This is a genomic window from Pseudomonas sp. IT-P294, assembly GCF_949767865.1.
GTDB lineage: Bacteria > Pseudomonadota > Gammaproteobacteria > Pseudomonadales > Pseudomonadaceae > Aquipseudomonas.
Genome location: NZ_CATKQW010000033.1, coordinates 115038 through 172391, shown reverse-complemented (window position 1 = coordinate 172391; position 57354 = coordinate 115038). Strand labels below are relative to the sequence as shown.

Sequence of the window (57354 nt, the reverse complement as noted above, 5' to 3'; positions counted from 1 at the left end):
ACATGCCTTGCGACGCCTGCTGCACCATCGGGATATCCGCCAGTAACGATACAGCCCTTTCCGAGGCTCCCAGCACGGTGAGAATCCCAGCCAGGATAATCAGCGTACTGGAGGCGAAGAAGGAGGCGTTGCGTTCCAGATTGCCAATCACGCTGGCGTCGGCGATGCGGTTATCGCGCAGCAGCATGCGGCGCATCCAGTCTTCCCGATACAAGTGCAGCACACTGGCCAGACACGCGGTGTCGCGGCCCTTCCACGAGGCATAACGGGTGTAGCCGCCCCAGCAGATGACAAACCAGAGTGCAGCGATCAGGTGGATGATGTTGGCGTGGATGAACGACATGCAGGTCCTTGTGATGTGTTGAAGGCGTACTGAAATCCTGTGGGAGCGAGCTTGCTCGCGATTGCGGACTATCAGTCAAAATCGATCTGAATGTCAGGCCCTCATCGCGAACAAGCTTGCTCCCACAAAGGAATTTGCAGTGCTTCGACGTTAGCTCAGAAAAAAAGACACCGCATCGCGCACATAAAAAATGCCCCATATCGATTGATACGGGGCATTTCCGTTTCTGCTTCAAGCCCGCTTATGGCGGCCCCTGGAGCGGCTTAAGCCAGCGCTTCTTCGCGTTTGCCCAGCAGACGATCGCAAACCACGGCGACCACCAATGTCATCACCGACGGCACCAGCCATGCCAGGCCCTGCGCGCTCAGCGGCAGGTGGGACAGCTGCGACGGCATCCAGTCTGCCAAACCTGCGCCCTTGAGCGCGTCGATCATGCCGAAAATGAACGAAACCAACATCACCGGACCCACGATGCGTCCCTGCTCATGCCAGAAGTCCTTGCAGAAGCTCAGCGCTACCAGGGCGATGCACGGCGGGTAAATCGCGGTCAGTACCGGGATCGAGAACGCAATCAGCTTGGTGAGGCCCAGGTTGGACACCAGCAAGGAGAACGCGGCCAGGATGATCACCAGGGTCTTGTAGGACAGTGGCAGCACACGGCTGAAGTACTCGGCACAGGCGCAAGTCAGACCGACTGCCGTGACCAGGCAGGCCAGGGAGATCAGCACGGCAAGGAAACCGCTGCCCAACGAACCGAAGGTGTGTTGAACATAGGCGTGCAAGACCGCCGCGCCGTTGGTGGCGCCTGCCGCGACTTCATGGCTGCCCGAACCGAGGCGGAACAGACTGACGTAAACCAGCGCCAGGCCGACGCCGGCAATCAGCCCGGCGATGATTGCGTAACGGGTGATCAGCGCAGGCGATTCAACCCCACGCGAGCGGATCGCGTTGACGATGACGATGCCGAACACCAGCGCGCCCAGGGTATCCATGGTCAGGTAACCATTGATAAAGCCTTGGGAGAATGGCGCCGCAACATATTCCGGCGTTGCCACACCGATATCACCGGCAGGCAAGGCGAACGCGGCAATGCCGAGGGCCGCCAGGGCGATGATCTTCAGCGGGGCGAGGAAACGTCCGACGGTGTCCAGCAAACGGCCCGGGTAGAGCGAGATGAAGAACACCAGCAGGAAATACACCGAGCTGTAGAGGAACAACGCCAACGGGCTTTCACCGGTCAGTGGTGCCAGGCCGACTTCGAACGATACCGTCGCGGTGCGTGGCGTGGCGAACAGTGGCCCCACGGCCAGGTAGCACGCGGCCGCCAGCAAGCCACCGGCAACTTTGCCGATCGGGCTGCTCAGGGCATCCATCGCACCACCGACCTTGGCCAGCGCAACAACCGTGATCACCGGCAAACCGACGGCGGTGATCAAAAAGCCCAGCGCTGCCATCCAGACGTGAGGCCCGGACTGCAAACCGACGATAGGCGGGAAGATGATATTGCCAGCCCCGACAAACAGGGCAAACGTCATAAAACCAAGTGCCAGGATGTCCTGGCCTTTCAACACTTTCATTAAGGAAATACCACACTACTGAATCGGAATTTAGAGAGGGATTTCCCTATGGGTGAGGGAAATGCTGTCGGTCCGTATAGGGCTGACCCGTTTAGCGCGACGCTTCCTTGTGGGAGGCAAACGCAAAATGGCGGCTAGCCTAACGAATTTGCCCGGCAAACGCACTGTTAGGGTGCGATCATTCCGATACGCGACATTTCCGTGTCGCGTTTTTGCATGTAAATGGTTGTCGCCTGTAAGTACGCCATCGCGAGCAAGCTCGCTCCCACAGGATTTGTGAACGCTGGAAATCCAATGTGGGAGCGAGCTTGCTCGCGATGGGGCTGTCACTGACGACACAGATCTTCAGAAACAACAAAGGCCACCCGAAGGTGGCCTTTGTCTGGTGAAGCGTGAGTTAAGCGCGAGGCTTACTTCATCGCCCAGCCGGTCAGCTCGGACAAAGCCTTGCCGATGTCTGCCAGCGAACGCACGGTTTTCACGCCTGCGTCTTCCAGGGCAGCAAACTTCTCGTCTGCAGTGCCTTTGCCGCCAGAGATGATTGCGCCAGCATGGCCCATGCGCTTGCCTGCAGGGGCAGTCACACCAGCAATGTAGGAAACAACCGGCTTGGTCACGTGTGCCTTGATGTAGGCAGCCGCTTCTTCTTCAGCCGAACCGCCGATCTCACCGATCATCACGATCGCTTCGGTCTTCGGGTCTTCCTGGAACAGCTTCAGGATGTCGATGAAGTTCGAACCAGGAATCGGGTCACCGCCGATGCCGACGCAAGTCGACTGACCGAAACCGGCGTCAGTGGTTTGCTTCACAGCTTCGTAGGTCAGGGTGCCGGAACGGGAAACGATACCGACCTTGCCTGGCAAGTGAATGTGACCTGGCATGATGCCGATCTTGCATTCGCCTGGAGTGATCACGCCTGGGCAGTTAGGACCGATCAGGACTACGCCCAGCTCGTCGCACTTGACCTTGGCATCCAGCATGTCCAGGGTAGGAATGCCTTCAGTGATGCAAACGATCAGCTTGATGCCGCCGAACGCTGCTTCCAGGATGGAGTCCTTGCAGAAAGGAGCTGGAACGTAGATCACGCTGGCGGTGGCGCCAGTGGCAGCTACAGCGTCTTTCACGGTGTTGAACACTGGCAGACCCAGGTGCTCGGTGCCGCCTTTGCCCGGAGTTACGCCGCCAACCATCTTGGTGCCGTATTCGAGCGCTTGCTGGGTGTGGAAACTACCTTGCGAACCGGTAATACCCTGGCAGATAACTTTGGTGTCTTTATTGATCAGGACGCTCATTATTTGCCCTCCGCAGCTTTAACGACTTGTTGAGCAGCGTCGGTCAGGCTGGTAGCAGCGATGATGTTCAAACCGCTTTCTGCCAGTACTTTAGCGCCCAGCTCAGCGTTGTTGCCTTCAAGGCGAACAACAACCGGGATTTTCACGCCGACTTCTTTCACTGCACCGATGATGCCTTCGGCAATCATGTCGCAACGAACGATGCCGCCGAAGATGTTGACCAATACTGCTGCGACGTTAGTGTCGGACAGGATGATCTTGAACGCTTCGGTAACGCGTTCTTTGGTAGCACCGCCGCCCACGTCGAGGAAGTTGGCTGGTTTGCCGCCATGCAGGTTGACGATGTCCATGGTACCCATGGCCAGGCCAGCACCGTTGACCATGCAACCGATGTTGCCTTCCAGTGCTACGTAGTTCAGTTCGAACTTGGCAGCGTGCGCTTCGCGCGGATCGTCTTGCGACGGATCGTGGAAAGTCTTCAGCTTAGGCTGACGGTACATGGCGTTGGCGTCGATGTTGATCTTGGCGTCGAGGCAATGCAGATCGCCGTCAGCCTTGATCACCAGCGGGTTCACTTCCAGCAGGGCCAGGTCGTGATCCTTGAACAGTTTGGCCAGACCTACGAAGATCTTGGCGAACTGAGCAACTTGCTTGCCTTCCAGACCCAGCTGGAATGCCAGCTCGCGACCCTGGAATGGCTGAGCGCCAACCAGTGGATCGATAGTGGCTTTCAGAATTTTTTCTGGAGTGTCGTGAGCGATTTTCTCGATGTCCACGCCACCTTCGGTGGAAGCCATGAACACGATGCGACGGCTCGAACGGTCAACGACAGCGCCCAGGTACAGCTCTTTAGCGATATCAGTGCACGATTCAACCAGGATCTTGGTGACTGGCTGACCATTGGCATCAGTCTGGTAAGTCACCAGACGCTTGCCCAACCACTGTTGAGCGAATGCCTTGGCGTCTTCTTTGCTGCGAACCAGCTTTACGCCGCCCGCTTTACCGCGACCACCAGCGTGGACCTGGGCTTTGACAACCCACTCGGTGCCGCCGATTTTGTCGCAAGCTTCTGCTGCTGCTTCCGGGGTGTCTACTGCGTAGCCGGTGGAAACTGGCAGGCCGTATTCAGCGAACAGCTGCTTACCCTGATACTCGTGAAGATTCATGCTTATTACCGTCTTCGTTAGGTACTGCGCATTCGGTGCTGCACTTGTTCAAGTGCCGCACCACCTGTGACTGCTGCTTGCGTAGCTGAGCTACGCAAGACTGCGTCCAGCGGACATTCCGCGGTGAGTCTTGCATGCAAGGCTCACGACGGGCCATACCGCCGTGGTTTCTTATTGTCTTAACGCTTCTTGCGGTTGGCGATGTGGATGGCGCCGCCATTCACAGCCAGGGCTGCTTCGTGCAGTGCTTCGGACAGGGTCGGATGGGAGAAAACCATCATGCCCAGGTCTTCAGCGCTGGTGCCGAATTCCATACCGATCGCGCCCTGCTGAACCAGTTCTGCAGCGCTCGGGCCAATCACGTGGACGCCCAATACGCGGTCAGTCTTGGCATCGGCAATGACTTTCACGAAACCGCCGGTATCGTTGGCTGCCATGGCACGGCCACTGGCTGCGAACGGGAAGGTGCCGACGTTAACTTCAACGCCTTCAGCTTTCAAGACCTGCTCGGTTTTGCCAACCCACGCGATTTCCGGGTGAGTATAAATAACAGACGGGATCAGGTCATAGTTGATTTGGGCTTTGTGGCCCTTGATGCGCTCAACCACCATGATGCCTTCCTCGGACGCCTTGTGCGCCAGCATCATGCCGCGAACCACGTCGCCGATCGCGTAAACGCCCGGCACGCTGGTCGCGCACTGGTCGTCAACGAATACGAAACCACGCTCGTCGATGTTCACACCGCTGTCAGCTGCCAGCAGTTCGGTGGTCACTGGACGGCGACCAACGGCAACGATCAGCTTGTCGAAAGTGATGGTCTGCTCGCCATTGGCATCGGTGTAGTTCACGACGACTTCATTGCCGTTGACTTTGGAACCGGTGACGCGAGCGCCCAGCTTGATGTCCAGACCTTGTTTGGTCAGGGTTTTGAAAGCTTCTTTGGAAACGGCTTCGTCAGCGGCTGGCAGGAACTTCTCCAGTGCTTCCAGAACAACCACTTCAGCACCCAGACGCGACCATACCGAACCCAGTTCCAGACCGATCACGCCAGCGCCGATAACGCCCAGACGCTTGGGTACGGATTGGAATTCCAGCGCGCCAGTCGAATCGACGATCACGTTCTGGTCAACCGGAGCCGGTGGAATGTCGATCGGACGCGAGCCCGAAGCCAGAATCACGTTCTCGGCTTCGATGATTTCGACGGTGCCGTCCGGCTTGGTCAGTTCAACTTTCTTGCCGGCCAGCAGTTTGCCGTGGCCTTGCAGGGAAGTGACGCCGTTAGCCTTGAACAGGGTCGCAACGCCGGAGGTCAGGCCTTTGACGATGTTGGCTTTACGGCCAACCATCGCTGCCACGTCCATGGTCACGCCAGCGTGATTGATACCGTGGATCGCGAAGCCTTCTTTGGCTTCCTTGTATTTCCAGGAGCTGTCCAGCAGCGCCTTGGATGGAATGCAGCCGACGTTCAGGCAAGTACCGCCGAGGGCAAGTTTGCCTTCCTTGTCGGTGTATTTCTCGATGCAGGCAGTGGAGAGGCCCAGTTGCGCTGCTTTGATGGCAGCCACGTAGCCGCCAGGGCCCGCGCCAATCACTACCACGTCGAATTTCTGAGTCATGTGTCATTCCTTCTCGAATCAAACCGGACAGTCCCTTATGGGGACTGTCGTGGGACGAAGCTGGTCATTACAGACGGGCCATCCATCACTGGACGGCCCGTGCAACGAAATCAGATATCCAGCAGCAAACGAGCCGGGTCTTCCAGCAGGTTCTTGATGGTAACCAGGAAGGTCACAGCTTCTTTGCCATCGATCAGACGGTGATCGTAGGACAACGCCAGGTACATCATCGGACGGATAACGACCTGACCGTTGATCGCCATAGGACGCTGCAGAATGTTGTGCATGCCCAGGATAGCCGCTTGCGGCGGGTTGACGATCGGAGTCGACATCATCGAACCGAAGGTACCACCGTTGGTGATGGTGAACGTGCCGCCGGTCATTTCGTCCATCGACAGTTTGCCGTCACGCGCCTTCTTGCCGAAGGTGGCGATGCCGCCTTCGATTTCAGCCAGGCTCATCAGTTCGGCGTTACGCAGAACCGGTACAACCAGGCCACGGTCGCTGGAAACGGCAACACCGACGTCGGCGTAGCCGTGGTAAACGATGTCCGCACCGTCGATCGACGCGTTGACTGCCGGGAAGCGTTTCAGCGCTTCGGTGGCGGCCTTGACGAAGAACGACATGAAGCCCAGGCGTACGCCGTTGTGGGACTTCTCGAACAGGTCCTTGTACTTCGAACGCAGGGCCATGACTTCGGTCATGTCGACTTCGTTGAACGTGGTCAGCATGGCCATGTTCGACTGAGCTTCAACCAGACGCTCGGCAACCTTGGCGCGCAGACGGGTCATTGGAACGCGTTTTTCAACACGCTCGCCGGCCGCGAACACTGGAGCCGAAGCAGCCGGTGCAGGAGCCTTGGCAGGCGCTGCAGCCGGAGCGGCTTTCTTGGCAGCAACAGCCGCTACCACGTCTTCCTTGGTCACACGACCGCCTTTGCCAGTGCCGGCAACGGAAGCGATGTTGATGCCGTTTTCTTCAGCCAGCTTGCGAGCAGCCGGTGCAGCAACAGGATCGTCTTCGCCTTCAGCAGCAGGAGCAGCAGCTTGTGCAGCGGCCGGAGCCGCGGCAGGTGCTGGAGCGGCAGCAGCGCCGCCGGCTTCGATGGAGCCCAGGACTTCGTCGGACAGAACGGTGTCGCCTTCGTTCTTGACGATAGCGCCCAGTACGCCGTCGGCGGTGGCCAGCACTTCCAGGACAACCTTGTCGGTTTCGATGTCGACGATCAGGTCATCACGCTTGACGGCGTCGCCCGGCTTTTTGTGCCAGGTGGCAACGGTGCCATCGGCAACCGATTCCGGGAAGGTGGGGGCTTTGATTTCGATAGCCATTATCTGTGGGTCCTTAAATTCGGTTTCAGGTGCGCGAAGGCGTTAAACAGTAAAGGCGTCTTGCAGCAGTTTTTCCTGCTGCTCAGCGTGCATCGATGCATAACCACAAGCAGGTGCAGCAGAAGCATCACGGCCCGCGTACTCGAGTACGAGAGATTTGTTGTGATTGCCAACGATGCGGCGCATGTGGTGCTGGCTGCAGTACCAGGCACCCTGGTTCATCGGCTCTTCCTGACACCAAACGATATGTTTGAGGTTGGTGTACGGAGCCAGGACTTCGTTCAAGTCGTCCTCAGGGAACGGGTACAGCTGCTCGATACGCACGATGGCGATGTCATCACGACCTTCGGCACGGCGTTTTTCCAGCAGGTCGTAGTAGACCTTGCCGCTACACAGAACAACGCGCTCGACCTTTTTCGGGTCCAGTGCATCGATTTCCGGGATAACGGTCTGGAACGAACCTTCTGCCAGATCTTCCAGGGTCGATACGGCCAGCTTGTGACGCAGCAGCGACTTCGGAGTCAGAACGATCAACGGCTTGCGCAGCGGACGAATGACCTGACGACGCAGCAGGTGGTAGATCTGGGCCGGTGTAGTCGGTACGGCAACCTGAATGTTGTGCTCGGCGCACAGTTGCAGGTAACGCTCCAGACGAGCCGACGAGTGCTCCGGACCCTGACCTTCATAACCGTGCGGCAGCAGCATGGTCAGACCGCAGAGACGGCCCCACTTGTGCTCGCCACTGGTGATGAACTGGTCGATAACCACCTGGGCACCGTTGGCGAAGTCGCCGAACTGGGCTTCCCAGATCACCAGCGCCTCAGGCGTGGTGGTCGAGTAACCGTATTCGAACGCCAGAACCGCTTCTTCGGACAGGAACGAATCGTACAGGTCGAAACGTGGCTGGCCTTTGTACAGGTTCTGCAACGGAATGTAGGTACCCGCGTCTTTCTGGTTGTGCAAGACAGCGTGACGGTGCGAGAACGTACCGCGACCGATGTCCTGACCCGTCATGCGAATCGGGTGACCTTCGAACGCCAGGGTTGCGTACGCCATGGTTTCGGCGTAACCCCAGTTGATCGGCAGGCCGCCGACTTGCATCTTCTGACGGTCTTCGTAGATTTTCGAGACCTGGCGCTGAACCACGAAGCCTTCTGGAATTTCCAGCAGCTTGGCGGACAGTTCCTGCAAGGTTTTCAGATCGAAACGCGTGTCGTGACGCGCGGTCCAGGCGTGGCCCAGATACGGACGCCAGTCCACGAACAACTCTTTGTTCGGCTCTTTGACCAGGCTTTTTACAACATGCAGACCATTGTCCAGCGCATTGCGGTATTCATCGACTTTCGCCTGAACACGCTCTACGTCCAGCACACCGGACTGGGTCAGACGATCGGCATACAGTTCACGGGTGGTGCGCTGTTTGGTGATCTGCTGATACATCAGAGGCTGGGTGCCGCTTGGCTCGTCGGCCTCGTTGTGGCCGCGACGGCGGTAGCAGACCAGGTCGATTACCACGTCACGCTTGAATTGCATGCGGTAGTCAATGGCCAGCTGAGTGACGAACAATACAGCTTCCGGATCATCACCATTCACATGGAGGATCGGCGCCTGGATCATTTTCGCCACGTCGGTCGCGTACTCGGTGGAGCGCGAGTCCAGCGGGTTGCTGATGGTGAAACCGACCTGGTTGTTGATCACGATGTGCACGGTGCCGCCGGTCTTGAAACCGCGGGTCTGCGACATCTGGAAGGTTTCCATTACCACGCCTTGACCAGCGAAAGCCGCGTCACCGTGGATGGAGATCGGCAGAACCTTCTCACCGGTTGGGTCGTTACGACGATCCTGACGGGCGCGAACCGAACCCTCGACCACTGGAGATACGATTTCCAGGTGGGACGGGTTGAACGCCATGGCCAGGTGAACTTCACCGCCGGTGGTCATCACGTTGGAAGAGAAGCCCTGGTGATATTTAACGTCACCGGAACCCAGCTCGACCTTCTTCTTGCCTTCGAACTCGTCGAACAGCTCGCGCGGGTTCTTGCCGAAGGTATTGACCAGCACGTTCAGACGGCCACGGTGGGCCATGCCGATGACGATTTCCTTGGTACCGTAGGAACCGGAACGCTGGATCAGCTCGTCGAGCATCGGAATCAGGCTTTCGCCGCCTTCCAGACCGAAACGCTTGGTGCCCGGGTATTTGGTACCCAGGTATTTTTCCAGGCCTTCACCGGCAGTAACACGCTCGAGCAGATGGCTCTTGATGTCTGCGGAGTACGTCGGACGGCCACGCACGCTTTCCAGACGCTGCTGGAACCACTGGCGCTGCTCCGAATCGGTGATGTGCGTAAATTCAGCGCCGATGGTGCGGCAATATGTCTGCTGCAACGCTTCGTGAATTTCGCGTAGGCTCGCCTCCTCTTTGCCGATGAACAGGTCGCCGGCACGGAAGGTCGTATCAAGATCGGCATTGGTCAAGCCGTAATGATTGATCGACAGGTCTGCAGGTGCAGGACGCTGCCACAGCCCCAGCGGATCAAGCTGGGCTGCCTGGTGGCCACGCATACGGTAGGCCTGGATCAGTCGCAGCACTTCAACTTGCTTCTTCTCGTGCTCACTGCTCACGCTGCCGGCGGAAACCGGTTGGGCGCGGCGCTGGTTCTTTGCCAGCAAGACGAAATGATCGCGAATTGTGGAGTGCGATACATCGGTGGCAGGGTTGCCGTCAGCAGGCAACTTCTGGAAGTAGGTGCGCCACTCTTCTGGCACAGCGTTAGGGTCGTGCAGGTAGAGCTCGTAGAGCTCTTCCACATAGGCAGCGTTACTACCGGATAGGTAGGCGCTGTTCCACATGCGCTGCATCACGCTTTCTTGCATGCTTGGTCACCCTCGGTTAGGGGAACACCACCGGCGTCGACACCGAGCAAACTTGCAGAAGTCCAAATGCAGCGACCAAAACAAGCCACTTAGGATCACGCTGATAGTCCGGGTACCAGCCCGGATGCCCCTGCTTGTCTCATTTCTTCAAAATAAGAGCCGCAGCTTTATGGGCTGCTGCTCAGGTTAAAACTACGGCGCCGGTTGAAGCCTGCGCCGTAGCATCTACGGGTACAGCGGTCCTGCATTTACAGCTGAATCACACACCGCTTTGCAGCAGCATGTTACGTACGTGTCCGATGGCCTTAGTCGGGTTCAGGCCTTTCGGGCAGACGTTGACGCAGTTCATGATCCCGCGGCAGCGGAATACGCTGAACGGGTCATCCAGCGAAGCCAGACGCTCGGCAGTCTTGGTATCACGGCTGTCTGCCAGGAAGCGGTACGCTTGCAGCAGTGCAGCTGGACCCAGGAACTTGTCGGGGTTCCACCAGAAGGACGGGCAAGAGGTCGAGCAGCAAGCGCACAGGATGCACTCGTACAGACCGTCGAGCTTTTCACGCTCTTCCGGAGTCTGCAGACGCTCGATGGCCGGAGCCGGCGTGTCGTTCTGCAAGTAAGGCTTCACCTTTTCGTATTGCTTGTAGAAGATGCTCATATCGACGACCAGGTCACGGATTACCGGCAAACCTGGCAGCGGACGAACGATCAGCTTGTTACCTTTTACAACAGAAGACAGCGGCGTGACGCACGCCAGACCGTTTTTGCCGTTGATGTTCATGCCGTCGGAACCGCAAACGCCTTCACGGCAAGAGCGACGATAGGAGAAACCCTCGTCCTGCTCTTTGATCAGGGCCAGCACGTCCAGCACCATCAGGTCTTTACCACCGGTGTCGACCTGGAATTCCTGCATGAACGGCGCAGCGTCCTGATCAGGGTTGTAGCGATAAACACTGACTTGCAACATGGCGGCCACCCTTAATAAGTCCGAATCTTAGGTTCAAAAGTCGGAACAGTCTTCGGCGAGAAGTTCACGGCCCGCTTGGTTACGCGCTTGTCACCCGGGAAGTACAGGGTGTGGCACAGCCAGTTTTCATCGTCGCGATCTTCGTAGTCTTCACGGGCGTGAGCGCCGCGGGACTCTTTGCGGATTTCAGCAGCGATGGCGGTGGCTTCGGCCACTTCCAGCAGGTTCTGCAGTTCCAGGGCTTCGATTCGAGCCGTGTTGAACGCTTGGCTCTTGTCGTTGATCTTGACGTTGGCGATACGGCCACGCAGATCAGCGAGCTGGGCAATACCCTTCTGCATGTATTCGCCGGTACGGAATACACCGAAGTAGTTCTGCATGCAGCTTTGCAGCTCTTTACGCAGGGTAGCGACGTCTTCACCTTCGGTACGCGAGTTCAGGCCATCGAGACGTGCCAGGGCAGCGTCGATGTCGGACTGGCGAGGGCGAGCGTAGTCGACGCCTTCTTTCAGGGTCTGTTCCAGGAACAGGCCGGCGGCACGACCGAAGACCACCAGGTCGAGCAGCGAGTTGCCGCCCAGGCGGTTGGCACCGTGAACCGATACGCATGCCACTTCACCTACAGCGAACAGGCCAGGAATGATCTGGTCTTTGCCGTCGGCGTCTTGGGTGATTGCCTGGCCATGAATGTTGGTGGCAACGCCGCCCATCATATAGTGGCAGGTTGGAACGACCGGAATCGGCGCCACGGCTGGATCGACGTGAGCGAAGGTCTTGGACAGTTCCATGATGCCTGGCAGACGGCTGTGCAGAACTTCTTCACCGAGGTGATCGAGCTTCAGCATTACGTGGTCGCCATCCGGACCGCAACCGTTGCCGGCGATGATTTCTTTAACCATCGAGCGAGCAACCACGTCACGACCAGCCAGGTCTTTGGCGTTCGGAGCATAACGCTCCATGAAACGCTCGCCGTGCTTGTTGATCAGGTAGCCGCCTTCACCGCGGCAACCTTCAGTCACCAGTACACCGGCGCCGGCGATGCCGGTCGGGTGGAACTGCCACATTTCGATGTCTTGTACCGGCACGCCAGCACGCAGAGCCATGCCGACGCCGTCACCGGTGTTGATCAGGGCGTTGGTGGTGGACGAGTAGATACGACCTGCACCGCCGGTCGCCAATACGGTGGCGTTAGCGCGAACGTAGGAAGTTTCGCCGGTTTCGATGCAGATGACGATCATGCCGACAAAGGCACCGTCTTCGTTCTTCACCAGGTCGACGCCATAGTATTCGTTGAGGAATACGGTGCCGGCCTTGAGGTTGGCCTGGTACAGGGTGTGCAGCAAAGCGTGACCGGTACGGTCGGCAGCAGCGCACGTACGGGCAGCCTGGCCACCTTTACCGAAGTCTTTCGACTGACCGCCGAACGGACGCTGATAGATGCGGCCCTGTTCGGTACGGGAGAACGGCAAGCCCATGTGCTCGAGTTCGAAAACTGCTTCCGGACCTACGGAACACATGTATTCGATAGCGTCCTGGTCACCGATATAGTCGGAACCCTTGACGGTATCGTACATGTGCCAGCGCCAGTCATCGTTCGGATCAGCGGACGCGATGGCGCAGGTGATGCCACCCTGGGCGGATACAGTGTGCGAACGAGTCGGGAAAACCTTGGTAACTACGGCAGTCTTGTGACCACCTTGTGCCAATTGCAGCGCAGCGCGCATGCCAGCACCGCCGCCGCCAATGATGATGGCGTCGAACGAAAGCGTATTAACTGTAGTAGACATGAATCAGATACCCCAAAGAATCTGCACACCCCAGACGAAGTAGGCGAACATCGCGACGCCGCATACTGCCTGGAAGAGGAAACGTATCGCAGTCGCGGACTTGCCGAACGCCATTGGCGTCAGGTAGTCGGTCGCGATGGTCCACATGCCGACCCAGGCGTGAGCGCCGAGGGCAACGAGGGCCAGGAGACTGAAAATACGCATCCAGTTGCTTGCGAACAGTTCATGCCATTGGGCGTAGCCGATGCCGGGATGGGCAACGACGTATCCGATCAGGAAAATGAAGTAAGCCGCGAGAACGACCGCAGACACACGTTGTGCCATCCAGTCATAGAGGCCCGAACGGGACAGGTTCGTGACGTTAGTTACCATATCCAAACTCCTGCCAGAACGATTACCACCACGGAAACGGCGATAACGATTTTCGAGCCCAGTTTGCCGCCTTCAAGCGACTCGCCGATGCCCATGTCCATGATCAAGTGGCGCACACCGGCAACCAGGTGATACAGCAAGGCGGACAGGATGCCCCAAATCACTAGCTTGGCTAGCGGACTGGTCAGACACGCTTTCACCTGACCGAAGCCTTCTTCTGAGCTCAGCGATTTGTCCAATGCATAAAGCATGATGGCCAGGCTGACAAAGAGGATGACACCGGAGATTCGGTGAAGAATGGACGTGTAAGCAGTGACTGGGAGTTTGATGGTCCTTAGGTCTAGGTTTACAGGTCGTTGGCTATTCACGGCTTTTTTTCACACTGAAGAGCCCCTAACAATCAGGGCAAAGTTGTTGGGGAGTGCACTGGTCAGGTACCCACCACCCAGGGAGTGCGACCCCCAATAAAGCAGGCCCAAAAGCCCCTGGCGGTCGGAGGCCGAGTATAGACAGTTAGGCTACTAATGACAACGCGTTCACCTTCCCCTAATAGCGCATTGCACAAGTTGGATAAAAGGCGTAAATGGCAGTCAATTTCGAGGAAAAAGTCCGGTTAAAGCCTTCTGGAGCAAGACTTTAGGCAAATTGACATTCGAATTTATCTCACTATAGTGGTGCGGGCCCTGCGTGGGGGGTCTGTCTGATGATTTCAAGCATAAATAGGAGGCCACATGGCTGACAAAAAAGCGCAGTTGATCATCGAGGGCGCAGCCCCCGTCGAGCTGCCCATTTTAACCGGCACCGTTGGTCCCGATGTTATCGATGTTCGGGGCCTGACGGCCACGGGCCGTTTCACCTTTGACCCTGGTTTCATGTCGACAGCTTCCTGCGAGTCGAAGATCACCTATATCGACGGCGACAACGGCATTCTGCTGCACCGCGGCTATCCGATCGAACAGCTGGCTGAAAAGTCGGACTACCTGGAAACCTGCTATCTGCTGCTCAACGGCGAATTGCCGACTGCAGAACAGAAGGCCCAGTTCGTCAGCACCGTGAAGAACCACACCATGGTTCACGAGCAGTTGAAGACTTTCTTCAACGGTTTCCGTCGCGACGCCCACCCAATGGCCGTCATGTGCGGTGTAGTCGGCGCTCTCTCGGCCTTCTACCACGACTCCCTCGACATCAATAACCCGCAGCATCGCGAAATCTCCGCGATCCGCCTGGTCGCCAAGATGCCGACCCTGGCAGCGATGGTTTACAAGTACTCCATGGGTCAACCCATGATGTACCCGCGCAACGACCTGACGTACGCGGAAAACTTCCTGCACATGATGTTCAACACTCCGTGCGAGATCAAACCGATCAGCCCTGTGCTCGCCAAGGCCATGGACCGGATTTTCATCCTCCATGCCGACCACGAGCAGAACGCATCGACCTCTACCGTACGTCTGGCCGGCTCGTCGGGTGCCAACCCGTTCGCCTGTATCGCCGCCGGTATCGCTGCACTGTGGGGCCCTGCCCACGGCGGCGCGAACGAAGCTGTTCTGACCATGCTTGACGAAATTGGCGATGTGTCGAACATCGACAAGTACATCGCCAAGGCCAAGGACAAGAACGATCCGTTCAAACTGATGGGCTTCGGTCACCGGGTTTACAAAAACCGCGACCCACGCGCCACAGTTATGAAGCAGACTTGCGACGAAGTGCTGAAGGAATTGGGGATCAACAACGATCCGCAACTCGAACTGGCCATGCGCCTGGAAGAGATCGCCCTGACCGACCCGTACTTCATCGAGCGCTCGCTGTACCCGAACGTCGACTTCTACTCGGGGATTATCCTCAAGGCGATCGGCATTCCAACCAGCATGTTCACCGTGATCTTCGCTCTGGCGCGGACCGTTGGCTGGATCTCCCACTGGAAAGAAATGCTCTCCAGCCCGTACAAGATTGGCCGTCCGCGCCAGCTGTACACCGGTTACGAGTCGCGTGACATTACCAAGCTGGAAGACCGCAAATAAGACCTGTCTTGCGATAACGTCTTGAGTTGTACGCTGTACCGGGAACGGCCTCTATTTATATAGAGGCCGTTTTTGTTTGGGCGGTGGTGGTGTGGTGTGGGATTGGGGGCATATCCGTTGCTGCGGTAACGGCTGCTTATGGTTTCGCTTTTACAGCGACTCACTTTTCCAGACGCCGAAAAGTAAGCAAAAGGCTTCGCCCCGGCGTACGGCGCCTCGCTAGGGCTCCGCGTACCCTTGCTACGGTGTCCATCAGGGGGCATCGCCTCCGGTCTGCTTCGCGACGACCTCCTCTCGATGTGTGCGGCTGCGCCGCACGGCGCTACGCGCCTAACCCCCTGATGGACACCTACGCTCGGCCTGCCGAAGGGGCGAAAGGTCAAGATCAAGATCAACGTCAAAAGCCAAAGCCAAAGCCAAAGCCAAAGCCAAAGCCAAAGCCAAAGCCAAAGCCAAAGCCAAAGCCAAAGCCAAAGCCAAAGCCAAAGCCAAAGCCAAAGCCAAAGCCAAAGCCAAAAGGATCGCAGTCGTCGAGAAGCTTGCGTACATCCGAAAAGAACACGTCGACTACAAAGTCTCCTTCGCAGGCAAGCCAGCTCCCACAGGGTCGGTGTACATCTGGAGACTGGTCGGCTGTCAGGCCGCCATCGCTGGCAGGCCAGCTCCCACAGGGTTTGGTGTACATCTGCAAGAGACTGGTCGGCTGTCGGGCCGTCATCGCTAGCAGGCCAGCTCCCACAGGGTTTGGTGTACATCTGCAAGAGATTGGTCGGCTGGCCGGCCGCCATCGCCAGCAGGCCAGCTCCCACAGTAAATCATGGTGTACCACCCGCTCTTCACCACTCAATAGGCCGAGCGGTAGCTCGCCTGCTTTTGATTTTGATCTACCCGCCCCTTCGGGAGGCTGAGTGGAGGCGTTCATCTGGGGGGTAGGCGCGTAGCGCCGTGCGGCGAAGCCGCACACATCGAGAGGAGGTCGTCGCGAAGCAGACCGGAGGCGATGCCCCCAGTTGAATGCCGGAACGAAGGAACACCGAGCCTAAGCGAGGGGCCGGACGCCGGGGCGAGCCTTTTTTTTGCTTACTTTTTTTGAGGCGTTTGTCAAAAAAAGTGAGTCGCCGTCAGGGCGAAACCCTAAGCCGCCGTTACCGCAGCAACGGATATACACACAACCAACCCAAAACATGGTCGGCCCAAAGGCCGCCACGCCCCCCCACCCACAAACAATCCGATAACCGCCCACAAAAAAAATGCCCCGATCTCACGACCAGGGCATTTTCATTTAACGCAATGACACAGATAAACCCGAAGCCTTAGTGCGAAACCGCCCCACTCGCCCCCAACCCAGTCTGCGAACGAACAAACTGCGGGAAGAACAGCGCGCGTTCATTAACACCCGCCGTAGACTTATCAGTAATCGAGAAGAACCAGATCCCCGCAAACGCAATAGCCATAGAGAACAGCGCAGGGTACTCATACGGGAAGATAGCCTTCTCGTGATGCAGAATCTGCACCCAAATGGTTGGCCCAAGCACCATCAAACCAACAGCACTCACCAGACCCAACCAGCCACCGATCATCGCACCGCGAGTCGTCAGCTTCTTCCAGTACATGGAAAGCAACAGCACCGGGAAGTTACAGCTCGCCGCGATGGAGAACGCCAGGCCCACCATGAACGCAATGTTCTGACTTTCGAACAGAATGCCCAGGCCAATCGCCAACACGCCCAGACAAATGGTGGTGATTTTCGAAACGCGAATCTCATCCTTGTCGTTAGCCTTGCCCTTCTTGATCACGCTGGCATAAAGGTCGTGAGACACCGCCGTAGCACCGGCCAGGGTCAAACCGGCCACAACAGCCAAGATGGTCGCGAACGCCACCGCCGAGATGAAGCCCAGGAAAATACTGCCACCCACCGCGTTGGCCAAGTGCACCGCCGCCATGTTGTTGCCGCCCAACAGCGCGCCGGCCGCATCTTTAAAGGCAGGGTTAGTGCTGACCAGCAAGATCGCGCCGAAGCCGATGATGAACGTCAGGATGTAGAAGTAGCCGATGAAGCCAGTGGCATACAGCACGCTCTTGCGAGCTTCCTTCGCGTCACTCACGGTGAAGAAGCGCATCAGGATGTGCGGCAGGCCCGCGGTACCGAACATCAGGGCCAGGCCAAGGGAGAACGCCGAGACCGGATCTTTCACCAGACCGCCCGGGCTCATGATCGCCTCACCTTTAGGGTGAACCTTGATCGCCTCGGAAAACAGCATGCTGAAGTCGAAGTTGACATGCTTCATGACCATCAGCGCCATAAACGAAGCACCGGACAGCAGCAACACCGCCTTGATGATCTGCACCCAAGTGGTCGCCAGCATGCCGCCGAACAACACGTACATGCACATCAGAATACCGACCAGGATCACGGCAACGTAGTAGTCCAGACCGAACAGCAGCTGGATCAGCTTGCCGGCACCGACCATTTGCGCGATCAGGTAGAACGCCACCACCACCAGCGAACCGCAAGCAGACAGCGTGCGGATCTGGGTTTGCCCCAGGCGATAGGACGCCACGTCGGCAAAGGTGTATTTACCCAGGTTACGCAGGCGCTCGGCGATCAGGAACAGAATAATCGGCCAGCCCACCAGGAACCCGATCGAGTAGATCAGGCCGTCGTAGCCAGAGGTGAACACCAGGGCGGAAATACCCAGGAAAGACGCCGCCGACATATAGTCACCGGCGATGGCCAGACCGTTCTGCAAGCCGGTGATCTTGCCGCCTGCCGCATAGTAGTCGGCCGCCGAGTTATTACGCTTGGAAGCCCAGTAAGTGATGCAGAGAGTCAAGCCGACAAACGCCACGAACATCAGAATCGCGGAAACGTTGAGCGGTTGTTTATGCACTTCGCCAGTCAGGGCTTCAGACGCCCAGGCCCCAGGTGCAAAGGCTGCGATGCTCAATAGAGCCATTAAACGCCGGATCATTGCTGAGCCTCCTTGAGAATCGCATTGTTCAGGTCGTCGAATTCGCCATTGGCGCGTCGTACGTAAATTGCAGTCAGGATAAAGGCCGAGAGAATCAGCCCGACACCAATCGGTATCCCCCAGGTAATCGAAGATTCAGGGCTGATCTTCGCGCCCAGGATATGCGGCCCGTAAGCAATCAGAAGAATGAATCCGGAGTAAAGCCCAAGCATGATCGCTGAAAGTATCCAGGCGAACCTTTCTCGTTTGCTAACCAGCTCCTTGAAGCGCGGGCTATTTTGAATCGAGAGGTAAATGCTGTCGTTCATTGTTTTTATCCTCGCAGCACAGATTAAAGTTGGAACGTTATCCACTCTATGCGGCTGCGGAAGAGGTTCCAGACGACCTTAGTATTAGAACGACATGACGGTCTGGCCATTTTCCAGCAAATATTAATTAGCCTGCTTTGCACCCCTGCTGCGAAAAAATGAAAAAGGCCCCTTGGCGTTACCGCCGAGGGGCCCTGGAAGCTGCTGACCAGAAGCGTCAGCTCAAATCATTTGGTCCAGTCTGCAACGCGCTCAGGGTGTTTGGCCACCCAATCCTTTGCCGCGGCTTCAGGCTTGGCACCATCTTGAATCGCCAGCATGACTTCGCCGATTTCGTCTTTCGATGCCCACTGGAAGTTCTTCATGAACTTGGCGACTTCCGGAGCTTTGGTTGCCAGTTCTTTGCTGCCGATGTTGTTCACGGTTTCAGCCGCGCCGTAAACGCCTTTCGGGTCGTCCAGGAAGCGCAGTTTCCACTTGGCGAACATCCAGTGCGGCACCCAACCGGTCACAGCAATGGATTCGTTTTTCTTCTCTGCACGGGTCAGCTCGGCAATCATGCCGGCACCGGAACTGGCCTTGAGTTGATACCCGGTCAGATCGTAATCCTTGATTGCCTGCTCGGTCTTGATCATCACGCCCGAACCGGCGTCGATGCCGACGATGCGTTTTTTGAAGCTGTCGTCGGTTTTAAGGTCTTCAATAGTTTTGGCTTTGACGTACTCCGGCACGATCAGGCCGATTCTCGCGTCCTTGAAGTTCGGACCGTAATCGACAACCTGGTCCTTGTTCTTGGTCCAGTACTCACCATGGGTCACAGGCAGCCACGCAGACATCATGGCATCGAGTTTGCCAGTAGCCACGCCCTGCCACATGATCCCGGTGGCAACTGCTTGCAATTTCACGTCATAACCGAGTTTCTGCCTGATCACTTCAGCGGCCACGTTGGTCGTGGCAACACTGTCCGACCAGCCGTCGACATAACCGATAGTCACTTCTTTGGCTTCGGCGCTGGCTATAGTAGAACTGATCGCCAGGACCAAAGCGGCACCTGCGCCCAAGAGTCGTCGCATCTTCATCGTTACTTCCCCGAAAGTGCTGCGCTCGACGGATGCCGAGTCGCGTCAACGTATTGTTATGGTGCACAGCGCCCCCATCACGCCCACCGCAAACTCGCCCGAACATCAGTGGAGTACTGACGCCTCGATAATCAACCTGACGACAACGACGACCTGCTCTGTCAGCGACCTCAAGCCATCGAGAAACGACATCAGATCGCCATTAATTTAGAGCACAGAAAGCGTTCCAGCCAATCCGCCCGAACTTTGCATGTCAAAATCATGCAGGCCACCAAGCGCAGGGCAAATACAGGTAACATGCGCGGCTTTGTTCCCAGACGGCCTGACCATGCCCGCGACATCCCGCTTTCCTTTTATTGCCTACCTATTTGCGTGTCTGCTGGGGCTGTTTGCTCTCGGCGGCTTCTGGTACGGCCTCGGCAAACCGGTCATTTTGCCGGACGTGGCCAGCGCGACGCACAAGCTGCAATGCGCCTCCTACACCCCGTTCGACAAGGACCAGTCGCCCTTCGATCAGCCGTTCAAATTGCGCCCCGAGCGCATGGATGCCGACCTCGCGCTGCTGGCCAAAAGCTTCGAATGCATCCGCACCTATTCCATGACCGGCCTTGAAGCCCTGCCCGCCCTGGCGCGCAAGCATGGACTGAAGTTGATGATCGGTGCCTGGGTCAACAGCAACCCGGTGGATACCGAAAAAGAAGTCGACCTGCTGATCGCCTCGGCCAATGCCAACGCAGACGTGGTGACCGCGGTCATCGTCGGCAATGAAACCTTGCTGCGCAAGGAAGTCACCGGCGCGCAACTGGCCAAGCTGATCACCAAGGTCAAGAGTCAGGTCAAGCAGCCGGTCACTTATGCCGACGTCTGGGAATTCTGGCTCAAGCACCCGGAAGTCGCGCCGGCGGTGGATTTCCTGACTATCCATTTGCTGCCTTACTGGGAAGATGATCCTTCGAACATCGACGCTGCGCTGCAGCATGTGGCTGAAGTGCGCCAGGTGTTCGGTAACAAATTCGCGCCCAAGGACGTGATGATTGGCGAAACCGGCTGGCCGAGCGAAGGCCGTCAACGCGAAACCGCCCTGCCAAGCCGGGTCAATGAAGCCAAGTTCATTCGCAACTTTGTGATCATGGCCGAGCAGCAAGGCTGGCATTACAACCTCATCGAAGCTTTTGACCAGCCATGGAAACGCGCAAGCGAAGGTGCGGTCGGCGGCTATTGGGGTCTGTTCGATGCCGATCGCCAGGACAAGGGCGTGCTGGCCGGTCCTGTGTCGAACGTGCCGTACTGGTCGCAGTGGCTGGCAGTCGGCGGCTTGATCTTTCTCGCCACGCTGATGCTGGGCGGGCGTGTACGCAGCACTCGCGCCGCGCTGGTGTTGCCGCTGTTCGGTGCACTGGCTGCCTGTTCGATTGGAGCCTGGGGTGATCTGGCCCGTGTCACCACGCGCTTTGCCAGTGAATGGCTATGGGTGGCGTTGCTGACCGGCTTGAACCTGCTGGTGCTGGCCCATGCCGCACTGACTCTGAGTGCCCGCACCGGCTGGCGTGAACGGGCGTTCAATGCGTTGGAGCGTCGCGCTGGATGGCTGGTCGCTGCCGCAGGGTTTGCGGCGGCGGTGATGATGCTGGAGTTGGTGTTCGATCCACGTTATCGCAGCTTCCCCAGTGTTGCCTTCATCCTTCCGGCCCTGGTTTACCTGTGCCGACCGGTGAGCGTGCCGCGCCGTGAAATCGCGCTGCTGACTTTCATCGTCGGTGCCGGCATCGCGCCGCAACTGTTCCGTGAAGGCTTGCAGAACCAGCAGGCCTGGGGTTGGGCGCTGGTGAGTGTGTTGATGGTGGCGGCGTTGTGGCGCTGCTTGCGGGTTCGCAAAGGCTGATCTGCAGTGAACCGACAAACGCCTTAGTACAAACCTGCTCTCCGCTCATTATTGGACGGAGAGCAGGAACCTAGCGATAAGATTGCTACAAGGATTCGAGACCACCCCGAAAGCGGATGACCACCCTTAATGCCTGCTCGCTTGTGAACGTCGCGGAACAACTACCTTGCTGTACGTTTTGCGGGGATGGTAATTCTTCCAAGCTGGGTGGTTGAAAAACTCAGCTTGTGACAGTTCTCGACCCGCCACAAAAAACTTCACATTATTTTTAACTTCAGGCGTATCTTTGCGCCTGTACACATACCTGATTTCTGAAGCAGTAACACTGGTACCAGCACCCGGCTTTTTCGAGACAATGTCGTCCAGAGTCTCAATCAAGTTATCAATAGCGAACAGGACCTTCTTGTCGCGTTCAAAAATTTGAAACTCCAATCCCGCCTTACTCGAACGGCGCCACATCGGAACGTTTACCTCGAAAAAGTTACCTACCCCTTTCTCATCCTTTTGAAAATACCTGTTAGTCATGGCGAACTCCTTGTAAGCAACGCCACGTTCAGCGTCCACTAGCTCCGCCTTTATTTGCTCATCAGAATTGTACACACCTGCCGTTACAGTCGGACCAAACGCCGCATCGGTCAAATCATTTTGCTTCAATACATTCCGTTTTTTTTCCCATAACAACCTGGGGATACCTTCCTTCCAAAGTGGCAACCTAGAAAATTCTTTGACCCCTGCTTTTTCCAACGCTTTCAGCGCAAGATCCCGAGGTTCACGTAATCCAAACAAAATGTCCCCCTCTTCAAAGGCAGAAACCAACGTGCCGTAATCATCCTTGCCTCCAGCATTAACATTCGTATTATTAAGCCCGGCCTTATCAAAGAAGGTGACAGGACTATTACCCGCCATACAATATAAATTCAAGCCATCTACTACACCCGCAGGGTCTGGACTCAGCCATCGATTCCACCAAGGCACATAATACCTAAAACCGTAATAACACAATCCGGTCGCATCTAACTCCTTACCTGAATAGCGGCTCGTCTTATCATTCGCCTTAACAATATCGCTTCCTGCCCACCACGCCGTGCAGCCGTAAGAATAAAAGACCTCTTCACTTATAACCTCCCCACCATCATCCATTTCCAAGCAGCATGAACCGATTTGATCGGTCAACGTATAGCGGTAACTGATCGTATTTACTTTTTGCCGCCGGTCCATCCGGTGCTGCACACGAACATTGCATAACTCTGAATGCACATTGATAACATGCAGTTCTTCTTCATTATCGGTGCGGATTTCCAGCCCTCGCAAATAGCGGACCTCATGGCTACGGACCAAACGACCGACCAAATTTGTGCGAATTTTTCTTTGCCTTTGTCCGACATAGTCATAAACATAGTTCTCGGCATCGTTCCGCATGCCTGGGCGTACTACTTGCTCGACTCGCTGCAGAAGATTTCGCTCATCCCAAAACAAGTCCTGCCCGGGCAACAGCAACCGCTTATTACCGTTCGGGTCATACCCCGCAGCAATTTCAGCTTCCGTAGGCAATTCACCGTTGCTCTTTTGCACGAGGGCACGATTACTGTATTTCGACACTTTCATGCGCTGGGTACGGCTACCAAGCGCGGCGCAATGAATCTGCGTAATGAGATTTCCACTACAATCGTAGCCAAAGGTCTCAGTATAATTTTCCAGCTGACCTGGGTCCGCCGGTGATTGAAACTCTGGCAAATACGGCCCTACTCTTCCACCGACTACTTGCCAGCCAGTGGCATAAATCAACTGATAAAGAGTGTCGTAATGAAAAGTCCTTACCGGCTCTATCCTCTGGTTGCGAAAATAACGAACAGGCAAAGCCTTATCCTCAATTGACAAAATATTGCCAACAGGGTCATAGCAGTAAATCAAATGCTGCAAAAGTGGTTTTCCAGGAAACTGCGCCTTTAACTCCTCCAGTCTTCCATCGACAGAAGAGTGCATAGCAGAACAGACAAGCCCATTAGCGAATGTTTGCCGCTCAACTTTATTGAAAGCATTGTAACGAATGTCAACCAACAGATCTTTTTCTTGCCCATCTACGCCTATTTGTACTTTTATCCCGGCAACCTGTGCGTCAACCGTATATTCAAATGTTTGAGTATTATGTTCAGCGTCGGTTTGGCAGAGCAATTGAGATACTGCATTATGACGATAACAAGTAGTGGCACCATCGCCCTTTTCATGTAGAAGATCACGATCAGCCTCTCTATGAGGCCAATCCGGCGCTCCCATTTTATCAAGAAACTTCCGGGTACATTCAAGCAGTTCCCCCTTCAGGGAGAACGCCCTAAACATCATGGTCCCAGCGCTGTCATCGTGACGAATTAATTGCCCGCACTGATTTCGCTCGACAAACGCAGAGTCATTCCCCGCATAGGAAAAATACGCATTGACCCTTTCGCTCTCGCCGAAGATTCGCACTGACTCCTTGACTGGACGAATGAGGTCATCGTATTCAACATGAGTGTGCGTGAACTTACTGTCCCAACTATCGCAGTTCTGGCCGGCAGGACCTGGCAAATGCAAGCGATCACCGGCGTCAACACTAGCGGTGAGCAACTCCTTACCTGAGAGACTGAATACTGTTTTGATGTTTGCCGAAATAGTGGGTTCTGTTTCGAGAAGTTTAAACAGACGAGGATCAAACAGGTCTGTTTTGCGCCCAGAACTGTCATACACTTGATAAGTGACACGCTTATCAAGTGGAGCCAGTGCAGTCTCTCGGTGATAGTCCACGGTGCGTACCGTGAGCTCCCGCGGGTCAAACACCGACAATCTGGGAGTGCGGGTGTGCATGTTAGTTTCTCCTGACAGGATCAACGCTATACAACAGCGGCCCGGCCATTTAGATCCGAGCTCTGGAGAACGTCAACTGTCAGAAATAACAGGTAATGCAAGAAACCTAACGAACGGTAGTTTTTCTCACCAACCGCAGTGCAGCAATCACCACCGCAAACACCGCCAACGTCGTGTTGTATAGCGCCAATGCCGGAAACCCTAACACCAGCGCCAATACCGCCAACCACCACCCTGCCCGGCCCGGTACTACAAAACCGATGATCGCTGCGCCCAATGCGGCAAAGCCCAACGCCTTGAAATGAATCATCAGCCCCAAGCTCGAACGAACCTGGCATTCCCAGCGGCTAGCCTCGTCCACACACAAGCCGACCCACTGCGCATCCTCCATGAAGCCATATCGCGCGCCATAGCTGGCGGCCAGCCATAAAGGCAGTAAAACGAGCAGCAGAATCACAGGCAGACGGCGGGACATGAAGCACTCCAATAAACGAAAACGGCAGCCAGCTTAATCCCCCCACAGCGGTAAGCAACCGCGCAGAGCAGATAATTGGTCACGCAATCTCTGCAAAGTGTATCGTCTAGCTACTATTACCCCCAAATTAGGCCTGATTGGTGCCGAGGCATGGCACTTTGGCGCAATCGCGGTGGTCATAGCCTGCGAACTTCATTCGGCACCTTTCCCTAAGGGATCTAGTCATGCTCCGTTCCTTGCGCTTCGCCGCCCTTTTTGGCGGCCTGATATTAAGTGCGTCCGCATTGGCGGTCGACATCGACGCTGCCAGTTATGGCTATCCCCTGACCAACCCGTTCGAGGCGACTATCGCCACGACGCCACCGGACCTGCGTCCGGAGTTACCGCTGGACGACGACATCGATCAGAAGACACGCAGCGTGACATTGCGCCCGGAGCGGGAATTTCAACTGCCAGACAACTTCTGGCCGGTCAAAAAACTGACCTATCGCATCGCCACCCAGGAAAAAGCCGCACCGCTGATCTTCCTGATCGCCGGTACGGGGGCGCGCTATGACAGCAGCATTAACGAATACCTGAAAAAGCTCTACTACAAGGCCGGCTACCACGTGGTGCAACTGTCGTCGCCCACCAGCTTCGACTTCATGAGCGCCGCCTCACGCTTTGCCACACCCGGTATCACCAAGGAAGACGCCGAAGACATGTACCGGGTGATGCAGGCCGTGCGGGCACAAAACCCGAACGTTCCCGTCACCGACTACTACCTGAGCGGCTACAGCCTGGGCGCACTGGATGCGGCATTCGTCGCGCACCTGGACGAAACCCGCCGCAGCTTCAACTTCAAAAAAGTCTTGCTGCTCAACCCGCCGGTCAACCTCTACACCTCGATCACCAACCTGGACAAGCTGGTCCAGACCGAGGTCAAGGGCATCAACAACAGCACCACCTTCTATGAACTGGTGCTGAACAAATTGACCCGCTACTTCCAGCAGAAGGGCTATATCGACCTCAACGATGCCTTGCTCTACGACTTCCAGCAGTCCAAGCAGCACCTGACCAACGAACAGATGGCCATGCTGATCGGCACCTCGTTCCGCTTCTCGGCGGCCGACATTGCCTTCACCTCGGACCTGATCAACCGTCGCGGCCTGATCACCCCGCCTAAATACCCGATCACCGAAGGCACCAGCCTCACGCCGTTCCTCAAGCGTGCTCTGCAATGCGACTTCGATTGCTACATCACCGAGCAAGTCATCCCGATGTGGCGCGCTCGCACAGACGGCGGCAGCCTGCTGCAACTGATCGACCAGGTCAGCCTGTACGCCCTCAAGGATTACCTGCACGACAGCCCGAAAATCGCCGTCATGCACAACGCTGACGATGTGATTCTCGGCCCTGGCGATCTTGGCTTCCTGCGCAAGACCTTCGGTGATCGCCTGACCCTTTATCCATTGGGCGGCCATTGCGGCAACCTTAACTACCGCGTCAACAGCGACGCCATGCTGGAGTTTTTCCGTGGCTAAATATCTCCTGCTTATCGCAGCGTTACTCTGTGCAGGCGTCGCCAATGCCGACAACAGCAAAGCCAACGCTCCTGTCGTGGTCGGCTCTGACGGTTTCAAAGAGCCGTTGAGCAAACTCAAATTCAACCCGGGGCTGGATCAGCGCGAGTTCGAACGCTCGACACTCAACGCGCTGGCCGTCTATGACCCGCTGGAAGAGTGGAACCGTCGGGTTTATCACTTCAACTACCGTTTCGACCAATGGGTGTTCCTGCCTGTGGTCGACGGTTATCGCTACATCACACCGAGTTTCCTGCGCACCGGCGTCAGCAACTTCTTCAATAACCTGGGCGACGTGCCGAACCTGGTGAACAGCTTGCTGCAGTTCAAAGGCAAGCGTTCGCTGGATACCACCGCGCGCCTGCTGCTCAACACCACCGTTGGCATCGCCGGCCTCTGGGACCCGGCCACCGCCATGGGCCTGCCACGCCAGAGCGAAGACTTCGGCCAGACCCTGGGCTTTTACGGTGTACCGGGTGGCGCGTACTTCGTGTTGCCGATCCTTGGGCCTTCCAACATCCGCGACACGGGTGGCCTGGCTGTGGACTTCACTGCGGAGTCGGCGATCAACTTCCTGAACGTCGCGCAAGTCAGCGAAAACCATCCGGAAATCTGGGTCCTGCGCAGTATCGACAAGCGCTATCAGACCGGCTTCCGTTATGGCCAACTGAACTCACCGTTCGAGTACGAGAAAGTGCGTTACGTCTACACCGAGTCGCGCAAGTTGCAGATCGCCGAGTAAATCCATCGGCAACAAAAAAGGCCATTCGATGCAGATCGAATGGCCTGATCGTTCCCACGCTCTGCGTGGGAATGCAGCCCGTGACGCTCTGCGTCACATCCATAAGCGGACGCAGAGCGTCCAATTGAGGCATTCCCACGCAGAGCGTGGGAACGATCAGGCCGCTGGATCTCAGCCTTTGACTGAGCGCCAGATCTTGCTGACCCCCATCACCCCCGCCAACACCACCGCACCGGCCACAATCCCCGCCACCGCATTCAGCAACGTCGGCACGATAAGCCCGGCACCGCCCGCCCCGGCGCTCACGCTCTCAATCCAGTGATGAACCACCGGCACGCCATGGGTCAGAATCCCGCCGCCGACCAGGAACATCGCCGCCGTACCAATCACCGACAGGCTTTTCATCATGTACGGCGCTGCACGCAGAATCGCGCCGCCGATGCTTTTGGCCATCTGTGCGGGTTTCTGGGTCAGCCACAGACCCAGGTCGTCGAGCTTGACGATGCCCGCTACCAGCCCGTAAACGCCGATGGTCATGACGATGGCGATGCCCGACAGGACAATGACCTGCTGGGTCAACGACGCATCCGCCACAGTGCCCAGGGTGATCGCAATGATTTCCGCCGAGAGAATGAAATCCGTGCGTACAGCGCCTTTGATCTTGTCCTGCTCGAACGCCACCAGATCGACCGCTGGATCGGCTACCGCCTCAACCAGCTCGGCATGTTCAGCCTGGTCTTCGTCTTTGCTGTGCAGAAACTTGTGGGCGAGTTTCTCGAAGCCTTCGAAACAAAGGTACGCGCCACCGACCATCAACAGCGGTGTGACCAGCCAGGGAATGAAGGCACTAATGGCCAGCGCCGACGGCACCAGGATCAATTTATTGCGAAATGAGCCTTTGGCGACCGCCCAAACCACCGGGATTTCCCGTTCAGCGCGTACGCCGCTGACCTGCTGGGCATTGAGCGCCAGATCATCGCCGAGTACACCAGCGGTTTTCTTGGCGGCCATTTTGGTCATCAACGCCACATCGTCTAGAACCGCGGCAATGTCGTCGATCAGCACCAGCAAACTGCTTCCTGCCATGAATCAGGCTTCCTTCTTGAATGAATGCCGCGCAGCATAACGCGGCCAAGCGCCACACGGGGCATTCTTGAGCGCCGCGCGAGGCCGGTGCTACCATGCGCAACCGCCAGAACAGGCAAGGAACCCCCTGGTTTATGAGCACTATCCGCGAGCGCAACAAAGAACTGATCCTGCGTGCCGCCAGTGAAGAATTTGCCGACAAGGGCTTTGCTGCGACCAAAACCAGTGACATCGCAGCCAAGGCCGGATTGCCCAAGCCCAACGTCTATTACTACTTCAAATCCAAGGAAAACCTCTACCGCGAGGTCCTGGAAAGCATCATCGAGCCGATTCTGCAGGCCTCAACGCCGTTCAACGCCGATGGGGTGCCGAGTGAGGTGCTGAGCGGCTACATCCGCTCGAAGATCCGCATCTCCCGCGACCTGCCCTTCGCCTCGAAGGTGTTCGCCAGCGAAATCATGCACGGCGCCCCGCACCTGAGCGCCGACCTGGTCGAGCAACTCAACGGCCAGGCCAAGCACAATATTGCCTGCATCCAGACCTGGATCGACCGCGGCCAAATCGCCCCCATCGACCCCAACCACCTGATGTTCAGCATCTGGGCAGCCACCCAGACTTATGCCGACTTCGACTGGCAAATTTCTGCGGTGACCGGCAAGGACAAACTGGATGAGGCCGATTATGAAGCGGCGGCGCAGACGATTATTCGATTGGTGTTGAAGGGGTGTGAGCTGGACTGAAAGACCCCATTGACCCCATCGCGGGCAAGCGCGCTCCCACAGAAATTGCAGGTGCTCACGAAGTTGGGGTTAAACCCAAATCCACTGTGGGAGCGAGCTTGCTCGCGATGGCGGCAATACGGTATCCGATCAAACCCAGATAGCATCCCACAGCGGATAATCGCCGTACCGTGCAACTAAGCCAGCCCGCAATGGGTTGGTCACAACATATCGCCCAAGCTGAACCAAATCCGCCTCTCTCCTCAATGCTCGATCGTGATAGCCCTGCTGCCAAAGACTGCCCCTGCGACCGGTGGACATGTTGACTGCCCGCGTACTCAGTGACTTGGTCTTTTGCATCAGCTCACTCAAAGATCCCTGCTGCAATTCGATCAACCAGTGAAAGTGGTCGGGCATCACGACCCAAGCCAATGAATTTGCCCAACCCTGAGTTTGAGCATGACGAAATTGGTCCACGACCAATCGTCCCAAAAAGAAATCCTTGAAGACAGGCACTCGGTCCAATGTATTAGTGGTCAGCAGATAAATGCGATTTGCTTCGGCATAACGACCAAGGCGCAGGCGATGTGAAGCAGGAAAATCTGGCATTCCTTTGCCTCTCATGATTCAAGTCATGTGAAGGCTAGACCTATGGATGCTTGAGGGTGGGGCAGATTTTTAGCTGGATGTGTCCAGAAGATAGCTATCGCGAGCAAGCTCGCTCCCACAGGGGTTAGGGGTGCTCACAACATTTGTGTTCACCGAAAATCCAATGTGTGAGCGAGCTTGCTCGCGATCGCGATAGATCAATCGACAAAAATACTAGGCAGTAACCCCCGCATCCGCCCTCAACCCCACCGCCTCGATCGCACTGATCGCACACTGCTCATCAACATCCGACAGATCCCCGCTGATCCCCACCGCTCCCAGCACATTGCCGTCCTGATCCCGAATCAACACGCCACCCGGTGCCGGCACGACGCTGCCTTGCCCCAGGCTATTCAACGCGGCGAAGAAGGCCGGGCGTTGCTGGGCGTCCAGTGCCAGCAGGCGGGAGCCTTTGCCCAGGGCAATGGCGCCCCAGGCTTTGCCGATGGCGACCTGCGGGCGTAGCAGGCTGGCGCCGTCTTCGCGTTGCAGGGTGATCAGGTGCCCGCCGGCGTCCAGCACCGCGATGGTTAACGGGGCTGCGGAGATTGCACGCGCAGCGGAGATGGCCTGAGTGGTCAGGTTGACTGCGACTTTCAAGGTTAAAGCGCTCATGGTGCCGTCCTCATTTTGTTTTTTGGAAAGCCGTTGGGCTGCGCCGTTGTGCCGCAGTCCGATGCAACAAATAGAACACAATGAATTATTTTTTTGTATACAATAATTATCGAAAAGCGCCACATGCGACGAAAAGCCACAGTAGAACGGCCTTCCGACGAATGAAACAGTCGCTTGAGAAAATGGATTGACCTGCGCCGTCCGCCGTGAATACACTCTGCGCAAAGCCACTTGTATACAATTACAAAACGTAAGAGGCACAAAACCATGAGCAAAATGAGAGCAATCGAAGCCGCCGTTCTGGTGATGCGCCGCGAAGGGGTTGATACCGCTTTTGGCATCCCGGGCGCCGCAATCAACCCGCTGTACTCCGCCTTGCAGAAGGTCGGTGGCATCGATCACGTCCTCGCTCGCCACGTTGAAGGCGCCTCGCACATGGCCGAGGGCTACACCCGCACCAAGGCCGGCAACATCGGCGTGTGCATCGGGACTTCGGGACCTGCCGGTACCGACATGGTCACCGGGCTCTACAGCGCCTCGGCCGACTCGATCCCGATCTTGTGCATCACCGGTCAGGCACCGCGAGCGCGCATGCATAAGGAAGACTTCCAGGCCGTCGATATCACCACCATCGTCAAGCCAGTGACCAAGTGGGCGACCACTGTCATGGAGCCGGGCCAGGTGCCCTACGCATTCCAGAAAGCCTTCTACGAAATGCGCTCCGGCCGTCCAGGCCCGGTGCTGATCGACCTGCCGTTCGACGTGCAGATGGCTGAAATCGAATTCGACATCGACGCCTACGAACCACTGCCGCTGGCCAAGCCAACCGCCAACCGCGTGCAAATCGAGAAGGCCCTGGCCATGCTCGATCAGGCCGAGCGCCCATTGCTGGTCGCCGGTGGCGGCATCATCAATGCCGACGCCAGCGAATTGCTGGTGGAGTTCGCCGAGCTGACCGGCATCCCGGTGATCCCGACCCTGATGGGCTGGGGCACGATCCCGGACGATCACCCGTTGATGGTCGGCATGGTCGGTCTGCAGACGTCGCATCGCTACGGCAACGCCACCCTGCTCAAGTCCGACGTGGTGTTGGGCGTCGGTAACCGTTGGGCCAACCGTCATACCGGCTCGATCGACGTGTACACCGAAGGCCGCAAGTTCATCCACGTTGACATCGAACCGACGCAAATCGGCCGCGTGTTCAACCCGGACCTGGGCATCGTCTCCGACGCTGCTGCTGCGCTGACCGTGTTCATCGAAGTCGCTCGCGAGTGGCAAGCAGCAGGCAAGCTGAAAAACCGCAGCGCCTGGCTGCAAGATTGCCAACAGCGCAAAGCCAGCCTGCAACGCAAGACTCACTTCGACAACGTGCCGGTCAAGCCGCAACGGGTGTACGAAGAGATGAACCAGGTGTTCGGCAAAGACACGTGCTACGTCAGCACCATCGGTCTGTCGCAGATTGCCGGCGCGCAGTTCCTGCACGTCTACAAGCCGCGTCACTGGATCAACTGCGGTCAGGCCGGTCCATTGGGCTGGACCATTCCGGCCGCATTGGGCGTGGTCAAGGCCGACCCGAGCCGCAAGGTCGTGGCACTGTCGGGCGACTATGATTTCCAGTTCATGATCGAAGAATTGGCGGTGGGCGCGCAGTTCAAGCTGCCGTATATCCACGTTGTGGTAAACAACTCGTACCTGGGGCTGATTCGTCAGGCTCAGCGCGGTTTCGACATGGACTATTGCGTGCAGCTGTCCTTCGATAACCTGAACGCTCCGGAACTCAACGGTTACGGTGTCGACCACGTTGCGGTCGCCGAAGGCCTCGGCTGCAAGGCACTGCGCGTGTTCGAACCGGGTCAGATCCAGCCAGCCCTGCGCAAGGCTCAGGAACTGATCGAAGAGTTCAAGGTGCCGGTGATCGTCGAGATTATTCTGGAGCGCGTGACCAACATTTCGATGGGCACCGAGATCAACGCCGTCAACGAATTCGAAGACCTGGCGCTGGTCGGCAACGATGCGCCAACCGCGATTTCGTTGCTTGATTAACTGCTGATGATGATCGTTCCCACGCTCTGCGTGGGAATGCAGCCCGGGACGCTCCGCGTCCCAAGAGCGGACGCAGAGCGTCCGAAGAGGCATTCCCACGCAGAGCGTGGGAACGAGAACTTAAAACGGGAGACCACCATGCCGCGTTTCGCAGCCAACCTGTCCATGCTCTTCACCGAACAGGACTTCCTCGCCCGTTTCGAAGCGGCCGCCAAGGCCGGCTTCAGTGGTGTCGAGTACCTGTTCCCTTACGACTTCAGCTCCGCCGAAATCAAGGCCAAGCTCGATGCCAACGGTCTGACCCAGGTGCTGTTCAACCTGCCGGCCGGTGACTGGGCCAAGGGTGAGCGCGGTATCGCGTGCCTGCCGGACCGTGTTGAAGAGTTCCGCGCCGGTGTCGACCTGGCCATCGCCTACGCACAAGTGCTGGGCAACACTCAGGTCAACTGCCTGGCCGGTATTCGTCCACAAGGCGTCGACGATGCCACCGTGGAGAAAACCTTCGTCGCCAACCTCAAGTACGCCGCCGACAAGCTGCAAGCGGCCGGCATCAAACTGGTGATGGAAGCGATCAACACCCGCGACATCCCGGGTTTCTACCTGAACAACACGGCGCAAGCCCTGTCGATTCGCGAACAGGTCGGCAGCGCCAATCTGTTCCTGCAATACGACATCTATCACATGCAAATCATGGAGGGCGACCTGGCTCGCACCATGGCCGCGCATCTGGGCGAGATCAACCACATCCAGTTGGCCGACAACCCAGGACGCAACGAACCGGGCACCGGTGAAATCAACTACCGCTTCCTGTTCGAACACCTGGACCGCATCGGTTATCAGGGGTGGATCGGCTGTGAATACAAGCCACTGACCACCACTGACGCGGGCCTGGGCTGGCTGAAAACCCATAACGCGATCTGATCTGACACAGATCCCCTGTAGGCGTGAGCCTGCTCGCGATGAAATCACCTTGGTACACCTGATGTACCGCAGCGCCTGAATCGCGAGCAGGCTCACTCCTACAAAAAGCTATGCACCCATTTGCTTGAGCAACACAAAAACAAGAGGAATTTTTCATGGCTAAAATCGGATTTATCGGCACCGGCATCATGGGCCACCCAATGGCGTTGAACCTGCAGAAAGCCGGTCACAGCCTGTTCCTGTCGGCGCACCACGACGCCGCGCCTGCCGACCTGGTTGCCGCTGGCGCCGTCGCCCTGGCGAACCCGAAAGAAGTGGCCCAGGAAGCTGAAATCATCATCATCATGGTGCCGGACACCCCACAGGTAGACGACGTGCTGTTCCGTGAAGATGGCGTTGCCGCCGGTGTCGGCAAAGGCAAAATCGTCATCGACATGAGCTCGATCTCGCCGACCGCCACCAAGGCATTCGCGGCAAAGATCAACGAAAAAGGCGCGCAATACCTCGATGCGCCAGTGTCTGGCGGTGAAGTCGGCGCCAAGGCGGCGACCTTGAGCATCATGGTCGGCGGCGATGCCGATGCCTTCGAACGCGCCCTGCCGCTGTTCCAGGCGATGGGCAAGAACATCACCCTGGTCGGCGGCAACGGTGACGGTCAAACCGCGAAAGTGGCGAACCAGATCATCGTCGCGCTGAACATCCAGGCCGTGGCCGAAGCGCTGCTGTTCGCTTCGAAAAACGGTGCTGATCCAGCCAAGGTGCGTGAAGCGCTGATGGGCGGTTTCGCATCGTCGAAGATCCTCGAAGTGCACGGTGAGCGCATGATCAAAGGCACCTTCGACCCGGGTTTCCGTATCAGCCTGCACCAGAAGGACCTGAACCTGGCCCTGCAAGGCGCCAAGGAGCTGAACATCAACCTGCCGAACACCGCCAACACCCAGCAAGTGTTCAGCACCTGTGCGGCCATCGGTGGCAGCAACTGGGACCACTCGGCACTGATCAAGGGCCTGGAACACATGGCGAATTTCTCGATTCGCGATAAGAAGTAAGCCCTGCACAAAACCGCATCAAACCTGTGGGAGCGAGCTTGCTCGCGATGAGGGCCTGACATTCAACATCAATGTTGACTGATCCACCGCTATCGCGAGCAAGCTCGCTCCCACAGGGTTCGAGTCGTTCTCCAATAACAAGAATTCCGGGAGCCCGCCATGTCGGTCGATCCGCAACAACTGCTGCGCGAGCTGTTTGCCACAGCCATCGACGCGGCCCATCCGCAACACGTCCTCGAAGCCCATTTACCCAAGGATCGCAGCGCTCGGGTGATCGTCATCGGTGCCGGCAAAGCCGCCGCCGCGATGGCCCAGGTGGTCGAGCGCTGCTGGCAGGGTGAAGTCTCAGGTCTGGTGGTGACGCGTTACGGTCACGGCGCCCCGTGCGAAAAAATCGAAGTCGTCGAAGCCGCTCACCCGGTGCCGGACGCTGCCGGCCAAGCCGTCGCCAAGCGTGTGTTGGAACTGGTCAGCAACCTGAACGAAGAAGACCGCGTGATCTTCCTGCTCTCGGGTGGCGGATCGGCGTTGCTCGCCCTTCCGGCCAAAGGCATCACCCTGGCCGACAAGCAATCGATCAACAAAGCCCTGCTCAAATCCGGCGCCACCATCGGCGAGATGAATTGCGTGCGCAAGCACCTCTCGGCGATCAAGGGCGGCCGTCTCGGCAAAGCCTGCTGGCCGGCCACTGTTTATACCTACGCGATTTCCGATGTACCGGGCGACCTCGCTACCGTCATCGCCTCCGGCCCCACCGTGGCCGACCCCAGCACGTCGGCCGAAGCCCTGGCGATCCTCACACGCTACGGCATCGATGTCCCGGCCTCAGTGCGCACCTGGCTGCAAAGCCTGGAATCGGAAACCGTCAAACCTGGCGATCCGAGCCTGGCCCGCAGTCATTTCCAATTGATCGCCCGTCCGCAGCAATCCCTGGAAGCGGCAGCGGTGAAATGCCGTCAGGCCGGTTTCAGCCCGTTGATCCTCGGGGATCTGGAAGGTGAATCCCGGGAAGTGGCGAAGGTTCACGCCGGCATCGCCCGGCAAATCGTCCTGCATGGCCAGCCGCTGGCGGCGCCGTGCGTGATTCTGTCCGGTGGCGAAACCACCGTCACCGTGCGCGGCAATGGCCGTGGCGGACGCAACGCCGAATTTCTCCTGAGCCTGACCGATAGCCTCAAAGGCCTGCCCGGCGTCTACGCATTGGCCGGCGACACCGATGGCATCGACGGCTCCGAAGACAACGCCGGCGCAATCATGACCCCGGACAGCTACGCCCGCGCCGCCGTGCTCGGTTTGAGCGCCAGCGACGAGTTGGACAACAACAATGGCTACGGCTATTTCGAGGCGCTGGACGCACTGATCGTCACCGAGCCGACCCGCACCAACGTCAATGACTTCCGTGCCATCCTGATCCTCGAGAGCCCTAAACATGACGCCTGATAAAAAGGTCAAAATCCTCGCCACCCTCGGCCCGGCCACCGACGGAATCGACGACATCCGCGAATTGGTGCAGGCCGGGGTCAACATTTTTCGCCTGAACTTCAGCCACGGCGATCACGCCGACCACGCCCAGCGCTATCAATGGATTCGTGAAGTCGAGCGCCAGTTGAATTACCCGCTGGGCATTCTGATGGACCTGCAAGGCCCGAAACTGCGGGTCGGCAAGTTCGCCGAGGGCAAGGTGCAATTGCATCGCGGACAGGCCCTGCGCCTGGACCTCGACCCGACGCCGGGCGATCAGCGCCGCGTTAACTTGCCTCACCCGGAGATCATCGCCGCGCTGGAACCGGGCATGGACCTGCTGCTCGACGACGGCAAGTTGCGCCTTCGTGTCGTCACCAAGTACGCCGACGCCATCGACACCACCGTGCTCAACGGCGGCGAATTGTCCGACCGCAAAGGGGTGAACGTGCCACAAGCGGTGCTGGACCTGAGCCCGCTGACCGCCAAGGACCGTCGCGACTTGAGCTTCGGCCTGGAGCTGGGCGTGGACTGGGTCGCGCTGTCGTTTGTGCAGCGCCCGGAAGACATCCGCGAAGCCCGCGAGCTGATTGGCGACAAGGCGTTCTTGATGGCCAAGATCGAGAAGCCATCGGCCGTGACGCAGTTGCGCGAGATCGCCGAATTGAGCGACGCGATCATGGTCGCTCGCGGCGACCTTGGCGTGGAAGTGCCGGCCGAAAGCGTGCCGCAGATTCAGAAAAACATCATCGCCCTGTGCCGTCAGCTCGGTAAACCGGTGGTGGTGGCGACGCAAATGCTGGAGTCGATGCGCTTCTCCCCTGCCCCGACCCGCGCCGAGGTCACTGACGTGGCCAACGCCGTGGCCGAAGGTGCCGACGCGGTGATGCTGTCGGCGGAAACCGCATCCGGCGAATACCCGTTGGAAGCCGTGCAGATGATGAGCAAGATCATCCGTCAGGTGGAAAACGGTCCGGATTACCAGGCGCAACTGGATGTCAGCCGGCCTAAGGCTGAAGCGACCGTTTCCGATGCGATCAGCTGCGCTATTCGGCGTATCAGCAACGTGCTGCCGGTGGCGGTGCTGGTCAATTACAGCGAGTCGGGCACCTCGAGTCTGCGCGCGGCGCGGGAACGGCCGACGGTGCCGATCCTCAACCTGACACCGAACCTGCAGACGGCGCGCCGTTTGACGGTGGCGTGGGGAGTGCACTCGGTGGTCAATGATCGGCTGCGGCAGGTGGACGAAGTGTGCTCGACAGCGCTGGAGATTGCCCAGGCACAGGGCATGGCGCAGCGCGGGGATACTTTATTGATCACGGCGGGTGTGCCGTTTGGGCAGCCGGGGTCGACTAACTCTTTGCGTATCGAGACGTTGATCTAGAGCGCCTATACCGGCCTCATCGCCAGCAGGCTGGCTCCCACATTGGTTTTGTGTCGATCACGGAATCAAGACTGAACGGAGATTCACTGTGGGAGCCAGCCTGCTGGCGATGCAGCCATCTCGGTTTCACTGACTTTCAGAACTGCCATGCCTGCCAACCACTTCAACACCCACTGCCCCGATTGGGCGACTGCCCTGCTCAACGGCTTCAGCCAGATCTTCCTCCAGCGCCATCCGCTGTGCGGTCTGCTGTGCCTGTTGGCGATTCTTTTTACCGCGCCGGCCTTGCTCGGTGGTGCGCTGCTCGGTGGCGTCGCCGGGCTGCTCACCGCCCAGCGTCGTGGCTATGCCAAGGCCGACCGCCAAGCCGGGCTCTTCAGCTACAACGGCGTTTTGCTGGGCCTGCTGCTGAGCCTGTATTTCCCCTGGTCCGCGATGTTGCCGCTGGTGATCATTGCCTGCGGCGGTCTGAGCGCGATGATTACTCAACAGTGGCTCAAACGCGCGCGGCTCAGCCAATACCTGCCTGCCTACACCGCACCTTTCGTGGGGATCAGTTGGTTGCTGCTGTGTTTCGCCACCCCCTCGACAACGGCGCATTTGATCGAAATCAACACGCTAAACATGCTCGCCGCCCCATTCAAAGGCCTGGGCCAGGTGATGTTCCTGGGTCATCCACTCGCCGGTGCGATGATTGCCGCCGGCTTGCTGATCGCTGATCGCCGCGCATTCTGCTGGGCGTTGTTGGCATCTGTCGCGGGCATGGGCTGGAGTCTGCTGAACCACGACTTCTACAGCGCATTACTGGGCCTCGGCAGCTATAACGCCGTTCTCGCCGCCCTGGCCTTCAACTCGCAGCGCCAGCCGTCGTGGCTGCCGGTGGTCGGCATTGCCTTGGCGCTGCTGCTGACGCCGATGTTTGCCGCTGTCGGTATGCCCACGCTGACCGCGCCCTTCATCCTCGCCTGCTGGTTGCTGCGTGCTGCCACTCAAAAGCTCGACAAAGCCACGGTCGCCCGTGAGCCTTGCGCTACCGGGGAGAATCAACCTAGGCTTCGCTGATCATTGGTTCAGGCGGTATCCATGGACAGCAGCAAAGACTGGCGTAAAGACCTTTACGTCATGGTTTTCCAAAGCGACACCACGGCAGGACGGCGCTTCGACGGCATCCTGCTGTTGATCATCCTCGCCAGCATCATCATCGTGATGCTCGACAGCATCGACGCGATCCACCAGAACTACGCCGATGTGCTGGCGTACATCGAGTGGGGCTTCACAATCATCTTCGCCATCGAATACGGTCTGCGGCTTTATTGCTCACCCAAACCGTTGCGCTATGCGTTCAGCTTTTACGGGCTGGTGGATTTGCTGGCGATCGTGCCCGGCATCCTCGCGCTGTATTACGCCGATGCGCAGTACCTGCTGATTATCCGGATCATCCGGATGCTGCGGATTTTCCGCGTGCTCAAGCTCAGCCCGTACCTCAAGCAAGCCAACTATTTGATGTCGGCGCTGCGCGGCAGCAAGCAGAAGATCGTGGTGTTCCTCGTCAGCGTCTGCACCCTGGTAACGGTGTTCGGCACATTGATGTACGTGATCGAAGGCCCGGAACACGGCTTCACCAGCATTCCCAAAGGCATCTATTGGGCAATCGTCACGCTGACCACCGTGGGCTTTGGCGACATCGTGCCCAAGACGCCGTTGGGCCAGGTGATTTCATCGCTGGTGATGATCACGGGTTACTCGATCATCGCGGTGCCGACCGGGATTTTCACTGCCGAACTGGCCAACGCCATGCGCGGCGAACAGCTGCAACACGACTGCCCGGTGTGCAAGAAAAACAGCCATGAACATGGCGCCGCATTCTGCTCGCGCTGTGGCAATGCGCTGTTCAAAAAACTGGAATAAGCAAAGTGCTTTTTAATCTTTAAAGGACTATGCGAGCCCAGTTATAGTCGCTGGCAAATTGCCTCAAATTTAAATTAGAACAAGGAATGCGCAGTGAAAAAACTCTTTGGCGCCTCACTTCTGGCCGCTGGCCTGGCACTGACCAGCGTGGCTCAGGCCGCACCGACCCTGCTCAACGTTTCCTACGACGTGATGCGCGATTTCTACAAGGACTACAACACTGCGTTCCAGAAACACTGGCAAGCCGAGCATAACGAAAACATCACCCTGCAAATGTCCTTCGGCGGTTCCAGCAAACAGGCGCGCTCGGTGATCGACGGCCTGCCGGCTGACGTCATCACCATGAACATGGCCACTGACATCAATGCTTTGGCGGACAACGGCAAACTGGTTCCGGACAATTGGGTCACCCGCCTGCCGAACAACAGCGCACCGTTTACTTCGGCCACTGTGTTCATCGTCCGCAAAGGCAACCCGAAAGCCCTCAAAGACTGGCCAGACCTGCTCAAGGACGGTGTGCAAGTGATCGTGCCGAACCCGAAGACTTCGGGTAACGGCCGCTACACCTATCTCTCGGCCTGGGGTTACGTGCTGAAGAATGGCGGCGACGAAAACAAGGCCAAAGACTTCGTCGGCAAACTGTTCAAGCAAGCACCGGTGCTCGATACCGGCGGCCGCGCAGCGACCACAACCTTCATGACCAACCAGATCGGCGACGTGCTGGTGACCTTCGAAAACGAAGCGGAAATGATTGCCCGTGAGTTTGGCCGTGACCAGTTTGAAGTGATCTACCCAAGCGTCTCCGCCGAAGCTGAGCCGCCGGTGTCCGTGGTCGACAAAACCGTCGACAAAAAAGGCACCCGCGCGGCTGCCGAGGAATACCTGAAGTACCTGTGGTCGCCGGAAGGCCAGGAGATTGCAGCGGCAAACTACCTGCGTCCGCGTGATCCGGCCGTGCTGGCCAAGTACACCGACCGCTTCCCGAAAGTGGATTTCCTCTCGGTTGAGAAGACCTTCGGCGACTGGCGCACCGTGCAGAAGACCCACTTCAATGATGGCGGGATCTTTGATCAGATCTACAGCGGCCAGTAATTCCTGAGCCCGCCGCTGACTGATCGTTCCCACGCTCTGCGTGGGAATGCAGCCCGGGACGCTCCGCGTCCCAACAGCGGACGCAGAGCGTCCAATGAGGCATTCCCACGCAGAGCATGGGAACGATCAGCGGTGAGTTCAATCCCCCGGTGCGCAGTTACATCGGCGGCGTAACACCCTCCTTGCCCGCCGAAATCGATTGCGCGGTCAGCGTCCCGTCCGCACTTTGGATAACGAACGTGACGATCTTCACCCCAACCTTCAACAAGCTGCGATCGCCTGGCACCAGGTTCACGATCGGCACATCCTCCGGCACCAGAATCTTCTGCTGCCCGCCCTTGTAGTTGACGGTCAGGATCCGACCATTGCTGACCACCAGATCCCCAACGCTGCCATTGGTCATGCTGCTGCCCTTGACCAGATCAAACGGCCGATGACCATCGCCACTGCCGGCCAGCTCCGGTGGGAAGACGTGGACTTCCAGCGCCTTGAGCGTGCCGTCCTCCTGGGGTATCGCCGCCGTACCAATGTAGCTGCCGGGCTTGATGTCTTCGATATTGGCCAGGGTGACGGCGCGGACCTTGGTGTCCGGGGTCAGGTTGATGACCACGTTTTCACCACTGTTGACGTGGACTTTCAAGACATCCGGGCTCACCCCGGTGATCTCGCCCCGCACACCGATGCGCATGCCCGGTGCGTCGGCAGCCTGGGCCACGCCCGCCGTGAACAAGCCGATCAAGGTAAGAGCTGAAACGCCGCGAACAAGGTGACGAAACATCGCATTCATGGAAGTGCCTTCCGGTTATGAAACGTGAGAGAGAACATAAGCACGCTATCGAACAGGATGTAAGTGAATGTATCATCAGACCTCGATGTTTTGACGCAAGGCTCATCGATGGACACTACAGGCGTCCATCACTCATTCCGCAAAGGAATGATTGCTATCACTTCAAACCCTCTTCTGCCCAATTCGATACCTCTTTAGCCTGCGCGCATCCCCTTCTGTTCAGCGAGACCCGTTATGAACCCAGCAACCCAGATGCCCCACGGCACCGCGACAATGACCAAAGGCATGGTGATGTTGTTCGCCTTCTGCTGCGGCGCCATTGTCGCCAACATCTACTACGCGCAGCCGATCATCGGCCTGATCGCGCCGGACATCGGCCTGACCAGCACGATGGCCAGCCTGATTGTTTCGTTGACCCAGATCGGTTACGCGCTGGGCTTGTTCTTCCTCGTGCCGCTGGGCGATCTGCTGGAAAACCGCCGCCTGATGATCATCACTACCGTGGTGGCGATTGCCAGTCTGTTAGGCGCTGCGTTTACCGATCAGCCGAACGTGTTTTTGCTGATCTCGCTGTTGGTGGGTTTCAGTTCGGTGTCGGTGCAGATCCTGATTCCGTTGGCTGCGCACCTGGCGCCCGAAGAGTCGCGCGGCCGTGTGGTCGGCGGGATCATGGGCGGATTGCTGCTGGGCATTTTGTTGGCGCGGCCAGTGTCCAGCGTCGTGGCTGACCACTTCGGCTGGCGTGCGATGTTCGTGATTGCGGCGGTGTTGATGGCCGCGATCAGCGTCGTGCTGGCGCTGACCATTCCCAAGCGCCAGCCTGATCACAGTGCGTCCTATGGTCAGTTGCTCGGCTCTTTGTGGACGTTGTTGCGCCAACAACCGGTGTTGCGTCAACGCGCGTTCTACCAGGGCTGCATGTTCGCCACGTTCAGCCTGTTCTGGACCGCTGTGCCGCTGGAGCTGGCGCGCAACCATGGACTGTCGCAAACCCAGATCGCGATCTTCGCCCTGGTCGGTGCCATAGGCGCCATCGCCGCGCCCATCGCCGGTCGACTGGCCGACGCTGGCCACACGCGCATCGCATCATTGCTGGCCCTGCTGTTCGCCAGCCTGAGTTTTCTGCCGGCCTTCATCCATCCGGTCTACAGCGTCATCGGCCTCGCGGTCACCGGTGTGGTGCTCGACTTCTGCGTGCAAATGAACATGGTCCTCGGCCAACGCGCGGTCTACGCCCTCGACGCCAAAAGCCGCAGCCGCTTGAATGCGCTGTACATGACCAGCATCTTCATCGGCGGCGCGTTTGGCTCCTCGGTAGCCAGCGCGGTGTATGAGCATGGCGGCTGGTTATGGATCGTGATCGTGGGCAGCGCGTTTCCGTTGTTGGCGTTGTTGCGGTTCTTGAGTGTTTCGCAGAAAGCATCGTTGGTGACGGCTTAAAGCGACAAAAGCTTCGCGGGCGATCCGACTTGCCCGCGATTGCAATGCATCCGACAGACACTCAGTGTCGAACCAATTTCTCCATCGCCGCATCTGCCAGAAAGGAGGAGCGGCTTTTGACATTGTGCTCACGTACATACCGGTCAATGCGCTGGATCACATAACCGGGAAGCGTGACGTTTACCTTCTCGGTTTTGCCCATGTACGGCGCGATGTCCAGTTCCAGCATGCCCCAGCCCATGTTGGCAAAATCAGGATTCCCACGGTGAACAGCCGCAGACGTGGGCATAGGTATCGACTCTCCGTCCGCCGCAATCTCCTGAAGCATGATGTGAGCAATTTCGATTGCCGCGTTATAGGCGTCTTCAAACGAATCCCCGGCCGTTACGGCGCCTGGAATATCGGGGATCTGAATACCGATGGCGGTGTTCTCGTCGCCCCACTCGATACAGATTGGATATTGCATTATGGATCTCCTGCATAACTGGCTCCCGGGCAGTACAGTCCGGCTCGCCTCCTGATGCTTTTGACCGTCCCGATCGGCAAATCCTTTTTCGGATGAGGGACGGGTATCGTGTACGGGTTGTATCGGTGTTTGAAGATGTGATGGCTGCCGGTAATCCGATCCAGTATCCAACCGGCTTCCTCCAACTCCTTTATCAATAGCCTGCTCTGCACCACTAGCCACCTTGCTCAGGCTCAGGCTCAACCAAAAGTAACCCTAGAGTTATCTTTACTCAAGCATAAAAACCCGGCTTGGGACGCGCGGTTGTTTTACAGCGTGTTTTTGCGGGACCCGGCATCCCCCCGAAATGAATCCTTTTGCGCGGTGTGATTCATTACGCCGAGGTCAACCCGGATTACACTCAACGCCCAAAGCCTGAGGCGATGCTGGATGCGACTCGGGGCTGACCCTTCAAACGCGGCCCGACCCGGCGGCATGATCTTTCAAGGAGCGTGAAATGACTCGACGTACCTTCCTCATTACCGGCGCCAGCAAAGGCATTGGTCGGGCAGTGGCTGAGCATCTGGACCGCGCCGGGCATCGGGTGGTTGGCATTGCCCGAACGCCTGACCTGAGCTTTCCCGGCATTTTGTTTCCGCTGGACCTGGGCGACAGAACGCTGACCCAGGAAGTATTGGCGGATTTGGCCAGGACTTACGAGTTCGACGGACTGGTGAACAACGTCGGGCTGGTGCGCCCGCAAGTGCTGGGTGAAATCGACCTCGACACCTTCGATGACGTGATGCGGGTCAACCTGCATTCGGCGCTGCAGGCCACTCAGGCACTGCTGCCGAACATGCGCGCAAAGGGTTGGGGTCGGGTGGTGAACATCTCCAGTTTGACGGTGCTTGGCATCACCCAGCGTACTGCGTATGCGGCGGCGAAAGCAGCGTTGATCAGCTTCACCCGGTCCTGGGCGCTGGAACTGGCACAAACCGGTGTGACGGTGAACGCGGTGGCGCCGGGGCCAACAGAAACAGAACTGTTTCGGGCGAACAACCCACCGGGCAGCGAAGGTGAAGCGCGGTATCTGGCGGGTGTGCCGATGGGGCGTTTGGGGCAGCCGCAGGAGATCGCCGCAGCGATTGCGTTCTTGTTGTCGGAGCAGAGCGGGTTTATCACCGGACAAACGTTGTTTGTCGACGGCGGATCTTCGATAGGCAAAGCGGCGTTCTGACGGACTGCTCCTGTCAGGGGGCGTTGTTAAAAACGACCTGGCGTTTCGATTATTTCGTTTATTGCGATTTTCGATTAATTCGAATAGCCTGAGTGCTTCGATTATTCAGAATATTGGAAACCGCCATGTCACCTGTCATTCACCCGCCGATCACCTTGCCTGTGGAGCGCGAAGTCCAGGCAGCCGTCGAGGGGCAGCGTGCCTTGGCCGCCTATCTCGCCACTCAATTCGACACCCAACGCATCCAGATTTTCGACGAGCAGAACGAAGCCCACAATGTAGAACTCCCGACCTCGGCACTGCGGCTGCTTGTCGACATTTTGGCTGAGCTCGCTGCGGGCAACGCGGTCAAAGTGGTCCCGATTCACGCTGAACTGACCACCCAGGAAGCGGCTGACTTGCTCAACGTCTCACGCCCACACCTGATCAAACTGCTCGAATCCGGCGACTTGTCCTACCACAAAACCGGCAAGCACCGACGTGTGCGCTTTGCCGATTTGATGGACTATAAAAACCGGCGCGACACTGCCAGCGAGCAAGCAATGATGCTTCTTGCCGAGCAGGCACAAGCGTTAAGGACAGGATACGAGTGAGGCAATCTTCTTTTACCGCTGTATATGACGCCTGTGTGCTGTACCCAGCGCCGTTGAGAGATTTTCTGATGTGGCTAGCCCTCTCCGGTCGTTTCAGAGCGAAATGGTCTTTGGAGATACACAATGAGTGGAAACGTAATCTGCTCAAGAACCGTCCGGACCTGACGGCAAAACAACTTGATCGCACATCCGAACTGATGGATCAGGCTTTACCCGATGCTTGTGTAACCGGTTACGAAAACCTGATCGAAGGATTATCGCTGCCCGATATCGATGATCGACATGTGCTGGCGGCTGCCATTCGTTGTCACGCCAGCGTCATCGTTACGTTCAATCAGAAAGACTTTCCTTGTGCTGTGCTGGGCTCTTTCGATATCGAAGGTCAGCATCCTGACGAGTTCGTCGGCAACCTGTTTAGCCTTGATCCGGCAGCAGTGGTCGCGGCTGCGCAGCGCCAACGACAGCAGCTGAAGATGCCGCCGATGGATGTCCAAACCTATCTTGATCTTCTGCTACGCCAGGGCCTGATCAAGTCGGTCAACGCGTTGATTCCTTATCAGTCCATGCTCTGAAGCTTTCTCGGACCCCAAACAACAAAACGGCGATCCTGAGATCGCCGTTTTCATTTATTGCCCGAACTGCCTGCCCAATCCACCTGGTACGCCATGGATGTCTGTTTCTTCCCATGGCCCGTCGGGGCTGACCGAGCGGCTCCAGCCGTTGTTCCAGCGGTAGTAGGTGCGCTGGCGGTAGAAGGTGTTGGGTTGATCGTCGAGCACGTACACACCCATCTTGGGATCCCAGTGGCTGTTGCCGCCCGGAGGTGGCGCGAAGCTGGCGGAGGTGCGTGGCAGCGGTTTGGCCGATTTGCTCGGAGTAGTCGATTTGCCTGGCACCGTTGATGGCGCCGGTTTCGTGCCGGGCTGCGAGGGCGGGATCGGCGGCAGCCGCGTCGGCTCGGGCCGTTGGACCGCACAGGCGCTCAGCCCCAGGACCAGACTGAGCAGAGTGATACGAGCGATGGCGGTCATGGCGGTGCTTCCTGTTAATTGTCCCGGACTGCTATTTATCCGGGCTGTCGATGGTCAGTTTTTGCGACGCAGTGGTGCTGCTGGCCAGGGGCTGGCTACGACCGATCCATTCGCCGGCAGTCGGTTGGCCGGCGCGGGAAATGCGCGCAACCAGTTGGACTTCAGGGAAGTTCGACAGTTTCAACTGCGGCATCATTGCGTCGGCATCGCCCAGTTCGACGGTTGCCGGCAAGTCGGCCACGGTCAGGCGTTTGGCGGCCAGTGGCGCCGGTGGCCCTGAAGTGGCACGGGCGAAAATGAACACGCTGTCGCCGGGCTGGACCTTGGCCTTCAGCTCTGGCGCCAGATCGACGGTGACTTTCAGCAGTGCAGCCGCCTTGGCCGCTGGCGCCTGGGCGACTTTGCCGCCGCCAGCTTCGAGCTTCTCGGTGGCCCGGGCGATGCCGCCTTGCAGCGCGGCGCGGGAATTGTCCTCCGGCGGCAGTTGCGCCAACAGACGATTCCAGTAGTCGATGGCGTCCTGATAACGCTGGCCTTCAAACGCCGCAATGCCGAGCAGGCCAAGGCTGGTGACTTCTTTCGGATCGGCTTTGAGCGCTTCGTCGGTCAATGCCTGAATCTTGTCCGACCATTTTTTGCCATCGGCGAAGTACTGGGCTTGCGCCCATTGGCCGAGCAGTTCCGGCTGGCGACCGGCCAAGTTCACCGTGCGCTCGAAGATCTTGGCGGCATCGCCCGGACGGTCCTGAGCCATGTAGGTACGGCCGAGGAAGTACAGGCCTTCGGCCGACTCCGGTTGAGCCGCGACCGCGCGTTCCAGACGCCGCGTCATCTCTTCCATCGACTGCGGCGCCTGGGAGAATTCGCGGGTCAGTTCGACTTTGTCGCTGGCACCGAAATGCAGGTACAGGCCAAGGCCCAGGACCGGCACCAGAATCGCCGCCAGCAAAGGCAATGGCTTGCCCAGACGCGACACCCGTGGTGCCTCGACGCCTTCTGTGTCAGCGAGTAACTCACGGGCGGCTTCAGCGCGCCCGGTGTCCATCTGCGCAGCGTCCAGAACGCCCTCTTCCTGCTGAGTCTGTAACTCAGCCACGCGCTCTTGATACAGCGCAACGTTCAGGGCAGTACGATCCTCTTCAAGCTGGGCGCGGCGGCCACGCAGAACGGGGATCAACAGAAAACTCAGGGCAACCAGAAGTAGCAGACCTGCAGCGAGCCAGAAATCAATCATTCTTGGTTTTTATCCAACAGGTGGTCGAGGCGCTCACGCTCCTCGGCAGAGAGCTCATCCTTGGTGTCAGCGCGTTGCGCGCGACGACGGCGGACAATCACGGCGATGATCACGAAACCGCCCAGCAGCAGGCCGGCCGGGCCGAACCAGAGCAAGGCTGTCTTGGCGTTGAGAGCGGGTTTGTAGCGGACGAAATCACCGTAGCGATCGACCATGAAGTCGATGATCTGCTGATTGTCCTTGCCCTCGCCCAACATGCGAAAAATCTCTTTACGCAGGTCGGCGGCAATCGGTGCGTTGGAATCGGCGATGTCCTGATTCTGGCACTTGGGGCAACGCAGTTCTTTGGTCAGTTCGCGAAAACGCTCGCGATCCGCTTCTTTGGCGAACTCGTAGGTGTCGATGGCCGCGTGGGCAACGCCAGCCATGCTCAAGCCCAATACGGCCGCGGCGATCCAGCGCTTCATGGCTTGGCCTCGTCGACCAGTGCCTGATACTTGGCCGCCAGTTTTTCGCGCCAGACCTGCTCGTCGATCACCCCGACAAACTTGTCGCGGATGATGCCTTTGGCGTCGATGAAGAAGGTTTCCGGAGCGCCATACACGCCGAGGTTCAGGCCGAGCGAGCCGGCGTCGTCACGAATGTCCAGCTGATACGGGTTGTGGAATTCGGTCAGCCACTTCAAGGCATCGGCGTTGACGTCCTTGTAGTTGATCCCATAAATCACTACGCCCTTCTCGGCCAGTTTGTTCAGCACCGGGTGCTCGACCCGGCAGGAAATGCACCAGGTGCCCCAGACGTTGACCAATGCCGGTTTGCCCAGAATATCGGCCTTGGTCAGGGTCTTCTCGCCCTGCACCGCTGGCAGGGAGAACTCCGGGAACGGCTTGCCAATCATTGCCGAGGGTAACTCGGCCGGGTCCAGATAGAGCCCGCGATAAAGGAAAACAGCCACCACCAGAAAAATCGCCAGTGGCAACAGCATCAACCAACGTCTCATGCAGTGGCTCCCGTCATGCCGAGTGCTTCACGCACGCGGCTTTTCACCTTGACCCGATAACGCCGATCCAGCGCCGCCAGCAACCCGCCGAAGCCTGTGAGCAGGCCGCCGAACCAGATCCAGCGCACGAACGGTTTGACATGAACGCGCACCGCCCAGGCGCCATCGCCCAGTGGTTCGCCCAGTGCAACGTAGAGGTCACGGGTGAAACCAGCGTCGATCCCGGCTTCCGTCATCATCGAGTTCTGCACGGTGTAGAGGCGTTTTTCCGGGTGCAGCACGCTGACTTCCTTGCCGCCCTTGATTACCCGGATGGTGCCTTTGTCGGAGGTAAAGTTGGGGCCTTCGAAGTGCTTGGCGCCTTCGAACACAAAGTGATAACCGGCCAGGTCCATGGACTCGCCCGGCGCCAGACGCAAGTCGCGCTCGGCACTGTTCTGGCTCGAGAGCACGACACCGAGGGCGCAGACGGCGATGCCCAAGTGCGCGATTTGCATGCCCCAATAACTGCGTGTCAGGGTCGGCAGGCCTTTGATCAGGCCTTTGTGGCGCGTCTTGTCGAGGATGTCGCGCACACCGGCCAGCAATACCCAGGCCGCGAGCATGAACGTCGCAATCACCGCCCAGTTGAAATCGCCATACGCGACACCGGCCACCACCGCCAACGCGGCGCTGCCGAGCAACACCGGGGTCAGCATGCTCATCAGCCATTTGACCGGGGTGTCTTTCCAGCGCACCAGCATGCCGACAGCCATCACCACCATCAGCAACGCCATCAACGGCACGAACAGCGCGTTGAAGTACGGCGGACCGACCGACAGCTTGGCGCCGGTCATTGCATCGAGAATCAGCGGGTACAAGGTGCCGAGCAGGATCATCGACGCCGCCACCACCAACACCAGGTTGTTGCCCAGCAGCAGGGTTTCCCGGGACCAGAGATTGAAGCCCACATGGCTCTTCACCACTGGAGCGCGCAGGGCGAACAGTGTCAAAGAACCACCGACCACAAACAGCAGGAAGATCAGGATGAACACGCCGCGCTCAGGATCGGAGGCAAACGCGTGAACCGAGGTCAGCACGCCCGAACGCACCAGGAACGTACCGAGCAAGCTCAGCGAAAAGGCGGCAATGGCCAGCAACACCGTCCAGCTCTTGAACACGCCACGCTTTTCCGTGACCGCCAGGGAGTGAATCAGCGCGGTGCCCACCAGCCAAGGCATGAAGGAAGCGTTTTCCACCGGGTCCCAGAACCACCAGCCGCCCCAGCCGAGTTCATAGTAGGCCCACCAAGAGCCGAGGGTGATGCCGATGCCGAGGAACGCCCAGGCGACGCTGGTCCACGGACGGGACCAGCGCGCCCACGCCGCATCCAGGCGACCACCGAGCAACGCGGCGATAGCAAATGCGAACGCTACGGAAAAACCGACGTAGCCCATGTAGAGCATTGGCGGGTGAACGATCAGGCCGATGTCTTGCAGCAAGGGGTTGAGGTCGCGACCGTCCGCCGGAATCTGCGGCAGGATCCGTGCGAACGGGTTGGAAGTGAGGATCAGGAACAGCAGGAAACCGGTGCTGATCATGCCCATCACCGCCAGCACCCGGGCCAGCATCACTTGCGGCAACTGCCGGGAGAACACCGACACCGCGAAGGTCCAGCCGCCGAGAATCAAGGCCCAGAGCAGCAACGAACCTTCGTGAGCGCCCCAAACGGCGCTGAACTTGTAATACCAAGGCAAGGCGCTGTTGGAGTTGCTGGCGACATAGGCGACGGAGAAATCGTCAGTCATGAAGGCGTAGGTCAGGCAACCGAAGGCGAAGACCAGGAAGGTGAATTGCCCCCAGGCAGCAGGCTGCGCCAGGCTCATCCACAAACGGTCACCGCGCCAGGCGCCGAGCAACGGCACGACGGCTTGAACCAGCGCGAAACACAGCGCCAGGATCATGGCCAACTGGCCAAGTTCAGGGATAAAGATCGCGGAAGTCATCAATTAACCCTCTTTCGCAGGTGTCGGCGCCGACTGACCGCTGTCTTTCAACGCTTTGGTCACTTCGGGCGGCATGTACTTCTCGTCGTGCTTGGCCAGCACCTCATCAGCGACCACCACGCCGTCAGCGTTGAGCTTGCCGAGGGCAACGATGCCCTGCCCTTCGCGGAACAGGTCCGGCAGGATGCCGCGATAGGTGATGGTCACGGATTTGTTGAAGTCGGTAACGATGAATTTGACGTCCAGCGAGTCGCCGGAACGTTGCAGCGAGCCCTTCTCGACCATGCCGCCAGCGCGGATGCGCGTATCTTGCGGGGCTTCGCCATTGGCGATCTGGGTCGGGGTGTAAAACAGATTGATGTTCTGTTGCAGCGCGCTCAGGGCCAGGCCAACGGCCGCACCGACACCGACCAGGATCGCGAAAATGATGATAAGACGCTTTTTGCGCAGCGGATTCACTTGCCGTTCTCCCGGCGCAGACGACGCGCCTCTTGTTGCAGATACCGCTTGCGGGCCAGGATCGGCGCCGCCACGTTGAGGACCAGCACCGCCAGGCAGATGCCGTAGGCTGACCAGACATACAGGGCATGATGGCCCATGGCGAGGAAGTCGCCGAATGAAGCAAAACTCATCGAACGGCCTCCAGACTGTTCTGCACTTCAGCTTTTACCCAGCTCGCCCGGGCTTCGCGCTTGAGCACTTCAAGGCGCATGCGCAGCAGCAATACCGCGCCGAAGAAACAGTAGAAACCCAGCACCGTCAGCAGCAATGGCAGCCACATCTCGGCGGGCATGGCCGGTTTTTCGGTGAGGGTGAAGGTCGCGCCCTGGTGCAGGGTGTTCCACCACTCCACCGAGTACTTGATGATCGGGATGTTGATCACGCCGACAATCGCCAGTACCGCGCACGCCTTGGCGGCGCTGTCACGATTGCTGATGGCGTTGCCCAGCGCAATAAGACCGAAGTACAGAAACAGCAGAATAAGCATGGACGTTAGTCGCGCATCCCAGACCCACCACGAACCCCAGGTCGGTTTGCCCCAGATCGCGCCGGTGACCAGCGCAACGGCGGTCATCCAGGCACCGATGGGCGCCGCGCATTGCAGGGCGACGTCGGCCAGTTTCATCTTCCACACCAGCCCGACCACACCGCACACGGCCAGCATCACATAGCAGGACTGGGCCAGCATCGCCGCCGGAACGTGAATATAGATGATGCGGAAGCTGTTGCCTTGCTGGTAATCCGGCGGCGCGAAGGCCAGGCCCCAGACGATGCCGACGCCAATCAGCAGCAACGCGGCGATGCTCAGCCACGGCAGCAGTTTGCCACTGATGCCGTAAAACCATTTGGGCGAGCCGAGCTTATGAAACCAGGTCCAGTTCATTACTGTTTCCATCACGGTGGCTGCTCGTTATTACAAGCAGCCCAGGGTCTTTACTGATCAAATTTTGACCAGACCTCATTATTCGCCGACGCTGATCTTCAGGCCAGCAGCTATTGCAAAAGGTGTCAGGGTTATCGCCAGGGCGGTCAGGCTACCAAGCCACAAGAGATAACCGGTCGCCGGCATGCCCTGCAAGGCTGCCTGCAAGGCGCCACTGCCGAGAATCAATACCGGGATGTACAACGGCAGAATCAGCAGGGCCAGCAATAGACCGCCGCGCTTCAATCCTACCGTCAGGGCTGCGCCCACCGCACCGAGCAGGCTCAGCACCGGTGTACCGAGCAATAAGGAAAGCAGCAACACCGGCAGACAAGCGGTTGGCAAACCGAGCATCAACGCCAGCAGTGGAGCGAGCAAAACCAGTGCCAGGCCAGAGAAGGCCCAGTGTGCCAGTACCTTGGCCAAAACCAGAAGAGGCAAGGGGTGCGACGAAAGGACCCACTGTTCCAGGGAACCGTCCTCGAAATCACTGCGAAAAAGCCCGTCCAGCGAGAGCAAGACCGATAAAAGGGCCGCCACCCAGACCAGCCCTGGAGACAAGGTTTGCAACAATTGAGACTCAGGTCCGACAGCCAGCGGGAACAGCGACACCACGATCGCAAAGAATACCAGCGGATTGGCCAGCTCCGCCGGACGGCGGAACAGCAGACGGGCCTCACGGGCGACCAACAGGCCGAAAACACTCATACGGCCCATTTCCCCAAATCAATGTCGCGATAGGTGGCCGGCATCCGGCTCAGCGTATGGTGAGTGGTCAGCACCACCATGCCGCCGCGCTCACAGTGGCCGGCCAGGTGTTCTTCGAGTTGCGCCACGCCTTGTTTGTCGAGCGCGGTAAACGGTTCATCGAGGATCCACAGAGGCGGGCTGTCCAGGTACAGACGCGCCAGCGCCACACGGCGTTGCTGCCCGGCGGACAGCGTGTGACAGGGCACATCCTCGAAGCCGCGCAGGCCGACAGCACCCAGCGCCTGCCAGATCGCGTCGTGAGTCGCGGGTTGATGCAAGGCGCAGAGCCAGCTCAGGTTCTCTTCCGGCGTCAGCAAATCCTTGATCCCGGCGGCATGGCCGATCCACAGCAGGTTGCGCGCCAGCTCGAGCCGCTGATCGTTCAGCGGCTGGCCATTGAGCAGCACTTGACCGGCGGTCGGCTGCATCAAGCCGGACAGCAAGCGCAGGAGGCTGGTTTTGCCACTGCCGTTGGGACCGCTGATTTGTACCATTTCGCCACTGGCCAGTCTCAAATCGAGATTTTCGAAGAGCAGCCGAAGGTCTCGCTCACAAGCGAGGGCAACGGTTTGCAGGACTGGACTGGTCAAGAGATCACGGGCCTTTTGCGGTTCAAGTCGGCGGCACTGCGGCCGCTAAAGAGATGCAGCATAGATGCATTGGCGGCCTGTTCTAGAGAGCTGTGTCAAACAATTGCAATGTTTTCGCCACTCCCCGAAAGACGGGCGGCATTATACATGCCATGCCCTACTCTAAAGAGTGCATTTTCCTCAGGTTGTGACCGCGTATGACAGGCGAAATGAACATCCTCCCGCTACCGCAGACCACGCCCGCGACATCGCGGCCCTTGGTGACGAGTGGCGACCTGCTCAAGCTGATGACGCCGATGGAGGGTCTGATCAGCGCCGGCCAAACGGCCCAGGCCGAAGTGCTGTCGCTCAAGCAGGCGGATCAGAGCTTTCAACTGTTGCTCAAAGTCACCCTGGATAGCGGCCGTCAGACCACGGTTCAGGCCACCAGCACCCAACCGCTGCCCCAAGGCACCAGCCTGGCAATTACCCAACCGTCGGCTAGCAACCTGGCGATCACCGTACAACAGGCCATCGCGTCCAGCGTGGCCACCCTCACCCGCATCGATACGGCGCAACTCCCGGTCGGCACCTTGCTGCAAGGCAAAGTGCTGACCTCGCAAGTGCTGCCGCAGGTGCCGGGCCAGCCCACGGTGTTTCGCTCGATGGTGAGCTTGCTCAACACCGCGTTGAGTGGCAGCACGCTGAGCATCGACAGCCCGACGCCCTTGCGCATCGGCACCCTGTTGAGCGCCTTGGTGCAGGACACGCAAACATTGAAATTCGTGCCGTTGAGTAACCGTCAAGAGCAACTGGCGATCACCCAGCAACTGGTCAGCCAGCAGAGCCGCCAAGGGTCATTGGATGGATTGATCAACGCGCTGCAAAACCTGTCGCCGTCGGACCAGACGTCCAGCGACCTGCGCAGTGCCGTGGAAAAACTGCTGGCCGGTTTGCCGGACGTTCAACAACTCAGTACGCCCAAAGGCCTCGCTCAAGCGCTGGCCAATAGCGGCCTGTTCCTTGAAGCGAAATTGCTCACCGGGCAGAACCCGACGCTGGCGCCGGACATGAAAGGCGATCTGCTCAAGCTGATCGCGCAACTGACGCCAGGGCTGCCGGCCAATACCACTCTCAACGCGATCATCGCCGCCAATACGTTGGTCCAGAGCATGCCAAGCTTCGTGCGCAGCGCCCTCGGCATGCTCGGCCAGGTCAGCGCCAAACCGCAACCGACCAGTTTCCCGCTCCCCGAACGCCTGCTGCAGAGCCAGGACGGTGAAAACGATCTGGAGCATTTGTTGCGCCTGGCAGCGGCGGCGGTTTCGCGCCTGCAAAGTCATCAACTGTCGAGCCTGGAACAGACCGGCGTGACGGACGATGGTCGACTGCTCAGCACCTGGCAGCTGGAAATCCCGATGCGCAACCTGCAGGACATCGTGCCGTTGCAGGTCAAGTTCCAGCGCGAAGAAGCGCCCGAAAAAGAACCACCGCACGAACGCCGCGACGAACGCGAGCCGAAACAGCAACTGTGGCGCGTAGACCTGGCGTTTGACATGGAGCCCCTGGGCCCATTGCAGATTCAGGCGCAGTTAATCAAGGGCAGCCTGTCCAGCCAGCTTTGGGCTGAACGGCCGTACACCGCGAGCCTGATCGAAAGCAATCTGGCCGCGCTGCGCCAGCGCCTGCTGGATTGCGGACTGAACGTTGGCGATCTCGACTGCCACCTCGGCGCACCGCCACAAGGCACCCAAACCCGCCTCGAACAACGCTGGGTCGACGAAACCGCATGAGAAATAATGACACCCCACGCCAGGCCATCGCCCTCAAATACGACGGCACCCACGCCCCGACCCTCACGGCCAAAGGCGATGAAGAACTGGCCGAAGCCATTCTGCAGATTGCCCGCGATTACGAGGTGCCAATCTATGAAAACGCCGAGCTGGTGAAGCTGCTGGCGCGGATGGAATTGGGGGAGAGTATTCCGGAGGAGTTGTATCGCACGATTGCCGAGATCATTGCGTTTGCCTGGAATCTGAAGGGCAAGTTTCCGGCGGGTCATGATCCAAATGCGCCGAGGGTGGAGAAAGACGTTACCGAGCGCGGGGATGATTACTGAGACTTCTAGGACGCCATCGCGGGCAAGCCCGCTCCTACAGGGTTTGGCGGCGTTTACGCAATTTGCGTTTTACCCCATCACCTGTGAGAGCGAGCCTTCTCGCGATCAGTTTTGTCAGTTTTTATGTAGCTTACGCATCAACTCCGCCTCAGCCTGGGTCAAGCCGCAAGACTGAGTCAGTTCGTCAACGGTAGCGCCCATCCCCACCAGCCGCGCCGCTTGGGCAAACGACAGGCTCGAGGGGTCACGCTGCTCCAGCTGGGCCAGTTTGTCCGGCAGAGGGCTGACCACGGCGCGCAGTTCGTGCAGGGCTTCACCCATGCGCACGCTGCCACTTTGATAGTCGTCGACGCGCTTGCCCAGGTCCTTGATGCGCTGATCGCGCAGTGCGTCACCCTGGGCCTGTTGCGCGGCTAGCAGCCGTTGAGCGCGAATGTACGCCAGAAACATTGCCAGCGTGCCTGCCCAGAATAGGAACAGGACAATGACCGCTACCTCAAGAATCAATCAGATGTTCTCCAGATCCGACCATTCTTCTTCGCTCATCATCTTGTCCAGCTCGACCAGGATCAGCAGTTCGTTGTTCTTGTTGCACACGCCTTGAATGAACTTGGCGGATTCTTCGTTACCGACGTTTGGCGCGGTTTCGATTTCCGACTGACGCAGGTAGACCACTTCGGCCACGCTGTCGACCATGATCCCGACCACTTGCTTGTCGGCTTCGATGATGACGATACGGGTGTTGTCGCTGATTTCGGCATTCATCAGGCCGAAGCGCTGACGGGTGTCGATCACAGTGACCACGTTACCGCGCAGGTTGATGATGCCCAGCACGTAGCTCGGAGCACCCGGGACCGGGGCGATTTCGGTGTAACGCAGGACTTCCTGAACGCGCATCACGTTGATGCCGTAGGTTTCGTTGTCCAGTTTGAAGGTTACCCATTGCAGGATCGGATCTTCAGAACCTTTTGCATTCGTCGCTTGATTACTCATACCCTGACCCCTCGAAAAACCGCTTCTGGCGGCGTGTGTTCTGTGTGGCGGCATTCAACAATGCCGTCGCATACTTGTTATGTCGGCTGTTTTGTCGGTTTATGTAGTGGCTTGCTGCCGCTCATGTGCTTTGCCCCGCCACTGGCGATCAACTCGGCCAGCTCGGAAACGTCCAGCAGCGCACACATGTGCTCAATCACCGTGCCGGCGAGCCACGGCCGCTGACCTCGATGACTTCTCCATTTGATTTCGTTCGGGTCCAGGCGCAACGAACGGCTGACCTGGTGCACCGCCAGCCCCCATTCGTAACCCTGAACCGAAATGACGTATTGCAGGCCTTGGCGGAAATCGTCGCGGTAGCGGTCGGGCATGACCCAGCGCGCGGTGTCCAGGACTTTCAGGTTGCCGGCCTGGCTCGGCAGGATTCCGAGAAACCATTCCGGTTGGCCGAACAGCGGCGTCAGCTCGTGGCCTGCCAGGGAATAAATGGACCCCAGGCATACCAGCGGCACCGCCAGGGTCAATCCGGCGACATCGAACAGCAGGCATTCGAACGGTTCGGCGGCCCATGACGGACGACCGTCGGTTTCCACCGGTGGCGGCGTGTTGCTCGGCGGCAGGTGGACTTCGACGACCGGCGGCACCAGGGTTTGCAGCAGCGGCGCGAGCGTGGAGACCGGTGCCAGAATCGGTGCCGGCGCTTCGATCACCGCGACCGGCGCTGGCTCAACGACGGGGGTAACCGGGGCCGCGACGACAGCCGGTTGGTGCGCATCGCGGGCCTGCTCTTCGAGCACCGCCGCCTGGAATTCATCCAGCGCCGCTTCAACCTCGACCGTTTCAACGACCTCGATGACTTGAGCAACCGCCTCGACTTCCAGCGGCAATTCTTCGGTCGCCTCCATCAGCAAGCTGTCCAGGTAAGACTGGAGCGCAAGTTGCGGGCGCGACGTGATTTTCACCGGCCGATTCATCTCACGCCACCTGCGGGACAAGTTGTGCGGCCAGCAAATGCTTGAGCAATGCGCGATACGCGAGAACGCCACGGCTCTTGCCATCAAATTGCGAAGGCGTCAGCCCCGCCCGGCTGGCGTCACGCAGACGGGTATCGACCGGGATGTAGCCCTGCCAGATTTCTTCCGGGTATTTGTCGCGCAGCACCCGAAGCGTCCCGAGGGAAGCCTGGGTGCGGCGGTCGAACAGGGTCGGAATGATGGTGAACGGCAACGCCACTTTGCGTGAGCGGTTGATCATCGCCAGGGTGTTGACCATGCGTTTCAGGCCTTTGACGGCCAGGTGCTCGGTCTGCACCGGGATCACCAATTGCTGGCTCGCCGCCAAGGCATTGACCATCAGCACGCCGAGCAAAGGTGGGCTGTCGATGACGGCGTAATCGAAGTCCTGCCACAACTGCGCAAGGCTCTTGGCGATCACCAGGCCCAAACCGCTCTGGCCCGGCGACTGACGTTCAAGCGTGGCCAGCGCAGTGCTCGATGGCAACAGCGAAATATGTTCATGACTGGTCGGCAGCAGCAATTGACCGGGCAAGCCTTGCGGCACGCTGCCCTTGTGCAGGAACAGGTCGTAGCTGCTGTGTTCGAGGCTATCGGGGTCGTAGCCG

Annotated in this window: 56 protein-coding genes (2 of these 56 running past the window's edge); 19 read left to right on the top strand and 37 right to left on the bottom strand. The window is 58.4% G+C overall.

What is annotated here, in order from left to right:
* The 11 genes from ACM6I0_RS19780 to sdhC form a co-directional block, all read right to left on the bottom strand.
* On the bottom strand, positions 1-343 hold the 5' end (the start) of the coding sequence (locus ACM6I0_RS19780; RefSeq protein WP_285435488.1) for a DUF599 domain-containing protein. 395 nt of this gene lie to the left of the window's left edge; only the first 343 of its 738 coding nucleotides appear in the window; its start codon is at positions 341-343; the stop codon falls past the left edge of the window.
* A 263-nt stretch (positions 344-606) separates the two neighbouring features.
* A complete protein-coding gene (brnQ, locus tag ACM6I0_RS19775) occupies positions 607-1920 on the bottom strand; it encodes a branched-chain amino acid transport system II carrier protein (protein ID WP_285435485.1) in 1314 nt (437 codons plus the stop codon).
* Positions 1921-2330: 410 nt separating this feature from the next.
* Positions 2331-3212, bottom strand: coding sequence for a succinate--CoA ligase subunit alpha (gene sucD / locus ACM6I0_RS19770; protein ID WP_027922418.1), 882 nt, complete (start codon positions 3210-3212; stop codon positions 2331-2333).
* On the bottom strand, positions 3212-4378 hold the full coding sequence (gene sucC / locus ACM6I0_RS19765; RefSeq protein WP_007898980.1) for an ADP-forming succinate--CoA ligase subunit beta: 1167 nt from the start codon (positions 4376-4378) through the stop codon (positions 3212-3214). The genes sucD and sucC overlap by 1 nt, the downstream gene beginning before the upstream one ends.
* A 179-nt stretch (positions 4379-4557) precedes the next feature.
* A complete protein-coding gene (gene lpdA, locus ACM6I0_RS19760) occupies positions 4558-5994 on the bottom strand; it encodes a dihydrolipoyl dehydrogenase (RefSeq protein WP_222585288.1) in 1437 nt (478 codons plus the stop codon).
* Between the two features lie 110 nt (positions 5995-6104).
* Complete coding sequence (odhB, locus tag ACM6I0_RS19755) at positions 6105-7325, bottom strand: 2-oxoglutarate dehydrogenase complex dihydrolipoyllysine-residue succinyltransferase (RefSeq protein WP_222585287.1); 1221 nt, start codon at positions 7323-7325, stop codon at positions 6105-6107.
* A 42-nt stretch (positions 7326-7367) separates the two neighbouring features.
* Positions 7368-10199, bottom strand: coding sequence for a 2-oxoglutarate dehydrogenase E1 component (locus ACM6I0_RS19750; RefSeq protein ID WP_285435480.1), 2832 nt, complete (start codon positions 10197-10199; stop codon positions 7368-7370).
* Between the two features lie 259 nt (positions 10200-10458).
* Positions 10459-11163, bottom strand: coding sequence for a succinate dehydrogenase iron-sulfur subunit (locus ACM6I0_RS19745; protein WP_010456852.1), 705 nt, complete (start codon positions 11161-11163; stop codon positions 10459-10461).
* Between the two features lie 11 nt (positions 11164-11174).
* Positions 11175-12950: a succinate dehydrogenase flavoprotein subunit gene (sdhA, locus tag ACM6I0_RS19740; protein WP_027922415.1), complete on the bottom strand. Its 1776-nt coding sequence runs from the start codon at positions 12948-12950 to the stop codon at positions 11175-11177.
* A 3-nt stretch (positions 12951-12953) separates the two neighbouring features.
* Positions 12954-13322 (bottom strand): succinate dehydrogenase, hydrophobic membrane anchor protein, encoded by a 369-nt coding sequence (gene sdhD / locus ACM6I0_RS19735; RefSeq protein ID WP_027922414.1) that lies wholly within the window; start codon positions 13320-13322, stop codon positions 12954-12956.
* Positions 13316-13690, bottom strand: a complete 375-nt coding sequence (gene sdhC, locus ACM6I0_RS19730; protein WP_027922413.1) for a succinate dehydrogenase, cytochrome b556 subunit — start codon at positions 13688-13690, stop codon at positions 13316-13318. Before sdhC ends, sdhD begins: the two co-directional genes overlap by 7 nt.
* Before the next feature lie 363 nt (positions 13691-14053).
* Here sdhC and gltA point away from each other — a divergent pair, with 363 nt between their 5' ends.
* Entirely contained in the window at positions 14054-15343 is a 1290-nt protein-coding gene (gene gltA / locus ACM6I0_RS19725; protein ID WP_017337241.1) for a citrate synthase, read from the top strand.
* Positions 15344-15740: 397 nt separating this feature from the next.
* Here the strand turns inward: gltA and ACM6I0_RS19720 are convergent, their stop codons facing one another.
* The 4 genes from ACM6I0_RS19720 to ACM6I0_RS19705 all read right to left on the bottom strand — a co-directional run bounded on the left by ACM6I0_RS19720 (position 15741) and on the right by ACM6I0_RS19705 (position 19702).
* Positions 15741-16028 (bottom strand): hypothetical protein, encoded by a 288-nt coding sequence (locus ACM6I0_RS19720; protein WP_414923062.1) that lies wholly within the window; start codon positions 16026-16028, stop codon positions 15741-15743.
* A 628-nt stretch (positions 16029-16656) separates the two neighbouring features.
* Positions 16657-18315 carry a cation acetate symporter gene (locus ACM6I0_RS19715; RefSeq protein WP_414923061.1) on the bottom strand — a complete coding sequence of 553 codons (1659 nt, stop codon included), beginning with the start codon at positions 18313-18315 and terminating at the stop codon, positions 16657-16659.
* Entirely contained in the window at positions 18312-18623 is a 312-nt protein-coding gene (locus tag ACM6I0_RS19710) for a DUF485 domain-containing protein (protein ID WP_017337238.1), read from the bottom strand. Before ACM6I0_RS19710 ends, ACM6I0_RS19715 begins: the two co-directional genes overlap by 4 nt.
* A gap of 227 nt (positions 18624-18850) precedes the next feature.
* Positions 18851-19702: a glycine betaine ABC transporter substrate-binding protein gene (locus ACM6I0_RS19705; protein ID WP_414923060.1), complete on the bottom strand. Its 852-nt coding sequence runs from the start codon at positions 19700-19702 to the stop codon at positions 18851-18853.
* A gap of 328 nt (positions 19703-20030) precedes the next feature.
* Here ACM6I0_RS19705 and ACM6I0_RS19700 point away from each other — a divergent pair, with 328 nt between their 5' ends.
* A complete protein-coding gene (locus tag ACM6I0_RS19700; protein ID WP_285434826.1) occupies positions 20031-21584 on the top strand; it encodes a beta (1-6) glucans synthase in 1554 nt (517 codons plus the stop codon).
* A 126-nt stretch (positions 21585-21710) separates the two neighbouring features.
* On the opposite strand, the gene ACM6I0_RS19695 is transcribed toward ACM6I0_RS19700, so the two are convergent.
* Together ACM6I0_RS19695 and ACM6I0_RS19690 are read right to left on the bottom strand one after the other, a co-directional pair.
* Positions 21711-24422 (bottom strand): RHS repeat-associated core domain-containing protein, encoded by a 2712-nt coding sequence (locus ACM6I0_RS19695; RefSeq protein ID WP_414923059.1) that lies wholly within the window; start codon positions 24420-24422, stop codon positions 21711-21713.
* Between the two features lie 106 nt (positions 24423-24528).
* Positions 24529-24897: a hypothetical protein gene (locus tag ACM6I0_RS19690; RefSeq protein WP_285434824.1), complete on the bottom strand. Its 369-nt coding sequence runs from the start codon at positions 24895-24897 to the stop codon at positions 24529-24531.
* Between the two features lie 224 nt (positions 24898-25121).
* Here ACM6I0_RS19690 and ACM6I0_RS19685 point away from each other — a divergent pair, with 224 nt between their 5' ends.
* Positions 25122-26420, top strand: a complete 1299-nt coding sequence (locus ACM6I0_RS19685; RefSeq protein ID WP_285434823.1) for a serine/threonine protein kinase — start codon at positions 25122-25124, stop codon at positions 26418-26420.
* Positions 26413-27201: a VacJ family lipoprotein gene (locus ACM6I0_RS19680; RefSeq protein ID WP_285434821.1), complete on the top strand. Its 789-nt coding sequence runs from the start codon at positions 26413-26415 to the stop codon at positions 27199-27201. The genes ACM6I0_RS19685 and ACM6I0_RS19680 overlap by 8 nt, the downstream gene beginning before the upstream one ends.
* Positions 27202-27372: 171 nt before the next feature.
* Here the strand turns inward: ACM6I0_RS19680 and ACM6I0_RS19675 are convergent, their stop codons facing one another.
* The gene (locus tag ACM6I0_RS19675) at positions 27373-28287 is read right to left on the bottom strand and encodes a DUF808 domain-containing protein (protein WP_414923058.1); all 915 of its coding nucleotides are present in this window, start codon (positions 28285-28287) and stop codon (positions 27373-27375) included.
* A gap of 134 nt (positions 28288-28421) precedes the next feature.
* Here ACM6I0_RS19675 and ACM6I0_RS19670 point away from each other — a divergent pair, with 134 nt between their 5' ends.
* Positions 28422-29027 (top strand): TetR/AcrR family transcriptional regulator, encoded by a 606-nt coding sequence (locus ACM6I0_RS19670; protein ID WP_285434818.1) that lies wholly within the window; start codon positions 28422-28424, stop codon positions 29025-29027.
* Positions 29028-29156: 129 nt separating this feature from the next.
* Here ACM6I0_RS19670 and ACM6I0_RS19665 read toward each other — a convergent pair whose 3' ends face one another.
* Positions 29157-29615, bottom strand: a complete 459-nt coding sequence (locus ACM6I0_RS19665) for an REP-associated tyrosine transposase (RefSeq protein WP_285434831.1) — start codon at positions 29613-29615, stop codon at positions 29157-29159.
* A 213-nt stretch (positions 29616-29828) separates the two neighbouring features.
* On the bottom strand, positions 29829-30269 hold the full coding sequence (locus ACM6I0_RS19660; protein ID WP_090181615.1) for a GlcG/HbpS family heme-binding protein: 441 nt from the start codon (positions 30267-30269) through the stop codon (positions 29829-29831).
* A gap of 267 nt (positions 30270-30536) precedes the next feature.
* Between ACM6I0_RS19660 and gcl the strand changes: the two genes are divergently transcribed.
* The 8 genes from gcl to ACM6I0_RS19620 all read left to right on the top strand — a co-directional run bounded on the left by gcl (position 30537) and on the right by ACM6I0_RS19620 (position 40127).
* Complete coding sequence (gene gcl, locus ACM6I0_RS19655; RefSeq protein ID WP_090181614.1) at positions 30537-32312, top strand: glyoxylate carboligase; 1776 nt, start codon at positions 30537-30539, stop codon at positions 32310-32312.
* Between the two features lie 138 nt (positions 32313-32450).
* Positions 32451-33233 carry a hydroxypyruvate isomerase gene (hyi, locus tag ACM6I0_RS19650; RefSeq protein WP_414923057.1) on the top strand — a complete coding sequence of 261 codons (783 nt, stop codon included), beginning with the start codon at positions 32451-32453 and terminating at the stop codon, positions 33231-33233.
* 155 nt (positions 33234-33388) lie between these two features.
* On the top strand, positions 33389-34282 hold the full coding sequence (locus tag ACM6I0_RS19645) for a 2-hydroxy-3-oxopropionate reductase (protein WP_259151063.1): 894 nt from the start codon (positions 33389-33391) through the stop codon (positions 34280-34282).
* Between the two features lie 159 nt (positions 34283-34441).
* Positions 34442-35722, top strand: a complete 1281-nt coding sequence (locus tag ACM6I0_RS19640; RefSeq protein ID WP_414923056.1) for a glycerate kinase type-2 family protein — start codon at positions 34442-34444, stop codon at positions 35720-35722.
* Positions 35712-37127 (top strand): pyruvate kinase, encoded by a 1416-nt coding sequence (gene pyk, locus ACM6I0_RS19635; RefSeq protein WP_259151065.1) that lies wholly within the window; start codon positions 35712-35714, stop codon positions 37125-37127. The genes ACM6I0_RS19640 and pyk overlap by 11 nt, the downstream gene beginning before the upstream one ends.
* Before the next feature lie 147 nt (positions 37128-37274).
* Positions 37275-38189, top strand: a complete 915-nt coding sequence (locus ACM6I0_RS19630) for an urea transporter (RefSeq protein WP_414923055.1) — start codon at positions 37275-37277, stop codon at positions 38187-38189.
* Between the two features lie 21 nt (positions 38190-38210).
* The gene (locus ACM6I0_RS19625; protein WP_285434810.1) at positions 38211-39035 is read left to right on the top strand and encodes an ion transporter; all 825 of its coding nucleotides are present in this window, start codon (positions 38211-38213) and stop codon (positions 39033-39035) included.
* 93 nt (positions 39036-39128) lie between these two features.
* Positions 39129-40127: a sulfate ABC transporter substrate-binding protein gene (locus ACM6I0_RS19620; protein WP_285434809.1), complete on the top strand. Its 999-nt coding sequence runs from the start codon at positions 39129-39131 to the stop codon at positions 40125-40127.
* Positions 40128-40284: 157 nt separating this feature from the next.
* On the opposite strand, the gene ACM6I0_RS19615 is transcribed toward ACM6I0_RS19620, so the two are convergent.
* The gene (locus ACM6I0_RS19615; RefSeq protein ID WP_414923054.1) at positions 40285-40914 is read right to left on the bottom strand and encodes a hypothetical protein; all 630 of its coding nucleotides are present in this window, start codon (positions 40912-40914) and stop codon (positions 40285-40287) included.
* A gap of 234 nt (positions 40915-41148) precedes the next feature.
* On the opposite strand from ACM6I0_RS19615, the gene ACM6I0_RS19610 reads away from it, so the two are divergent.
* Positions 41149-42354, top strand: coding sequence for an MFS transporter (locus ACM6I0_RS19610; protein WP_285434806.1), 1206 nt, complete (start codon positions 41149-41151; stop codon positions 42352-42354).
* Between the two features lie 61 nt (positions 42355-42415).
* Here the strand turns inward: ACM6I0_RS19610 and ACM6I0_RS19605 are convergent, their stop codons facing one another.
* Together ACM6I0_RS19605 and ACM6I0_RS19600 are read right to left on the bottom strand one after the other, a co-directional pair.
* Positions 42416-42820 (bottom strand): type II toxin-antitoxin system HicB family antitoxin, encoded by a 405-nt coding sequence (locus ACM6I0_RS19605; protein ID WP_285434805.1) that lies wholly within the window; start codon positions 42818-42820, stop codon positions 42416-42418.
* Positions 42820-43032: a type II toxin-antitoxin system HicA family toxin gene (locus tag ACM6I0_RS19600; protein WP_046046350.1), complete on the bottom strand. Its 213-nt coding sequence runs from the start codon at positions 43030-43032 to the stop codon at positions 42820-42822. Before ACM6I0_RS19600 ends, ACM6I0_RS19605 begins: the two co-directional genes overlap by 1 nt.
* A gap of 284 nt (positions 43033-43316) precedes the next feature.
* Between ACM6I0_RS19600 and ACM6I0_RS19595 the strand changes: the two genes are divergently transcribed.
* The 3 genes from ACM6I0_RS19595 (at position 43317) to ACM6I0_RS19585 (ending at position 45201) form a co-directional block, all read left to right on the top strand.
* Positions 43317-44036, top strand: a complete 720-nt coding sequence (locus tag ACM6I0_RS19595) for an SDR family oxidoreductase (RefSeq protein WP_090181595.1) — start codon at positions 43317-43319, stop codon at positions 44034-44036.
* A 125-nt stretch (positions 44037-44161) separates the two neighbouring features.
* On the top strand, positions 44162-44629 hold the full coding sequence (locus ACM6I0_RS19590) for a helix-turn-helix domain-containing protein (RefSeq protein WP_285434804.1): 468 nt from the start codon (positions 44162-44164) through the stop codon (positions 44627-44629).
* Entirely contained in the window at positions 44626-45201 is a 576-nt protein-coding gene (locus ACM6I0_RS19585; protein WP_414923053.1) for a PIN domain-containing protein, read from the top strand. The genes ACM6I0_RS19590 and ACM6I0_RS19585 overlap by 4 nt, the downstream gene beginning before the upstream one ends.
* A gap of 54 nt (positions 45202-45255) precedes the next feature.
* On the opposite strand, the gene ACM6I0_RS19580 is transcribed toward ACM6I0_RS19585, so the two are convergent.
* From ACM6I0_RS19580 to ccmA, 10 genes are all read right to left on the bottom strand, one after another.
* Positions 45256-45660, bottom strand: a complete 405-nt coding sequence (locus ACM6I0_RS19580) for a hypothetical protein (RefSeq protein ID WP_285434802.1) — start codon at positions 45658-45660, stop codon at positions 45256-45258.
* A 31-nt stretch (positions 45661-45691) separates the two neighbouring features.
* A complete protein-coding gene (gene ccmI / locus ACM6I0_RS19575) occupies positions 45692-46894 on the bottom strand; it encodes a c-type cytochrome biogenesis protein CcmI (RefSeq protein WP_285434801.1) in 1203 nt (400 codons plus the stop codon).
* Positions 46891-47361 (bottom strand): cytochrome c-type biogenesis protein, encoded by a 471-nt coding sequence (locus ACM6I0_RS19570; RefSeq protein WP_285434800.1) that lies wholly within the window; start codon positions 47359-47361, stop codon positions 46891-46893. The genes ccmI and ACM6I0_RS19570 overlap by 4 nt, the downstream gene beginning before the upstream one ends.
* On the bottom strand, positions 47358-47894 hold the full coding sequence (locus ACM6I0_RS19565; protein ID WP_090181588.1) for a DsbE family thiol:disulfide interchange protein: 537 nt from the start codon (positions 47892-47894) through the stop codon (positions 47358-47360). Before ACM6I0_RS19565 ends, ACM6I0_RS19570 begins: the two co-directional genes overlap by 4 nt.
* On the bottom strand, positions 47891-49879 hold the full coding sequence (locus tag ACM6I0_RS19560) for a heme lyase CcmF/NrfE family subunit (RefSeq protein ID WP_414923052.1): 1989 nt from the start codon (positions 49877-49879) through the stop codon (positions 47891-47893). Before ACM6I0_RS19560 ends, ACM6I0_RS19565 begins: the two co-directional genes overlap by 4 nt.
* A gap of 3 nt (positions 49880-49882) precedes the next feature.
* Positions 49883-50338 (bottom strand): cytochrome c maturation protein CcmE, encoded by a 456-nt coding sequence (gene ccmE / locus ACM6I0_RS19555; protein WP_019692353.1) that lies wholly within the window; start codon positions 50336-50338, stop codon positions 49883-49885.
* Complete coding sequence (gene ccmD / locus ACM6I0_RS19550) at positions 50335-50511, bottom strand: heme exporter protein CcmD (protein WP_027922383.1); 177 nt, start codon at positions 50509-50511, stop codon at positions 50335-50337. The genes ccmE and ccmD overlap by 4 nt, the downstream gene beginning before the upstream one ends.
* Positions 50508-51263, bottom strand: a complete 756-nt coding sequence (ccmC, locus tag ACM6I0_RS19545; RefSeq protein WP_414923051.1) for a heme ABC transporter permease CcmC — start codon at positions 51261-51263, stop codon at positions 50508-50510. The genes ccmD and ccmC overlap by 4 nt, the downstream gene beginning before the upstream one ends.
* Before the next feature lie 78 nt (positions 51264-51341).
* Positions 51342-52010, bottom strand: a complete 669-nt coding sequence (gene ccmB / locus ACM6I0_RS19540; RefSeq protein ID WP_090188533.1) for a heme exporter protein CcmB — start codon at positions 52008-52010, stop codon at positions 51342-51344.
* Positions 52007-52642, bottom strand: a complete 636-nt coding sequence (ccmA, locus tag ACM6I0_RS19535) for a cytochrome c biogenesis heme-transporting ATPase CcmA (RefSeq protein WP_285434799.1) — start codon at positions 52640-52642, stop codon at positions 52007-52009. The genes ccmB and ccmA overlap by 4 nt, the downstream gene beginning before the upstream one ends.
* Before the next feature lie 197 nt (positions 52643-52839).
* Between ccmA and ACM6I0_RS19530 the strand changes: the two genes are divergently transcribed.
* Both ACM6I0_RS19530 and ACM6I0_RS19525 read left to right on the top strand, forming a co-directional pair.
* The gene (locus ACM6I0_RS19530) at positions 52840-54414 is read left to right on the top strand and encodes a flagellar hook-length control protein FliK (RefSeq protein WP_414923050.1); all 1575 of its coding nucleotides are present in this window, start codon (positions 52840-52842) and stop codon (positions 54412-54414) included.
* A complete protein-coding gene (locus ACM6I0_RS19525) occupies positions 54411-54740 on the top strand; it encodes an EscU/YscU/HrcU family type III secretion system export apparatus switch protein (RefSeq protein ID WP_285434797.1) in 330 nt (109 codons plus the stop codon). Before ACM6I0_RS19530 ends, ACM6I0_RS19525 begins: the two co-directional genes overlap by 4 nt.
* A 114-nt stretch (positions 54741-54854) precedes the next feature.
* On the opposite strand, the gene ACM6I0_RS19520 is transcribed toward ACM6I0_RS19525, so the two are convergent.
* The 4 genes from ACM6I0_RS19520 to ACM6I0_RS19505 form a co-directional block, all read right to left on the bottom strand.
* Positions 54855-55247, bottom strand: coding sequence for a DUF2802 domain-containing protein (locus tag ACM6I0_RS19520; protein WP_222585257.1), 393 nt, complete (start codon positions 55245-55247; stop codon positions 54855-54857).
* A complete protein-coding gene (locus ACM6I0_RS19515; protein ID WP_008155806.1) occupies positions 55248-55733 on the bottom strand; it encodes a chemotaxis protein CheW in 486 nt (161 codons plus the stop codon).
* 77 nt (positions 55734-55810) lie between these two features.
* A complete protein-coding gene (locus ACM6I0_RS19510; protein WP_285434794.1) occupies positions 55811-56707 on the bottom strand; it encodes a CheW domain-containing protein in 897 nt (298 codons plus the stop codon).
* A 1-nt stretch (position 56708) separates the two neighbouring features.
* Positions 56709-57354, bottom strand: the 3' portion of a protein-coding gene (locus tag ACM6I0_RS19505; protein WP_414923049.1) for a ParA family protein. The gene runs 143 nt beyond the window's last position; only the last 646 of its 789 coding nucleotides appear in the window; its start codon lies beyond the right edge, outside the window; its stop codon occupies positions 56709-56711.

Coding starts and splice junctions, on each gene's coding strand:
- brnQ (WP_285435485.1), bottom strand. CDS start 1,920: ATGAAAGTGTTGAAAGGCCAGGACATCCTGGCACTTGGTTTTATGACG.
- sucD (WP_027922418.1), bottom strand. CDS start 3,212: ATGAGCGTCCTGATCAATAAAGACACCAAAGTTATCTGCCAGGGTATT.
- sucC (WP_007898980.1), bottom strand. CDS start 4,378: ATGAATCTTCACGAGTATCAGGGTAAGCAGCTGTTCGCTGAATACGGC.
- lpdA (WP_222585288.1), bottom strand. CDS start 5,994: ATGACTCAGAAATTCGACGTGGTAGTGATTGGCGCGGGCCCTGGCGGC.
- odhB (WP_222585287.1), bottom strand. CDS start 7,325: ATGGCTATCGAAATCAAAGCCCCCACCTTCCCGGAATCGGTTGCCGAT.
- ACM6I0_RS19750 (WP_285435480.1), bottom strand. CDS start 10,199: ATGCAAGAAAGCGTGATGCAGCGCATGTGGAACAGCGCCTACCTATCC.
- ACM6I0_RS19745 (WP_010456852.1), bottom strand. CDS start 11,163: ATGTTGCAAGTCAGTGTTTATCGCTACAACCCTGATCAGGACGCTGCG.
- sdhA (WP_027922415.1), bottom strand. CDS start 12,950: ATGTCTACTACAGTTAATACGCTTTCGTTCGACGCCATCATCATTGGC.
- sdhD (WP_027922414.1), bottom strand. CDS start 13,322: ATGGTAACTAACGTCACGAACCTGTCCCGTTCGGGCCTCTATGACTGG.
- gltA (WP_017337241.1), top strand. CDS start 14,054: ATGGCTGACAAAAAAGCGCAGTTGATCATCGAGGGCGCAGCCCCCGTC.
- ACM6I0_RS19720 (WP_414923062.1), bottom strand. CDS start 16,028: ATGTACACCAAACCCTGTGGGAGCTGGCCTGCCAGCGATGGCGGCCTG.
- ACM6I0_RS19715 (WP_414923061.1), bottom strand. CDS start 18,315: ATGATCCGGCGTTTAATGGCTCTATTGAGCATCGCAGCCTTTGCACCT.
- ACM6I0_RS19710 (WP_017337238.1), bottom strand. CDS start 18,623: ATGAACGACAGCATTTACCTCTCGATTCAAAATAGCCCGCGCTTCAAG.
- ACM6I0_RS19705 (WP_414923060.1), bottom strand. CDS start 19,702: ATGAAGATGCGACGACTCTTGGGCGCAGGTGCCGCTTTGGTCCTGGCG.
- ACM6I0_RS19700 (WP_285434826.1), top strand. CDS start 20,031: ATGCCCGCGACATCCCGCTTTCCTTTTATTGCCTACCTATTTGCGTGT.
- ACM6I0_RS19695 (WP_414923059.1), bottom strand. CDS start 24,422: ATGCACACCCGCACTCCCAGATTGTCGGTGTTTGACCCGCGGGAGCTC.
- ACM6I0_RS19690 (WP_285434824.1), bottom strand. CDS start 24,897: ATGTCCCGCCGTCTGCCTGTGATTCTGCTGCTCGTTTTACTGCCTTTA.
- ACM6I0_RS19685 (WP_285434823.1), top strand. CDS start 25,122: ATGCTCCGTTCCTTGCGCTTCGCCGCCCTTTTTGGCGGCCTGATATTA.
- ACM6I0_RS19675 (WP_414923058.1), bottom strand. CDS start 28,287: ATGGCAGGAAGCAGTTTGCTGGTGCTGATCGACGACATTGCCGCGGTT.
- ACM6I0_RS19670 (WP_285434818.1), top strand. CDS start 28,422: ATGAGCACTATCCGCGAGCGCAACAAAGAACTGATCCTGCGTGCCGCC.
- ACM6I0_RS19665 (WP_285434831.1), bottom strand. CDS start 29,615: ATGCCAGATTTTCCTGCTTCACATCGCCTGCGCCTTGGTCGTTATGCC.
- ACM6I0_RS19660 (WP_090181615.1), bottom strand. CDS start 30,269: ATGAGCGCTTTAACCTTGAAAGTCGCAGTCAACCTGACCACTCAGGCC.
- gcl (WP_090181614.1), top strand. CDS start 30,537: ATGAGCAAAATGAGAGCAATCGAAGCCGCCGTTCTGGTGATGCGCCGC.
- hyi (WP_414923057.1), top strand. CDS start 32,451: ATGCCGCGTTTCGCAGCCAACCTGTCCATGCTCTTCACCGAACAGGAC.
- ACM6I0_RS19645 (WP_259151063.1), top strand. CDS start 33,389: ATGGCTAAAATCGGATTTATCGGCACCGGCATCATGGGCCACCCAATG.
- ACM6I0_RS19640 (WP_414923056.1), top strand. CDS start 34,442: ATGTCGGTCGATCCGCAACAACTGCTGCGCGAGCTGTTTGCCACAGCC.
- pyk (WP_259151065.1), top strand. CDS start 35,712: ATGACGCCTGATAAAAAGGTCAAAATCCTCGCCACCCTCGGCCCGGCC.
- ACM6I0_RS19630 (WP_414923055.1), top strand. CDS start 37,275: ATGCCTGCCAACCACTTCAACACCCACTGCCCCGATTGGGCGACTGCC.
- ACM6I0_RS19625 (WP_285434810.1), top strand. CDS start 38,211: ATGGACAGCAGCAAAGACTGGCGTAAAGACCTTTACGTCATGGTTTTC.
- ACM6I0_RS19615 (WP_414923054.1), bottom strand. CDS start 40,914: ATGAATGCGATGTTTCGTCACCTTGTTCGCGGCGTTTCAGCTCTTACC.
- ACM6I0_RS19610 (WP_285434806.1), top strand. CDS start 41,149: ATGAACCCAGCAACCCAGATGCCCCACGGCACCGCGACAATGACCAAA.
- ACM6I0_RS19605 (WP_285434805.1), bottom strand. CDS start 42,820: ATGCAATATCCAATCTGTATCGAGTGGGGCGACGAGAACACCGCCATC.
- ACM6I0_RS19595 (WP_090181595.1), top strand. CDS start 43,317: ATGACTCGACGTACCTTCCTCATTACCGGCGCCAGCAAAGGCATTGGT.
- ACM6I0_RS19590 (WP_285434804.1), top strand. CDS start 44,162: ATGTCACCTGTCATTCACCCGCCGATCACCTTGCCTGTGGAGCGCGAA.
- ACM6I0_RS19580 (WP_285434802.1), bottom strand. CDS start 45,660: ATGACCGCCATCGCTCGTATCACTCTGCTCAGTCTGGTCCTGGGGCTG.
- ccmI (WP_285434801.1), bottom strand. CDS start 46,894: ATGATTGATTTCTGGCTCGCTGCAGGTCTGCTACTTCTGGTTGCCCTG.
- ACM6I0_RS19570 (WP_285434800.1), bottom strand. CDS start 47,361: ATGAAGCGCTGGATCGCCGCGGCCGTATTGGGCTTGAGCATGGCTGGC.
- ACM6I0_RS19565 (WP_090181588.1), bottom strand. CDS start 47,894: ATGAGACGTTGGTTGATGCTGTTGCCACTGGCGATTTTTCTGGTGGTG.
- ACM6I0_RS19560 (WP_414923052.1), bottom strand. CDS start 49,879: ATGACTTCCGCGATCTTTATCCCTGAACTTGGCCAGTTGGCCATGATC.
- ccmD (WP_027922383.1), bottom strand. CDS start 50,511: ATGAGTTTTGCTTCATTCGGCGACTTCCTCGCCATGGGCCATCATGCC.
- ccmC (WP_414923051.1), bottom strand. CDS start 51,263: ATGAACTGGACCTGGTTTCATAAGCTCGGCTCGCCCAAATGGTTTTAC.
- ccmB (WP_090188533.1), bottom strand. CDS start 52,010: ATGAGTGTTTTCGGCCTGTTGGTCGCCCGTGAGGCCCGTCTGCTGTTC.
- ACM6I0_RS19530 (WP_414923050.1), top strand. CDS start 52,840: ATGACAGGCGAAATGAACATCCTCCCGCTACCGCAGACCACGCCCGCG.
- ACM6I0_RS19525 (WP_285434797.1), top strand. CDS start 54,411: ATGAGAAATAATGACACCCCACGCCAGGCCATCGCCCTCAAATACGAC.
- ACM6I0_RS19515 (WP_008155806.1), bottom strand. CDS start 55,733: ATGAGTAATCAAGCGACGAATGCAAAAGGTTCTGAAGATCCGATCCTG.
- ACM6I0_RS19510 (WP_285434794.1), bottom strand. CDS start 56,707: ATGAATCGGCCGGTGAAAATCACGTCGCGCCCGCAACTTGCGCTCCAG.